Origin of the sequence: Brumimicrobium sp. (assembly GCF_048268645.1) — a bacterium.
In the GTDB taxonomy this organism is placed as follows: domain Bacteria; phylum Bacteroidota; class Bacteroidia; order Flavobacteriales_D; family Crocinitomicaceae; genus Brumimicrobium; species Brumimicrobium ulvae.
This window is the reverse complement of sequence record NZ_JBLWVE010000006.1, coordinates 1-57,671: the sequence shown is the minus strand read 5'-3', so window position 1 is coordinate 57,671 and position 57,671 is coordinate 1. Positions and strand designations below refer to the sequence as shown.

The following is a 57,671-nucleotide window of genomic DNA, read 5'->3' as shown; positions in this document are numbered from 1 at the left end:
TTTACCCATACGTACCTCTGCAGGTTTAGACGTAACAGGTTTGTCAGGGAAAATACGAATCCAGACTTTACCTTCTCTCTTCATGTATCTAGTAACGGCTATACGTGAAGCTTCAATTTGTCTGGATGTGATCCAAGCTGGTTCCAAGGTTTTAAGTCCAAAAGATCCGAAAGCGACAGTGCTTCCTCTTTGAGCAAGACCTGTGTTTCTTCCTTTTTGAGCTTTTCTAAATTTGGTTTTCTTTGGTGATAACATCTTTCAGTACGTTTTAAGAATTCAACTTATTTTTTCTTTCTTTTAGCACCGCCACGACGACCAGCACCTTTCTTTTGAGACTCAAGCCCAATATTTGGTGAAAGATCGCGTTTTCCGAAAATCTCACCTTTACAGATCCATACCTTGATACCGATACGTCCGTAAGTTGTGTGAGCTTCTGCCAATGCATAGTCAATATCAGCTCTAAATGTATGCAATGGAGTTCTACCATCTTTGTACATTTCGTCACGTGCCATCTCTGCCCCGTTCAAACGACCTGATATTTTAACTTTGATTCCTTCAGCACCCATTCTCATCGTAGAAGCAACCGACATTTTGATTGCTCTTCTAAAAGAAATACGTGCTTCAATTTGACGTGCAATATTATCCGCTACCAATTGAGCATCCAATTCTGGACGTTTAATCTCAAAAATATTGATTTGGATTTCTTTATTCGTCAATTTTTTAAGCTCTTCTTTAAGCTTGTCAACCTCTTGACCACCTTTACCAATTATCACCCCTGGACGTGACGTATTGATAGTAACAGTAACCAATTTTAGTGTTCTTTCGATGATTACTTTAGAAATACTAGCACGTGATAAACGAGCGTGTAGATATTTTCTAATCTTATCATCCTCAACAATTTTATCCGCATAGTCAGACCCTCCATACCAGTTAGAATCCCAACCGTGGATGTAACCTAATCTATTTCCTATTGGATTAGTTTTTTGTCCCATTTTCTAATTTTTAACTCCGTCCACAACAATACGTACGTGGTTGGATCGTTTTCTAATTCTCGCCGCTCTACCTTGAGCCCTTGGTTGAATTCTCTTCAACATTCCGGCTTGTGAAACTTCAATAGTTTTCACAATTAACTCTTCATCCTCCAAGCTCTTGTCTTCGTTTTTTACCTCCCAGTTTGCAATTGCAGAACGCAAAAGTGTTGAAAGGCTTTTCGAAGCTTCCTTTGGATTATGTTGCAATATGTTTAGCGCCTTATTTACTTCAACTCCACGAATAAGATCAGCAACTAATCTCATTTTTCTCGGAGCGATAGGAGAGTTCTTAAGCGATGCAAATGCAATCGACTTGTTCTCTTCCTTTCTTTGTTCGGCTTTTAATCTTTTTCTAGCACCCATGATACGAAGTTTAAATTATCTTCTTTTATCTTTTTTATTACCTGCATGTCCTCTGAAGTTACGCGTTGGTGCGAATTCTCCAAATTTATGCCCTACCATATTCTCAGTCACATAAACAGGAATAAATTTATTTCCGTTGTGAACTGCTATTGTGAATCCAACAAAATCAGGAGTAATTGTAGAGGCACGAGACCATGTTTTAATTACACTCTTAGATTTTGAGGACTGTGCTGCTTCCACTCTTTGCACTAACTTATAGTGAACAAATGGTGGTTTCTTTAATGACCTACTCATATCCTATTTCTTTCTTTTCTCGATGATAAACTTATCTGAATATTTCTTTGGTGTACGCGTTTTGTACCCTTTTGCAGGAATACCATTACGCGAACGTGGGTGACCACCTGAATGACGCCCTTCACCACCACCCATAGGGTGATCGACAGGGTTCATTACTACACCTCTCACACGAGGGCGACGTCCTAACCATCTTGTACGTCCAGCTTTACCAGATACTGATAAACTATGGTTATGGTTAGAAACAGCACCGATTGAAGCTAGACACGTTGTTAAGATCATACGCACCTCACCAGATGGCATTTTAAAAATACCATATTTACCTTCACGGGCAATCAGTTGAGCTGAAGTTCCAGCTCCACGAGCGATAACTCCACCTTTTCCTGGTGTCATTTCAACATTATGTACAGTAGTTCCTAAAGGAATATCTGCGATGTACATTGCATTTCCAACTTTTGGAGTTGCATTTTTTCCAGAGATGACTTCGTCACCAACATTTAGACCTTCTGGCGCAATAATATAGCGCTTCTCACCATCTTTGTAGAAAAGTAAAGCAATATTAGCTGTACGATTTGGATCGTACTCAATCGTCTTTACAGTCGCAGGAATATCCGCTTTATCTCTTTTGAAGTCGATAACACGGTACTTCTGCTTGTGACCACCTCCTACATATCGCATTGTCATACGACCAGAGTTGTTACGTCCACCTGATTTCTTTCTAGAAGAAACAAGCGACTTCTCTGGCTTAGACGTTGTGATCTCAGAGTAATCACTGATGAGTTTGTGTCTTTGCCCTGGAGTTGTAGGCTTGAATTTTTTAAGACTCATTTCTTTTAATTAATTAAACATTAGTAAACAGATCAATCGTTTCTCCTTCGGCAACAGTAACTATTGCTTTTTTAAAGCGCTTGCTACGTTCCTCAACGATACCTTTGTTAGTAAACTTAACAGAGGGTTTTCCACCGCCATAATTCATTGTACGTACAGATTCAACTGATACGCCATACATGTTCTCGACGGCTTTTTTAATTTCTATCTTATTCGCTCTATGGTCAACTACGAAAGTGAATCTGTTATTCATTTCACTATCGATTGTTGCCTTTTCTGTAATAAGTGGTTTTTTAATAATTGTGTTCATCACCAATTAGTTTAAAATCTTTTCAATTACTTCAACTGCATCTTTTGCAATTACAATTTTCTTAGCATTCAACACATCATAAGTGTTAAGAGAATCAGCTGAAACAACCTTAACATTCTTAATGTTCTTCGCTGATTTGTATGCATTGTCATTGTTATTTCCAACAATAAACAAAGCTTTCTCGCTATCCAATTTCAACGCAGTCAAAATTGATAAAAACTCTTTTGTTTTTGGTGTGTCAAACTTCAATCCATCAAGGACAAGAATTCCTTCTTCTTTTGCTTTTAAAGAAAGAGCTGAACGTCGAGCTACTCTTTTCAACTTAATGTTAAGGTCAAAACGGTAGTTTCTTGGACGTGGTCCAAACGCACGACCTCCTCCTCTAAAGATTGGACTTTTAATAGAACCAGCACGCGCTGTACCTGTTCCTTTTTGTTTTTTAATTTTTCTAGTACTTCCAGTGATGTCAGCTCTTTCTTTAGACTTATGCGTACCTTGACGTTGATTAGCCAAGTATTGTTTAACATCTAAATAAATTGCGTGATCATTTGGCTCAATTCCGTAAATTGAGTCAGACAATGTTACCTTATCTGAAGTAGCTTTACCTTTTGTATCTAATACTTTTGCTTCCATTACTTCTCAATTATTACAGTTGAACCTTTAGCTCCTGGGATGGAACCTTTAACTACTAAAATGTTTTTATCGGCAAGTACTTTCAAAACCTTTAGGTTTTCGATAGTTACTCTTTTGTTACCTGTTTGACCAGCCATTTTCTTTCCTTTGAAAACACGACCTGGTGTAGAGGCAGCACCGATAGAACCTGGAGCTCTTCTCATGCTCTGTTGACCATGGGTTGTTTCTGAACCTCCAAATCCGTGGCGTTTAACAACACCTTGGAAACCTTTACCTTTTGATATTCCAGAGATATTTACAAAATCTCCTTCTGCAAAAAGTGAAGCATCAACAACTTCTCCTGCTTTAAGCTCTTGCTCAAAACCATCAAACTCTACTAAGTTTGATTTTGGCGTTGTTTTTACTTTTTTAAAGTGACCTAGCAAAGCATTCGGAGTGTTCTTTTCTTTACGTTCTCCGAATCCTAGCTGGATAGCATCGTAACCATCTCTATCACTTGTCTTAACTTGTGTTACTACACAAGGACCAGCTTCTATCACTGTGCATGGCGTTGCCTTACCCTCGACACTGTAGACACTAGTCATACCGATTTTTCTTCCAATAATTCCTGGCATTCTTCCTTTATTATAATTAAACTTTGATTTCTACGTCCACACCACTTGGTAACTCTAAACGCATTAGAGCATCTACAGTCTTTGAAGACGAACTATAAATATCTAACAATCTCTTGTAAGAACATAGTTCAAACTGCTCACGCGCTTTTTTGTTAACGTGTGGTGATCTTAATACAGTGTAAATTCTCTTGTGTGTTGGAAGCGGAATTGGACCACTTACTACAGCACCTGTAGTTTTAACTGTTTTAACGATTTTCTCTGCTGACTTGTCAACTAAGTTGTAATCGTATGACTTTAATTTTATTCTAATTTTCTGACTCATTACTTATAAATTAAGCGGTAACATTTCCTTTTACTTTAGCGATAACCTCGTCTGCAATGTTCTTTGGACATACATCGTAGTGTGAGAACTCCATAGTTGAAGTTGCACGACCAGATGATAATGTTCTCAATGTAGTTACATATCCAAACATTTCTGAAAGTGGAACAGTCGCTTTAACAACTTTTGCTCCTGAACGATCATCCATACCTTGCATTTGACCACGTCTTCTATTTAAATCCGCTACAACATCCCCCATGTTCTCTTCTGGAGTAACAACCTCAAGCTTCATGATTGGCTCAAGTAATTGCGGGCTTGTTTTAGGAATTGCATGACGGTAAGCCATTTTTGCAGCTACCTCAAACGATAGTGAATCTGAATCGACTGCGTGGAAAGATCCATCAACCAACTCAACTTTTAGTGAATCCATAGGATAACCAGCTAAAACTCCATTTTTCATAGCAGTTTCAAAACCTTTTTGAACAGATGGAATGTATTCACGAGGAACGTTACCACCTTTAATGCTGTTAATGAATTCTAAACCTGTTTTCTCTTCGTCTTCTTGCGGACTAATCTTAACAACGATGTCTGCGAATTTACCACGTCCACCAGATTGTTTTTTATAGGTCTCCCTATGTTCAACTGGAGTTGAAATTTGTTCTTTGTAAGAAACTTGTGGTTCACCTTCGTTTACTTCAACTTTAAATTCACGCTTTAAACGCTCAATAAGTACCTCAAGGTGTAACTCTCCCATTCCAGAGATAACGGTTTGACCTGAGTCATCATTTGATGTAATCTGGAACGTTGGATCCTCTTCAGATAATTTATTTAATCCAACAGAAAGTTTATCCACATCAGCCTTTGTTTTTGGCTCAATAGCGATACCAATTACAGGCTCAGGGAAAGACATAGACTCCAATACAATTGGGTGTTTTTCATCACACAAAGTATCACCTGTACGGATGTCTTTAAATCCTACTGCTGCTCCAATATCTCCACATTCTAATACATCAATAGCATTTTGCTTGCTTGAGTGCATTTGGAATAAACGTGAAATACGTTCTTTCTTATTCGTACGTGTGTTGTATACATAAGAACCTGCCTCAATCTTACCTGAGTAAGCTCTAACGAAACATAAACGACCTACGAATGGGTCTGTCGCAATTTTAAATGCTAATGCAGCTGTTGGCTCATCTAATGAAGGCTTTCTTGTTTCTGTTTCACCAGTATCTGGATTCGTTCCTTCAATAGCAGAAACATCTAATGGAGATGGTAAAAATGCCATAACAGCGTTAAGCATTGTTTGAACTCCTTTGTTTTTGAAAGAAGACCCACACATGATTGGAGTAATCTCCATATTCACAGTAGATTTTCTAATCGCCTCCATCATCTCATCATGTGAAATAGAATCTGGATCCTCAAAGAACTTTTCCATTAAAGCATCGTCTGATTCAGCAACAGCCTCGATAAGATTATTTCTGTACTCAACAACTTGGTCAGCCATATCCTCTGGAATATCGATTTCTTCGTATGTCATTCCGAAATCTTCCTCATTCCAAACAATTGCCTTATTCTCAATTAAGTCAACCACACCAATGAAAGTATCTTCAACACCGATTGGCAATTGAAGTGGAACTGGATTTCCTCCAAGTCTCTCCTTAATTTGTGCAATAGTCCCTAAAAAATCTGCACCTGCACGGTCCATTTTATTTACGAAACCAATTCTTGGAACACCATATTTATCAGCTTGTCTCCACACCGTTTCCGATTGTGGCTCAACACCTGACGCTGCACAGAACAATGCAACAGCACCATCCAAAACACGTAATGAACGCTCTACCTCAACAGTAAAGTCAACGTGACCTGGTGTATCAATGATGTTAATCTTATAATCTTTATCTAGGTAATTCCATGTAGCAGTTGTAGCAGCAGAAGTAATCGTAATTCCTCTTTCTTGCTCTTGCTCCATCCAGTCCATAACGGCAGAACCATCATGAGTTTCTCCTAGTTTATGGCTGATTCCTGTATAAAACAGAATCCTTTCAGTAGTTGTTGTTTTACCAGCATCTACGTGGGCCATAATCCCAATGTTTCTCGTGTATTTTAAATCTCTTTTTGCCATAACTTCTTAGAATCTGAAATGTGAGAATGCCTTATTTGCTTCAGCCATTCTTAAAGTATCTTCTTTTTTCTTATAAGCACCACCCTCTTCTTTAGAAGCAGCAATAAACTCATTAGCTAAACGCTGAGCCATTGTCTTTTCGTTACGCTTACGAGAGAAAGTAATCATCCACTTCATTGCTAATGATTGTTTTCTTCCTTCACGAACTGGAGTAGGAATTTGGAAAGTTGCCCCTCCAACACGTCTACTTCTTACTTCCACACTAGGAGTAATGTTTTCGATTGCTTTTTTAAATACTTCCAAACCATTTTGGTCTTCCAATTTGCTTTCTACGATGTCAACTGCATCATAAAAGATTTTGAAAGCAGTATTTTTCTTACCATCAAGCATCAAGTTGTTAACAAACTTTGTTACTTGAACGTCATTAAACTTTGGATCCGGTAGAATCTCAATTTTTTTCGCCTTTTTTCTTCTCATGACTTACGTTTTATTTTTTAGGTCTTTTAGTACCATACTTAGAACGACGTTGTGTTCTACCCTCAACACCCGCGGTATCTTCTGCACCACGAACGATATGATATCGAACACCCGGAAGGTCTTTTACTCTTCCTCCTCGAACCAATACCATCGAGTGCTCCTGAAGGTTGTGACCTTCCCCACCGATGTAAGCATTGACTTCCTTACCATTTGTTAAACGTACTCTGGCTACCTTTCTCATAGCTGAGTTTGGCTTCTTAGGTGTAGTGGTGTACACACGTACACATACTCCTTTACGCTGCGGACAAGAATCAAGTGCTGCTGACTTGCTTTTTCTCACCGGCGCTGTTCTTCCCTTGCGCACTAACTGTTGTATAGTTGGCATATTTTTACATTAAATTTTTACAATAAATAAATTCCTCAAAACGACTTTAAGGGGTGCAAAAATAAATAATTAATTTTAGAAACCAATAGATATTGAATAAAAGTTGCTGATTTTTAACAAACAAGTGTTGATTGTTTTTAATAGCGGCTTTTTTTTAGGCTTTTATCAGGTCTGGTAAAACCGTCTTTTAACCTCTAAAGATTTGTGAAGAGAATGTTTTTTTATCATACAATACGATTGTATAAAACAGTATGACAAAGATAAAATTTATTTACATATGTAATGAACAAAGTATTTAAAATTATCTTCTGTCCAGCAATAACTTCTAAACAGCATAAAATAGAACACTAATAGAAATAAGAATAGTTATTCCTTATAACATCGGAGGTTATTTTTATCTTTGTTCTTATGGATTATTTAGACGGATTAAACGAAAGTCAGCGCCAAGCTGTTGAGCACATTGACGGGCCTATGATGGTGATTGCTGGAGCAGGCTCTGGAAAAACCAGGGTACTTACTTATAGAATTGCCCACCTACTTCGCCAAGGGGTAGACTCTTTCAGCATCCTTTCTTTGACCTTTACCAACAAGGCTGCAAAAGAAATGAAAGAACGAATAAATTCTATTGTTGGAGGGAATGAATCTATGAATATAACAATGGGAACATTTCACTCTGTTTTTGCAAGGATCCTTCGATATAATTCAGACAAACTTGGTTATCCTTCTAACTTCACGATTTATGACACGCAAGATTCTAGAAGTTTGATTAAAACCATTGTAAAAGAGTTTGGTCTCGATGAAAAAATCTACAAACCCAATGCTGTTCAAGGAAGAATTTCTAGCGCAAAGAATAATTTAATTTCTCCAGCATCTTACGAAGCTAACGCAGAAATCGTAGGAGAGGACAGAATGGCTAAAAAACCAGAAATTTTCAGAATATATAAGGAATACGCAAAAAGGTGTTTTCAAGCAGGTGCAATGGACTTTGATGATTTACTTTATCAAACTAATGTACTATTGAGAGACCATCCAGATGTGCTTCATTTATATCAACAAAAGTTTAAATATATTTTGGTCGATGAGTACCAAGACACCAACTACTCCCAATACCTCATTGTTAAAAAACTAGCGGCTGTCTATGAAAACATCTGTGTCGTAGGTGATGACGCACAAAGTATTTATTCTTTCCGTGGTGCAAACATTGAAAATATACTCAACTTCAAAAAAGATTATCCAGATTTCAAGATGTTTAAACTGGAACAAAACTATAGAAGCACAAGTAACATTGTCAATGCAGCCAATAGTATTATCAAACGGAATAAAGATCAAATTCAAAAAGATGTCTGGACTTCAAATACAGAAGGTGGTAAAATCAACATTATACGTTGTTTAACCGACAACGAAGAAGGAAGGGTGATCACTAACCGTATTTTTGACATTAAACAAAACGAAGGTGCCGATTACAAAGACTTCGCAATACTTTACCGTACAAATGCACAGTCAAGATCATTTGAGGAGTCGTTAAGAAAACTAAATCTTCCTTATAAAATCTATGGAGGGCTTTCTTTCTACCAAAGAAAAGAAATCAAGGACCTTATCGCCTACTTTAGATTAGCAGCAAATCCAAAAGACGAAGAAGCTTTAAAAAGAGTCATCAACTATCCAAAAAGAGGAATAGGAAAAACCTCGATGGATAGTGTAATTCTTGCAGCTCGACAATATGATGTTTCTTTATGGGATGTTATTTCAGACTTTAATAGGTATCCTGTTTCAATAAGTTCCGGTGCGAAAAATAAAATCACTCAATTCGTTACGAAGATTCAAAGTTATGGTGTACAAATGGATAGCGCGCCAGCCTATGATTTAGCCAATAATGTAGCACAATCTTCAGGAATATTAAAAGACCTTTATGACGATAAATCTCCGGAAGGAGTGACCCGTTATGAAAACATTCAGGAGTTATTGGCCGGAATCAAAGAGTTTTCCGTTCAACAAGAAGAAAAAGATGAACAAGGAACTTTAAGTGACTTTTTGATTGATGTTGCACTACTAACCGATGCAGATCAAGAAAAAGAAGAAGACAAAAACACCATAACCCTAATGACCATTCACGCCTCAAAGGGACTTGAATTTCCACATGTATTTATTGTAGGACTCGAAGAGAATCTCTTTCCCTCTCAATTGTCGTTGACTTCGAGAACGGAACTTGAAGAAGAGCGAAGACTATTTTACGTAGCCTTAACACGTGCTGAAAAAACGTGTACACTTTCTTATGTTGTAAGTAGATACCGTTGGGGACAATTGGTTACAGCTGAGCCAAGTCGTTTTATCGACGAAGTAGACAAATCTTTTGTAAATCATGAAAACGAAACCCGAGGCCGTTCAGGAGGGAGGTCTTTAAGTGGATATCAACGACCAGCTGATGACAGAAGCAAAGGTTTTGGAGCTATAGGCGGTGGTACAAAACGCAAACTCAAACCCATGAATCAGGTCAGCTCTGCACCTTCGAAAAGTGGTGGTGGAACAACTGATGAATTAAAAGTAGGTTACAATGTTGAACATGATCGTTTTGGTAAAGGAAAAGTTACTGCATTAGTTGGAAAAGGAAGCGATCAAAAAGCAACGGTTTTCTTTCCACGCGTTGGACAAAAAACCTTAATTCTCAAGTTTGCAAAACTAACAGTCGTTGAATAAGTCATTTTTAGAAAAATGAATACAAAAAAACCGTGAAGAAGAATCTCCACGGTTTTTTTGTATTAAAATAATAGGCTAAGGTATTTTCCATCCTTCTAAAAGAATTTCAAAGATGTCCATACTCGCTTTATTTCCTTGCAACCTATAAGTTGACAAAATCCCTTTCTTTAGTTCTGGGTAATATTTAAAGAAAATATCATTGTTCACAGTATTAAAATTCGGTCCAAGGTTTTTTGGTTCTGACCATGAATCACCAAGATTTTCAGTTACGTAAATATCATACCCTCCCATTCCTTTTCTACCATCAGATGAAAAGAATAAATAACGATTATCAGGTGTAATAAATGGCGTTGTTTCATTACCAATAGTATTCACTGTCATTGGTAACTTTTCTGCTTCCCCCCACTTATTTCCATCTTTGTAAACCACATAAATATCAGATTTAAATCTTTCACCTTCTCTATCACTCACAAAATACATCGTATTTCCATCAGCAGTTAAAGTTGGCGCTCCATCAAAATAAGAGGTGTTAATAGTCTTATTCTTAATTGGTCTTGGTGTTGACCACCTGTCTTCCTTTGTTCTTTCTGAAATACAGATATCAGAGCTTCTTGTTGGTTTTTTTACATCAACAACAGAGGTATTTACCGTTAAGTAGGCGACTGTACCATCTTCAGAAATATGGCTTATTGCATCAAAGCCTTCAGAATTTAAACGTTCCACATCATTTGATGCTCTTGTCCATTCATTATTCTCTTCGTCCCAACGAGTATAGTAAATATCTTCAAAATACCTTTGGTCCTCTGGGTTAATATTTCCACCTTTCGTATCTGGACGACGAGAAACAAAGAACATTTCATTTCCACCTCCTGTGATTACAGCACTATAATCATCATATCCTGAATTTACATTTGAGCCCATTAACACCCTTTCATATTTTAACTCTTGATCAGCAACAGACTGTGCATATTCAATTTCAGTTAAGAATTGTTGGAGGTTATATGCTTTTTTCTTTGCATTTGATAGTTGGATATCAGCTAAACCATAATTCATTCTAGCGCTATCAAGATAATTTTGTCTATGGTAGGCCTTTCCAATCAGAAAGAACACATCTCCATCAGTAGCTTGACTTAATGATTCAGCGATTTTAGCATATTTCAATGCATAACCATAATTATCCATAGAATAATGCGCTTCACCAATCCAGTAAGCTGCTCTATAGCTATATTTATCCCTCACATAGGCTTCTCTAAATTTTCGTAAAGCATCGCGTGACTTTCCTTCAAGGTAGAATTTCTTTCCTTCCTCAATGAGGTAAAGAGCAGCTGTACGATCGATAATCGAAGAGCTGGAATCAGTAGGCAAAGGAGGTAAACTTCTAACAGCGCCAAAACTTGCTGAGGTAGAAATTAATATTGCTGTAATAAGGTAAGTAAATAGTTTCATAAATAATCTTAAGTTAAGTGTAACTCCTCATAAAGAGCACATTTAATGATGAACAAATGTACAATTTAACTATAAATTTTATACCAAAGATAAAAAAATGTATCAATAGAGGCTAAAAAGAATACAAATGTTTCTCTACATTGATTGTTCAATATCTGATTTATAACCTTTCAATTCAAAATCTTTATTATCTGCATAAATATTTTTACTTAAATCAACTAAATCGTCCATAGCAATGGTAGCGGCAACAATGGTAAGTATAGGAGCAACAGAAGCCAACATCCATAATAAAAATTGAAAAGAAACAGTCCCTAACGTTTCAAAAGGGTGTTCTAAAAACCCAGTAAAATCGACCATCTTCCCTAAATCTACAGGCACCAAAATAAAAACAGAATAAATACTACCAATGGCAACGGCTAGGCCTCTGTGATTTCGAATAAAATGAATACTCTGATCAATATCCAAGCGACGGCGTTCATTTACGTAATCAATAAAACTAAATCCGTAGTAAAAGAAACCAATAGCGAATGTTAGGTAAAAAAACGGTGATTTATGAACTTCATCCCAACCCACTGCAGAAACCACAAGGATCAATAAAAAGAAGACATATTCCCACATTATATTTCGCATAGCAATGCGCAAACCTCTTTTTACATCATGTAAAGTTTGCTGCAAGCTGAATGGATATTCATTAGATGTTAGTTTTTTTTCTACTACTTGGGAAATTATAGAAAGCATCGGCGAAAGAATAACCACAACAATATATTTAGCGAATTTCATCAAGATGAGTCCAATGCTAATGCTTAATAACATTTTCAATAAAAACCAAATGGTTTCATTCATGTTGGTACATTCCAAACAACCTTGCTCATCAGACCAGCCTGCTTGCCATGTAGCAAACAGACTACCCACATAATAAATCAACAACATTAATACTGCGGGAATAGGCAGGTACCAGTACAATTTGTGCGTTCTTATAAAAGCAATTGCTTTCCAATAGCTGCGGAGGCCTAATGCAAAATGTTTAAAGAAGTTCATGCAGTTCGAGATTATTCATCAAAATTAAGAAAGTGTAGAATTTAAACAATTAAACCTGAAAAGAATTAGAATTAGATAATAACTAAAGCCCATTTAATCAAAGTGATTTAGACCATTCCATAACTCAATGAACCTTATGCGGGAGTAGAATATACAATGAGAACAACTACCTTAAAACCTATAAACAAATGCATATTATTTTATAAGAAACAATTCCTACTTATTTAGTATCTTTGCATTTTTATATTTTACCTTAAAAACACAACAATGGATTTGAATACGCTTACCGCAATAACCCCAATTGATGGAAGATACCGTCGTAAAGTGGAAGAGTTGGCTCCTTATTTCTCTGAATTTGGGTTAATAAAATACCGCGTTTTAGTTGAGATCGAATATTTAATCGCAATGGTTAACACCGGAGTTGGTCCTTTATCCGATTTCCCAAAAAACAAATTTGAAGATCTCCGAGAAGTCTATAAAAACTTTACAGAAGCAGATGCAAACACCATTAAAACTACTGAGAAAACGACAAATCATGACGTTAAAGCAGTGGAGTATTTTGTAAAAGAAAAACTAGAAGGACTAGGGCTTTCAAAATATTTAGAGTTTGTTCATTTCGGTCTAACTTCTCAAGACATCAATAACACTGCTGTCCCGTTATCCATGAAAGAGGCGGTTGAAACTGTTTACATTCCAGAGTTGGAAAAGGTAATGTCTATTCTAAAAAAATATTCAGAAGATTGGTCAAAAATTCCAATGCTTGCCAAAACACATGGTCAACCCGCTTCGCCAACACGACTTGGTAAAGAAATTTGGGTTTTTCATGAGCGTCTTTCCATCCAATTAAACCAGCTAAAGTCCATTCCTTATTCTGCAAAGTTTGGAGGAGCAACGGGAAATTTAAATGCGCATCACGTAGCATTCCCTGAAAATGATTGGGTTAGTTTTGCCAACAATTTTGTTCGTGAACATCTTGGATTATCAAGAAGTCAAACCACCACTCAAATTGAACATTACGATAATTTAGCAGCTCTTTTTGATGCTATGAAACGCATCAATAGTATTTTGATTGATTTAAACCGTGACATGTGGACCTATATTTCAATGGATTATTTCAAACAAAAATTAAAAGAAGGAGAAATCGGTTCTAGCGCTATGCCGCATAAAGTGAATCCAATAGATTTTGAAAATTCTGAAGGAAACCTTGGAATCTCTTCTGCAATTTTAGAGCACTTAGCAGGTAAACTTCCTATTTCAAGACTTCAGCGTGATTTAACTGATTCTACTGTTTTAAGAAATGTAGGGGTTCCTTTGAGCCACACTTTGATTGGATTTAAATCAACACAAGTTGGACTTGGTAAACTTTTACTTAACAATGAGGCCCTAGATACAGATTTAGAAAACAACTGGGCTGTAGTCGCGGAGGCAATTCAAACAATCTTAAGAAGAGAAGGCTTTCCAAAACCTTATGAGGCGCTAAAAGGTTTGACAAGAAAAAACGAAAAAGTAACTAAAGAAACCGTTCATTCTTTTGTTGAAACTCTTGACGTTAGTGAAGCCATTAAAAATGAATTAAAAGCCATTACTCCTCAAAACTATACAGGAGTATAGATTAAACGGAACAGCATAAATATGGAAGCGCTCAAATTATTGAGCGCTTTTTTTATGCAATATACCAAAGCTCTCACTTGATAATCGTATATTCGTTATTCAATACAAACCAATTAGTCGAGGAGTTTAATATGCATAAAGAAATAAGATACCTTTATATCATCTGCACACTGATAGGGTTTCAGTTCAATGTTACCTCACAGGTATTATTTGACTACAATGACATCTCCGTTTTTTTTGGTGATCGAAATAAGTCGAGCAACACAATTCAAAGTTTGGAAAAAACCAAATCAGGTGATTTACTATGTGTCCAAAGAAAGACTTCCTTTTTTCAGATGTTTTCAAAAAACAATTCAAAATACACTTTCGATTTAATTACTGATTACTCCATTCCAAAAGCGAAACCTATAAAATTTTATGGAAATGGCGAAAAATCGAATTTATTTAACTTCACCTACATCGGTAATAAAGTATTAGGATTGTCTTATCGGGCTTCATTTCTTGATCAGTCGCCTAATCTCTTCTATCATATAATCAATCCACAAACAAGTGGAAAAACAAATCATGGCTTTGCAATTTCCAGCTTTAATTCCTTACCAAAAGTTATGGATCTGTCGAGAATATCAATGGTCAGCAGTGTAGACGCTAGTTATGCAGCAATCATTTATATTCCACTTACGAAACCCAAAGATTTTACAACAATAAAGTATGTTATCTTGAAAGAAGATTTCTCTATCCTCATTGAAAATGAGTTTTTCTTCCCCTTTGCATCACAGCAATACGAACCTCTAGAGTATTTTGTATTCAATGAAAAGCAACAAATACTAATTACTGGTCATTATGTAGAAAATCCGCCTGGGAATAATTGGCAAAACGAGGATAGGTTTTTTGAAAATATTTCAATTTCTCACATTAATAACAACACATTAAACTTAACAAAGCTCAATGAAAAAGGCAAGTATTTTACAGATGTTCAAGTGTTAGAAAAAAACGACAAACTACATATTAGCGCGCTTTACACATCATTTATTGATGGATATATCGAAGGAACTTATGTGGCAGTGGTAAATAAAAGAGGAGAAATAATAAAGGAGTTTTTCACTCCATTTTCGAAAGATATACGTTCGCCTCAAGCACTGAAAAATAATTCTTTTTCGAATCAATTCAGGACAGAAGTAGAATACAGTAAGTTCAATATATTCGACATTCAAGTACTTAATGACGGATATCTTATTTCTTCAGAGTATAATGCTCTCGAATACCGTTATGGAGGTACGGATGTTCCTGGAGCGACAAATGTTATAGATACCTACTACTGGAGTAGTGATATCATTGTGTCGAAAATTGGTCAAAATGGTCAACTCGTTTGGAATAAAGTTGTACCTAAGATTCAACGGTCGATCAACGACGGAGGTTATTATTTATCTACAGCCTCCTATTTTGATTCAGAAAAACTGCATTTATTCTTTAATGACAATAGTCAAAATTATAGTGAAGGTGGTTTTTACAATAAATATGGTGAGGTACCAATGACTTCACAATTTAGTAAATCAAAAAACACTATAGCACATGTTTCAATAGATTTAAAGGACGGGGAGATATTTCGCAAAAAAACGCTCGGAAGGGCAGAAACCAAAGTACTTTTTGTCCCCAGACTTTCTACTTCATTCAACTCTACAAACACATTAATGATTTACGGACAAAGTGGAAATAAACACAGGGTGGGCAGTGTTAGCTTCATAAAATAGTCACTTTACTAAATGTAAGGGTAAAGAAAACATGTAAAGTCAAATGATTTCCATTGTTCTTTTTAAATTTGTTCAATATATTTTCAAAATGGAGAAAAATAAATTATTTCGCGTCAAAGGCATCACTTTTATTTTTTGTGTATTTATTGTTTTTACAAGCCTTGCACAAAGAGACGCAACAAAAGCTATTGGAACACCGTATGTAGGAGTTCAGTATGGCTTAAACTGGACAGGTGGCGACTTAGCCGACCGATACGGACTCACCAATGCTTTAGGTTCGCATGCTGGATACAAAACCAAACGCAATTGGATTTATGGTGTAGACGGAAACTTCTTTTTTGGGAATGATGTCAAAATTGACGGTTTACTTCAGAACCTCCGCGATGCGAATGACCATATTATGAACACATCAGGAACCCCAGCAATCGTATTGTTTTTCAACAGAGGATTTAATGTAAACTTATCCGTTGGCAAAATTCTACCTGTATTCAACCCAAATCCAAATTCAGGATTGATGATAAAAGTAAGTGCTGGATATCTATGGCACAAACTTAGAATAGAAACACAAGAAGATGAAGTCCCTCAGCTCCAAGGTGAATATTTAAAGGGCTACGATCGTCTAACCATCGGTGTGAATACCTCGCAATTCTTAGGTTATAACTACATGGCGGATAGAGGGATTTTAAACTTCTATGCCGGTGTTTATTTTCAACAAGGATTCACTAGAAATCAAAGGGAACTATTTTGGGATCACCCCAATGAAAAGGTGGATAAAGACCTAAGAATTGAACATCTATTTGGATTTAGAGTAGGTTGGTTAATTCCAATTTATAAAAGACAACCTAAAGAATTTTACTTCAACTAGAACCTGATGCTTTATAACTTTGGAATATTTATTTATGGTATACTGATGCGCATCGGTGCATTATTCCATCCAAAGGCAAAAAAATGGGTCAATGGCCGAAAACATTTTTGGGAAAATATACCCTCTTTTCAAAATGAACAAGTAGTTTGGTTTCATTGTGCCTCATTAGGCGAATACGAACAAGGAAAACCGATCATGGAAGCTTGGAAAAGTGAACACCCAAACGATCTAATATTGGTCACGTTCTTTAGTCCATCAGGTTATGAAAACATGAAAAATAAATCTGTTGGTGATTACACTTGCTATCTTCCACTTGATACAAAAAGAAATGCAGAGAAGTTCATCGCACATTTTAACCCCAAAGCCGCTTTCTTTATTAAGTATGAAATCTGGATCAACTACTTAAAAATTGCAAAGAAAAATAAAGTAAAACTTTACTCTGTGAGTGCTTCATTTCGTAAAAATCATCGTTTTTTCAAATGGTACGGAGGTATGTTTAGAAAAGCATTGTTCATGTTTGACCATATTTTCGTTCAGCATGAATTGAGTAAAGAACTGTTGGCTACTATTGGCGTCAACGAAGTAACTGTATCGGGAGACACAAGGTATGACCGTGTAGCGCAACGTGTGGAGGAAGAGAAAGAAAACCCAATAATTGCACCTTGGGCAAAAGACGAGTCGATTTTTGTTATGGGAAGTTCTTGGCCTGATGATGAAGAAATTGTGATTCCCTACATCAATGATTTTAAAATCAACTCAAAGGTAATCATTGCTCCTCACGAAGTTGACCGTGGTCATATTCATCAAATTGAAGATCGTTTAAAGGTTAATTATCAGTTGTACACTAACATACAAAACGGTGAGGAATTGCAAAGACACACCCAAGTGCTTATTTTAGATTGTATTGGTGTTTTAGCTGACGCTTATAGATATGGTCAATTGGCATATGTTGGAGGTGGTTTTGGTACAGGACTACATAATATCTTGGAACCTGCAGCTTTTGGTTCTCCAGTAATTTTTGGTCCTATTCATAAAAAATTTCCTGAAGCGCAAGAATTTATAGATGCTGGAATAGCAAAAAGTTGTGACGAGAACAAATCGTTTTTCGAAGCTTATACTTTCTTTAAAAACAAAGTAGGCATCAACAAAACAGTAAAGGATTTTATAGAAAGTAAACGTGGCGCCACGCGCATCGTGATGGAAACACTAACGAATTTATAAATATTAGTGACCGAACTATAAGGGATCAGTCTCAAAAGTTGGGGAGGGATTCATTCCTCACTTATTGAACAAGCGAGTGATGGATTTAACCACTTATATATTTAAAACGTTGAGTAATCCTAACTCAGATTGACAAGTATTTGTGCTTAATCCCCAACTATTGGTCTTGATCCGCTATAAACCCTATTCTTAGCACGCTTACTATATTTTTAATATGCTTTTCTCACAAAGTAGCGCTCTTTTCAAGTACATAGGAACCCCTCAAACAAAACAAAGCCCTACAAAGTCGGTTTGCCGAAGCATAACATCCTCTGAAGGGCTCTGAACTAAAAGATATCTTTTATTAATCTCTTCCACCTAGAAGGTGAAGTAAGGACATAAACAAGTTAATGAACAAAATGTATAATGTCAATCCACCCATTAAACTCATTTTCTGTTTATTTTCTGAGCTAACGGAAGCGTCATTTGCTATTGCTTTTAAACGTTGCATTTCCCAAGCAGTAAGTCCTGTAAATACAAACACTCCAACAATTGAAATCACATAAGCCAGCCAATCGCTACCGATAAACATGTTAACGATTGCAGCAATGAATATTCCAATAAAAGCCATATACAACAGACTTCCCATTTTAGATAAGTCAACTGAAGTGGTGTACCCTAAAATAGCCATTGCTCCGAAAGCCCCTGCAGTAACAAAGAAAGTAATGGCAATATCACCCATACTATAAACAAAAAAGATAGAGGCTAAACTCGCTCCTATCAACGAGGAATACAGAACAAATAGTCCGACTAATGCACCGAGTGAAAAGCTTTGATATTTTGCTTGAATCAAAAACACAAGTGCCAAAGGAGAGAAAGCCACTACATAAAACAATGGACTAACTGCACCTTCTGCAGTAATAAACCATTCCATAAACAACCCTGAGCTTGCTAAATACCAAGAAACAACACCTGAAACGACAAGCGCCATAAACATATAAGTATACACAGCAGTAAAAAATTCTTTAACCTGAGTTTTTGATGCTGTTTGATTTATTGGTGTATCGATGAAATTTTCCATTTTTATTTAAATTAATTATCTGCAAATATAGACAATTCAAAAGTTAATTTGTTCAACAAGTATAACAATATCTGGACATATTAGCATTTTTTAAAAAATTACTGATTGTATTGGCGCACTTTAGCAACAAATATTTTTTTAGTAAGAAAAGGATTATAAATCCTCATTTTTCCATTGTTTAAAAGACTCTAGTGCTCGTCTTTCTTTTTTGGTAGGTTTTCCTGTTCCGTGGCCTCGGTATGCGCTTTGAGCCGCCTGATATGTCTTATATTTTTCAATTTCCTCAAGTGGAGTTACATCAATGATATAATCCTCTACAAGTTTAGCTCCTACCCTATTGTTGAGTAGAGATTTTATCTTGTAAGTAAAAACTGAAGTATGTTTTACAATCCCTATTTCATCACCGACCTTAACTTCACGGGCTGGTTTTATGCCTTCACCATTTAGCTTTACTTTTCCTTTTTTTACTTGTTCTGTCGCTATTGAACGTGTTTTACATAAGCGAGTAAACCAAATAAACTTATCTATTCGTACACTCATCTAATAATTCTTTTTGAACTTTTTTGGAAAATGATTTAAATATTAACCCGTAGGAATGGTCAATTAAATCATAAATCAATTGATCAGCCACATCGCTATTCAAGGATACAGTATTCCAATGCTTTTTATTCATATGATATCCTGGTACAATTCCTTGATATGAAGCCCTCAATTCTAAGGCTTTTTCGGGGTCACATTTGAGGTTACATGAGTTCTTTAAATCATTTAAGCTCAACAACGCAAAAATTTTGTTGTTGAGCTTAAATACTAATGTTGTTTCATCGAAGGGAAAAGACTCTTCGACATGTTGCTTTTGAAGACAATATTCTCTAAAATCTTCAACATTCATAAACTACAATTGGTCTTGTCTACCTAATTTTTTCAACATCATTGCATGACTTTTAATTGCAGAACCAAAAGACTTCTCTGAGTTGTAAGGTAAATTAAATTCTTCGGCAGTTTCACGTACAATTTTAGAGATCTTTTTGTAATGAACGTGACAGATATTTGGGAATAAATGGTGTTCAACCTGGAAGTTCAAACCACCAACATACCAAGACAATAATTTACTATTTGGTGCAAAGTTACAGGTGTTTACTAACTGACTTACAGCCCAATCTGCTTTAATATTACCAGTTTCATCCGGCATTGGATAATTTGAAGTAGGAACAACATGCGCTGATTGGAAAATCAATCCTAGAATTACTCCTGTAAAGAAGTGCATCGAAATAAATCCTAATAAAACCCAGTACCAAGCAACCGGAGCAAAAATAAGCGGAAGCACTAAGAACACAATGTAATAAAGAAATTTATGGACTACAATTTTCGATAAAATTCTAGAAAAACTAGCGCCTTCTGTTTTTGTAAGTCCTAACTTTTTATAACGAATAGCTTGTTTGAAGTCTTTCACAGTAATCCACATAATGGTCATCATTCCATAAAGGAACCATGCATAATAATGTTGGTATTTGTGATAAGATTTTCTTTCTTCATGCGGACTAAATCTCAATACTGATCCAGGATCAATATCCTCGTCCATTCCTGTTACATTTGTATAAGTATGGTGTAAAACATTGTGTTGTATTCTCCACATTGAATCACTTCCACCAGCTACGGAAATCAAATCTCCCATGAAGTTATTGACAAACTTATTTTTAGAATAAGATCCGTGGTTGGCGTCGTGCATAATTGACATTCCAATTCCGGACATTCCTAAAGTCATCAAGAACCACATTAAGAACATTAGCCAAACTGAATCTACGACTGTTAGGATAAGAATAAAAGGAACGAAGTATAATGAAAGCATGACTATTGTTTTAATAACCATGGATGCGTTACCATATTTTGAAGTGTTTGTGTCTTTAAAGTGTTTTCTCACTCGTTTTTGTAGAGTTTTGTAGAAGTCAATATTACTTGTACGATCAAATCTGATATTTGTATTTTGCATAATTTAAATTTATATAATGTGTATCACATTAAATATGGGACCAAAGATATGCATTTTTTATTTAACCAACTAAATAAGTTGGGCTTGTCTATTCTTTAGCTTCTTGAGCACACTATTAAAATACATAACGTATAAATGTGTTAAAGATTGTATTATTTTTGCATAAAACTTTATTCATCATGAAAACAATCCAAGACATTAACTTCGATAACAAGAGAGCACTGATTAGAGTTGACTTCAATGTGCCTTTAAATAAAGACGGTGAAGTGACTGACAATACAAGAATCAAGGCTGCAATTCCAACCATCAAACTTATTCTTGAAAAAGGAGGTAGCGTTGTTTTAATGTCGCATCTTGGTCGACCAAAAAATGGAGCAGAGGAAAAATTCTCCTTAAAACATGTGGTTAAAAGTCTTGAGTCATTAATCGGTACGGATGTTACTTTTATAGATGATTGTATAAGTGATAAAGCATTCGAAATTACCAAAAACCTATCTTCTGGAAAGGTGGTTTTATTAGAAAATTTACGATTCTACTCAGAAGAAAAAGACGGGAATCCCGAGTTTGCAAAAAAGCTTTCTCAACATGGAGATATATACATCAATGATGCTTTTGGAACAGCGCATAGAGAGCATGCAAGCACAGCCATCATTGCTGAGTTTTTTCCAGAAAACAAATATTTTGGTCTTTTATTAGAAAAGGAAATTAAAAATATTGATGCACTTCTAAAATCTCCTCAAGCACCAACTACAGCAATTATTGGAGGTGCAAAAGTAAGTTCTAAAATTTCAATTATTGAAAAACTAATAGACACTGTTGATCAAATAATCATTGGAGGTGGAATGGCTTATACCTTCGTTAAGGCTCAAGGCGGACAAGTTGGAGATTCACTTGTTGAGGACGACTATTTACAAACTGCACTTGAAGTTCTTTCTTTAGCTAAAGAAAAAGATGTTCAAATTCACCTACCTATTGATACCATTGTAGCAGATCGTTTTGCGAACGATGCAATTGCGAAATCATGTGAAATTTCTAAAATTGAAGAAGGATGGATGGGACTTGATATTGGTGCCGAAACAATAGATCGATTCAACACGGTAATTCAATCTTCACGAACAATATTATGGAATGGACCAATGGGGGTTTTCGAAATGGAGAATTTCAAAAATGGAACAGTAGCTGTGGCCAACGCTTTAGTTAACGCAACAGATGCAGGTGCATTTACTTTAATTGGTGGTGGTGATTCTGTTTCTGCTATCAATCAACTTAATTTAGCCGAAAGAGTGAGTTATGTTTCAACTGGTGGTGGTGCTATGCTAGAATATCTAGAAGGGATTGAATTGCCAGGAATAAAAGCAATACTTAATTAATTCATATAAAATTCAAATAAAAAGCCTCATGAAACTCATGAGGCTTTTTTTATTCTGATAGTATTTTAAATTTTAATCTTGTTACTGAACCAATGCTGAATTAGTAAATCACATTCACATGACCATTCCATTCGAACACCTCGTCAGTGATTAGATCAGCCGCTTTTATCTTCCAAACATAAGTACCTGGAGCTACTTTTATACCTCCTAAGCCATAAGTTCCGTCCCAACCGTACTCCAAGTCATGTGATTCCCAGATCTGTTCCCCCCAACGATTGAATATTTCAATGGTTACACTGTGAAGGTCTATTCCTGAAACGACAGGTTTCCAAACACCGTTGTATTCATCTCCATCAGGAGTAAATGCATTTGGTGCGAAAATCAACACCTCAGGTTGTACATTAATGATTTTACGAATTGTATCTCTACAGTCAAATTCTGACGTCACAAATAAATCAACTTCATAACTTCCAATCACCCCTTCAGGGAAGTTAACAGTAGGGTCTTTCATGGACGAAAACACAGGGTCACCTTCTTCAAAATTCCACTCGTAATCTATTGCACCTTGTGTATAATTTTGAAACTGAACTTCAGTATTTAAAATCGTCACTGGGTTTGGAAAATATGTAAAATCAGCACGTGGTTTTGGGTACACCGTTAACATACCATTTACTGTGGTTGAATCTACACATCCATCAGGTGTGATATTGACCATTTGTACATCATACAATCCAGCTTGGTTAATTTCAACCGAAATACTGTCAAGATCAGTGAATATCTGCCCATCAGAAACATACCAATAGACTTCATCCACTAAAGTAGGGTCGGTATCATTTACCAACTCGAATACTGCTGGAGTACATAAAGCTCCGTCTTCAACAGAGAAAGCTACATTTGGCAATGGAGCAACCACCACTTCAGAAGTTGACACTACAGGAGTTGTTTCACAGTTATCAGTTAAAGTCATAGTATAAACAGTGGTAACTAAAGGTGACGCTTCATAAACTGCTTGATTACTAACAACATTTCCATTAGGATCTGTCCACACATAATTATAGGGTCCCCCATTTCCATCCGAACCAGTAGCAACAATATTAATGGATTCACCTGGACAAATTGTTTGGGAAGGAGAAGTCACCAAATTCAATGGCGGTAAAACACTTACTGTTATAGAATCAAGGGGTGAAAAACATCCATCTGCGCTTTCTGCAAAAACTGTATATGTTGTTTCTGTAGTAGGAAGTACTGATTGTACACCGCCATCATCAGCTGTATGACTCCATGTATAACTATATGAAGCCCCTCCTGAAGCAATAGCTGTCAAGATAGCCTCTCCATTTTCACAAACAGTTGTGTCATTTGAAACTTCAATATCTACTTCACCATATAGAATTTGCATAGAATCTACCGCTACCATTGCACAAGTATCGTTAGACTCTGTCAAGTAAAGCATATACGTACCAGGAGTTGAAAATGTCAATTCTGCGTTTAAATCTTGGGTATTTGGTGTGAAATTAATAGTTCCTGGACCAGTATACGTCCACTGAACATCATTAAAAGGAGTTGTTGCTGTACCATTTAATGTTCCAGTGCCTCCGTTACACACAACGGTATCCGCTCCAGCGTTTGGCATTAAATCTTGAGGCCGATCTGCAATCCATAAAGTTCCTGTATTAAAGGTTGTATCTCCACAGGCGTTGACGGCGAACGTTGTTAATGTCACATCATCCACACCTTCATTAAAACCATCATCTACTGGAAGTAATTCTAAACAAAAGCTAGATTCACCCGGAAGTAGCACAATGCTATCTCCAGTATTAGGTAGATTTGTAAATGTATAATCAGCACCGATGTTTGCAGAACCACCTACTGAATAGTGAACAACGATTGTGTCTGTTGCAGTTCCAGAAGGACGTTGAAAGCAAAACTCTCCAACATCACAACCTTCCACTACGATAGAGTCCAAAAACAAGCTAGTGGTATTGGAGCTACTTACCTCAACAATAGGCTCAGAAGCAAATGAACCTGCTTTTAAAAACACCCCAGAATCAAAGGATTGATCTCCTACATTCGATATGGCTAATTTAATGTGATATGTTTCTCCACAAATAACACTAGCATTGGCTGTCAGCTCGACGGTACTTCCGTTAAAATTAGAAGTAATTGCCGGGGAAGAGTTATAAACAGAGTTAAATGCAGTGGTATAGTAAACAGAATTCGCTTGCCAATTAGGGTCTGCTGCGGCACAGTTTCCATTCCAATCGGAATTGGTTCCATTGTTCACTGTATTGATCCCAACTGGAACATTTGCAGAACCTGGAACAATGGCAATGTTTTGAGCTCCACCAGTATAAGGACCTGTAATTCCAGGTCCTGAGATAAAGAACCCAAATACATCGTTATAATTTGAACAGGTAAAAGATTGGTACTCTTGAGAGGTAAAAATGTAGCTAAAAGAAAGCGTATCTCCATCTGGAATAAAGTCAAACTCTAAAACCAACCCATTGGTTACAGTATTGGTGGTAATTGCACTTAAGTCCGCATCTGTAATCACCCCCGCACCACTTGTTTGTAGAAGCACACCTTCATTCAAAGGGAAGATTCCTGAAGTATTATTAAAGTGCCTAACAGCATTCTGTTGATTACCCGCTAGAGCTGGACTTCCATTATATGTGATATTAAATGCTGTAACTCCTGCTCCCAATAAGATATCATTTACTGCTTGTTGAGGAGTGATATTTGGATTTGTAAGCGTAATTTGAGCATTCAATCCTATACCACCTTGAAATATTAAGGCAATAAACGCAAACAATAAAACCAATGGCTTCAAATGTTTAGCAAACTTATTTGAGAGGAATAGAAAATTATTTTTTTTAGAGCACATATTTACATTTCTATATATTGTTATTGTCAAACGTATCGGAAAGCTTTTTAGTTGCTTTTTTAAAGCACTTTTTTAGAAAATATTTCCGATTAAGCAAAAATAGCTAAACTACTATACAACAACACTATACATCAAAGTAATTATTTCCCTATATATTTGAATCCTAAACCTGGATAAACAGCACTTGCTGATAGTTCTTCTTCTATTCGGATCAACTGATTGTACTTTGCAGTTCGATCACTTCGTGAAGCAGAACCTGTTTTAATTTGACCACAACCTAGGGCTACAGCCAAATCAGCAATTGTTGTATCTTCAGTTTCACCACTTCTATGACTCATCACAGAAGTAAAACCATTTGCAGTAGCCATTTGTACGGCTTCAATCGTTTCGGTCAATGTTCCGATTTGATTTACTTTAATAAGAATAGAATTGGCCGACTTTTCTTTGATTCCACGTGCTAGTCTTTTGGTATTCGTAACAAATAAATCATCTCCAACCAACTGAACTTTATCGCCAATTGCTTCGGTCAACAACTTCCATCCTTCCCAATCGTCTTCATCTAAACCGTCTTCAATTGAAATAATTGGATATTTTGCAACCCATTCCTTCCAATAACCAACGAATTCAGCCGAGGTCATTTCTGCACCTGTTGATTCAAAAATATATTTTTTCTTTTCTTTGTTATAAAACTCTGAACTGGCTGCATCTAGTGCTATCCAAACATCTTTTCCAGGAGTGTATCCTGCTTTTGTAATCGCTTCTAAAACGAATTCAATCGCTTCTTCGTTCGATCCTAAATTGGGGGCAAATCCTCCTTCATCACCAACATTTGTTGAGTACCCTTTGTCTTGCAACACCTTTTTCAAATGGTGGAATATCTCAGTCCCCATTCTTAATCCATGAGAAAAAGATTCCGCTCCAAAAGGCATTACCATAAATTCTTGAATATCGATTTTATTGTCGGCATGCGAACCTCCATTTAGAATGTTCATCATCGGAACGGGCATTGTATTAGCACCTACTCCGCCAACATATTTAAACAACGACAAACCTGATTCACTTGCTGCTGCTTTTGCAACCGCCAAAGAAACCCCTAAAATCGCATTGGCTCCAATTCTGCTTTTATTTTCAGTACCATCAATATTAATCAACATTTGATCAATTGCTTTTTGGTCTAAAACATAAGCTCCTTTTAATGCTTCATTAATTACTGTGTTCACATTTGCAACCGCATTCTGAACTCCTTTCCCTAAGTATCTTTTTGGGTCATTATCACGCAACTCCACGGCTTCGTGAATCCCCGTTGATGCTCCTGAAGGAACGGCCGCCCTTCCCATTCGACCATTAGACGTATAAACATCTACTTCTAGTGTCGGATTTCCTCTTGAATCTAAAATTTGACGTGCAAAAACATTAGCAATATAACTCATCAGTATTAGGTTTTAAAAATTTATGACTGTTTATGGGTATCCATGTTTGTAATGAACTGATCAAATAAATACCATGAATCGTGTGGTCCAGCAGAAGACTCTGGGTGATACTGTACTGAAAACACCTTTTTATCTTTCAATGCTATACCAGCAACCGTGTTGTCATTTAAATGCGAATGTGTGATTTCAATATTATCATTGTCTTCAGCACTTATTCGTGACACCACAAAACCATGATTTTGACTTGTGATTTCTCCTTTTCCTGTTCGGTGATTTAGTACCGGGTGGTTTAAACCTCTATGTCCTTGGTGCATCTTTTCCGTTTCCAAGCCTTGACTTAGTGCAATGATTTGATGTCCCATACAAATACCAAAAACAGGAATATCTGTATTGATAATTTCTTTCACCAATTGATGAGAAGAAGTCATAACGCCTGGATCTCCAGGACCATTTGACAGCATAAATCCATCAGGCTGGTACGCTAAAAGCTCCTCCAATGATGTACTCATCGGAAAGACCTTCACTTCACAATCACGTTCATTCAAACACCTTGCGATACTCGCTTTCGAACCGAAATCTACAAGTGCAACTTTATAGTGGCTTTTCCCTGTAGTTGAAGGCAAAACATATGCTTCTTTTGTTGAAACTCTACTGGCCAATTCAAGCCCTTTCATAGAAGGAATATTTTTCACTTCTTCTTGCAAATCTTCAACACTCACATTTTCTTCAGAAGAAATAATTGCATTCATCGCACCTTTTGAACGAATATAACGCACTAAGGCACGCGTATCAATATCTGATATTCCTACTTTACCATCTTTTATAAGGAAATCTTGGAGTGACATTTCTGAGATATCACGTGATGCTACTTCCGAAAACTTTTTAACGATAATTCCAGCGCATTGGATACTGTCTGATTCAGACTCAACTGGAGTTGTTCCATAGTTCCCAATATGAGGTGAGGTCATTATTATCAATTGCCCCAGGTAGGAAGGGTCTGTAAACACCTCTTGGTATCCGGTCATCCCTGTATTAAAGGCCAATTCTCCAGCCGCTCTACCTATCTTACCTACTGCTTTCCCGTTAAAAGTAGTTCCGTCTTCTAAAACTAAAACTGCGTTAGCGCGTTCAATCATCTCTTTATTGTTTTGGCAAAAGTAACACTTTAGAATTGACTAATTATTGAATATCTGAAAAAGTTCTCAAGCTTTTTTTAACAGCCTGCTAATTCGATGCTTTATATTCATTCAATCCATCCTGAAGCCACTTTCTAAAATCATCTGCCTTACTGTGATTTTGGTAATCAGCAGAACCATTGCTTAGGTCTTCACCTTCTCCATTTTGGATAATATAATAAGGCTGAGCCGTAACTTGATATTCTGAAACCTGTTTGAAAGACCATTTATCACCTACATATTTAAGTTTCTTCTTCTTCCCATTTGGGTATGTAACTTCTACCTGCTCCTCTTTTGGTAATAAAGTTCGCTCATCCACATGAAGTGAAACAATAACCAACTCATCTCTCAGTATTTCAATGATCCCTGGCTCTCCCCAAACACTCTGCTCCATACGTCTACAGTTCACACAGTTATGCCCTGTAAAATCGACCAACAATGGCTTACCTACTTTTTTGGCGTGCGCCAATGCTAAATCATAATCATGGAAAACCATAATGTTTTGAGGTCCCAAATGTGTTCCAGGAACGAAGTCCTCCGAACTCACACCTGAATTCCCTCCTCCACCAAATCCTAGTGGAGCTTCACTATAACTCATCGGTGGTGGGAAAGCACTGATTAATTTTAATGGCGCACCCCACATTCCAGGAATTAAATAAATCACAAAGATTAATACTGTCGTTCCAAACAATGTTCTTCCGACAGAGAGTTTTTCAATTGGACTATCATGTGGCAATCTTAACTTGCCAAATAAGTATAGTGCTAACACAAGGAAGATTCCAATCCAAATTGCTAGGAAAACCTCTCTTTCTAACAAGTGCCATTGCAATGCTAAATCTGCATTAGATAAGAATTTAAATGCCAACGCCAACTCCAAGAACCCAAGAACAACTTTCACAGAGTTCAACCAACCACCAGATTTCGGTAGGGTATTCATCCACCCTGGGAAGGCAGCAAAAAGAGCGAAAGGCAAGGCCAATGCCAAGGAGAACCCAAACATTCCAACAAATGGAGCCATTCCACCTTCTGTTGCAGCTTGTACTAACAACACTCCTACAATTGGTCCTGTACAAGAGAATGACACCAAGGCTAATGCTAATGCCATAAAGAAAATTCCAATAAAGCCTCCTTTATCTGCTTTTGAATCTGCTTTATTCGCCCAAGAACTTGGTAAACTAATTTCAAAAGCACCTAAGAAGGAGATTGCAAAAATCACAAGGATCAAGAAGAATATAAAGTTAAAAATAGGATCTGTTGACATTGCGTTCAAGGATTCTGCCCCAAATAACCAGGTCACCAATGTTCCTAAAACAATATATATTACAATAATTGAAATCCCATATTTAATGGCATTACTGACTCCTTGTGCTTTTGTTTTACTTTGCTTCGTAAAGAAACTCACTGTCATCGGGATCATTGGGAATACACATGGCGTAAACAAAGCGATTAAACCACTCCCAAAAGACACCCCAAAAATCCACCATAAAGAACGGTCAGTTGGGTCATTCTTATTTTGTTTTTTCTCATCAGTATTTCCCGCTTTCGTCTCTTCCGATCCTGCAAGAGCAGCAGCACTATCTGCAACTTCTACACTTTCATCAGTCACACTTGAAGTATCGGCATCATCAGTAGCGTCAGAACCCCCTTCGTCTAAAGACACTCCTTCATCTCCTTCATCAATTGTAGGAACGACCTTCTCTTCAGTACATCCTTTCACACGAACAGTAAAGACATCTTCGTAGGGGAATAAACATTGAATAGAATCACATGGCTGAAATCCGAAATCTAATTTCAAATCGAAATCAGTTTTTGAAGTCACCTTTATTTTTTGCTTAAAAGTAAAACTTCCCGCATGATAACGCAGGTTCTCCTTTGATGCTTCATCATATTTTTCAGTTGGTTTCGGCTCAATCACTCCACCAACCAATTTATAATTCTTCGACTTATGCAACTTAAAGGTAGTTGGGATACCAAAGTTATCTTCTGGCAAAGTTAAAGCATTAATATGCCAGTGGTCATCAACCTTCAGCTTCGCCACTATTGTAGCATCACAACCGTCCTGAACCACACTAAAATCCCATTCAACCTTATCCTCTGGCATATCCATTTGTGAGAAACTAAAAAAGCTTAACACAAACATTAAAATCAATACTACTGGTTTCATCATTATTCTCACTTTATTAATGAAGAAGATTAAAGCCTTCCCCCAACTAACATTTTTCACTTTCTATCATTGAATACACTAACAACATTTGGGTTGTTAAAAATGTTCATTTGCACAAAAAGAACACGTCGTTCAATAAAAAATTAAAAAAAAAGCACGACAAAAGTCGTGCTTACAAATCTAACGATTCTCTTTTAAAAAAGACCTAGATATGTTTAATCATTATTGTATTCCTAAACATGAAATTCTTTAGTAAAATTATATAAAAACAATTTTATGAATTTTTGCGATCGGCAACCAGACCCCTCCTTTTAGACAAATGTATTTTAATCCAGTTGCCCAAATAGTGGTTTCAACTTGTTTAACGCCTTCATCGTCCTCAAAAACAATAGCGACCTTTCCGTGGTCAATATTACCAAGTTTTGTAGCTTCCATCAGTTTTTCCATTAACCCTTCTTGTTGCTTAATCTTGGATTCTTTATTGAATTTTAATTGAGGTATACTCTCTTTTTCTATGACCGTGGGTTTGATATTTGTAGTGTCTTGCATGGCTTATAGTTTTATAAATGAAAGAAAAAGTAATATAAATATTAGAAATCTCCAAATTTTAGGTGAAAACTTTCAAAACGGAAATCTAAAAATCCTTCTTTCAACAAACCTACACCCTCATTGTTAAAAACAAATTTCAAAAGAAGGAATCCGAACAAGTAATTAATTAAATTTGTATATCAATTTGTAAGTTTATGGAAAATACTACTCAACGAGAAGCAACATTAGAAGATGCCAAACAGCTAGGTTTAAACAAGACCGAGTTTGAGTCGATCAAAACATTATTGGGTCGAACTCCAAACTACATAGAAGTTATTGTATACGGCGAAATGTGGTCTGAAAATCTTTCATTCAAAAATTCTATCAAACATTTGTCTGCTTTACCCACAATCAAAAGTGTTGATTTGGAAAATGGCACACAATTTAGTCTTACAATTGAAAATAAGCAGTATAAAAAACATAAGGACTCGACCAAACAAGCAATTGCTAAAGTCACTTCATATCAATTGGGTAACATTGAGGATGAAAACACAATTCCTTCAATCAAAAAAACAGTCGAAACAGCGAATAAAACTACAACAACGGATGGAAGGAATGTCTTTTTCGATAAATCATTCAATTACAATGCAATCTCAGACACTTTTTCATTAGAGACGGCAACTACTACTGATCAATCGCAGGATAAACTTGAACTCCTTAAAAATCACCTTACAAAAATTATTGCTTCACATATAGAAGCTAGTGAAAAGGACATTACAGTAGAACAAGAAAAGGAGCTGATTCAATGCAGCTATAAAAACAAAATCATCGTTAACATCCCCCTCTCGACCATAAGCGTAGGAGAAGGCACTCCAGTTTACGACAGAGAGCATACAGAACCTGATTATTTTCAAGAATACAAAACCATAAGTATAGACGACATTCCTGAACCAGAAGACCTAAGAGAGGTTGCTACTTACTTATTAAGAAGTCCAAATATCGCCTCAAAAAGATGGTTCAACAATCAAATAGGCACACGAAAAAGCATACCAGAAAACACAAGCGTTAAACCTTTAGAAAACGAGCAACAAGCAATAGCATTAACAACAACATGCCAACCACGATATGTTCATGCAGATCCTGAAACAGGTGCTGCTATATGTATCGCTGAAGCATCACGAAAAATTATTTGTGCTGGAGGAACGCCAAAAGCGACTGCTTTAAGTTTAAACTTTGGGAACCCATACAACCCAGAAACGTATTGGCAATTTGTAAATACAATTAAAGGATTAACAGCAGCTTGTACTAAATTTAACACCCCAGTTCTTGACAAAAACATGTCATTCAACAATGTTTCTATGGTCGATGGAAAAGAAACAGCCATTCTCCCCTCTCCTAACTTAGGCATGATGGGAATCATTGAAGACAGGGACAAAGTAATGACTCCTGATTTCAAACACAAAGGTGACCTGATTTTCATTATTGGAGAAGCAGTTGAATGCATCGCAAGTTCAGAATACCTGTTTTCCTACCATAACCATAAGAAATCTCCAGCTCCTTATTTCAATCTTGAAAAAGAACTCGCAACGCAACTAGTCGTGAAGTCATTAATTCAAAAAGACTTAATTAATGCTGCACATGATTGTTCTAGAGGAGGTTTATTCATAACACTAACAGAAATGTCAATGTCAAAAGAATTAGGTTTTGACATCGTCACGGATGCTGAAATTAGAGAAGATGCGTTTTTATTTGGCGAGGCTTCTGGTCGAATAATAGTTGGTGTGAATGAAGACAGCGAAGACGACTTCATTGAATACATGATGAATGCGGGAGTTAACTATACTTTGCTAGGTCATGTAACCCAAGGGAAATTGGTAGTGGACGATATTCACTATGGATTTATACAGGCTGCGAAGACAATTTACAATACAGCAATTGAAAAAACGATAGGCTAAGCAATAACACCTTAAACAGAGCGGACCAACTAACGGATCCGCTTTTTTTTATATGTTAAACCATCACTTTCTTTCATTTTAATTATCTTTGCGTCATCTTTAACCAATACCGACGTGTTTTACACAAATCATTGTCGGTTTAAAAAAATACATAGCATGCAACTGTGGAATAAATTGAGTAAAGAGGAGTTAGTGGAGAAGTTAAAAGAACGCGGAACAAAATTCGTTACCGTTTCTTTTTATCAATATGCTTCTATTCCCAACCCTCAAGTTTTTAGAGACCACCTCTTCCAAATGTGGGATAATCTCGGAATCGTAGGAAGAACATACGTCGCAACAGAAGGAATCAACGCCCAAATTGGTGTTCCTGCCGACAAGTTCGAACAGTTCAAAAAAGAGCTTTACGAAATTTCTTTTTTAAACAACATCAGATTAAATATCGCTGTCGACGAAGCAGAAGTTGAGTTCCCATTCCTGAAGTTAAAAATTAAAATTCGCAAGAAGATTTTAGCCGATGGTTTAAACGACAACACTTTTGATGTGACCAACAAAGGAAAGCACTTAAAAGCAGAGGAGTTTAATGCATTAATTGACGATCCGGACACCATTCTCATTGACATGCGTAATCACTACGAAACAGAGGTTGGTCATTTTAAAGGAGCGATCACTCCAGATGTTGACACCTTCCGTGAATCATTACCGATTATCGAAGATGAAATTTTAGCTGGAAACCAAGACAAAAACATCGTAATGTACTGCACAGGAGGAATTCGTTGTGAAAAAGCTTCGGCTTGGTACAAACACCGTGGATTTAAGAATGTACATCAACTCGAAGGTGGAATTATTAAATACGCTAATGACTGCATTGATAAAGGAATAGAAAATAAATTTATCGGAAAGAACTTTGTTTTTGATGAACGTCGTGGTGAACGAATCACTGAAGACATCATTGCAGTTTGCCACCAATGTGGAGACCCTGCAGACACACACACAAATTGTCTAAATGACGCATGTCATTTATTGTTCATACAATGCGATAACTGTAAAGAAAAAATGCAAGGATGCTGTTCTACAGAATGCCAAGAAGTTCATAACCTACCTGAGGAAGTTCAACGTGAATTACGTAAAGGAAAAGAGAACAGCAATCAAATTTTCAAAAAAGGGAGATCTGAGAAATTGAAGTTCAAGGGGAATAATAAAAAGCCTGTGAGGGTTGCTGAGGCGGTGAAGGTAAGAAAGTGACGCAGAGAAAAAGTTAGAAAAGGAAATATATAAAAAGCCGAAGATTAAAGTCTTCGGCTTTTTCATTCCATATTCGTTAAATGTGAAGAATCAATCTTTATTTTTCAACCTTTACAAAACCAGTATCCCTTTTATTCTTTGCGCAACTTGGGAGATCATTGCGAATCTCTACGTTATTTTATCAAAACCCACCTCCTATTTCACACAAAAAAAGTATCTTTCGCATACATTATAAAAATACACATTGTGATATTAGGAATTGAATGGAATGTTAGCTCACAGCTTATCGATGGTTGGAGCACGCCTAACTTATACGGATTACTGTTTGTTACAGGACTAATCATTGGATTTTACGTGATAAAACGCATGTTTAAAGCAGAGGGAGTCCCAGAAGAATGGCTAGATAAACTATTGATTTATGTAGTAATTGCAACCATTGTTGGAGCACGTTTGGGTCATGTATTCTTTTATGATTGGCACATTTACAAACAAAATCCCATCGATATTTTTAAAATTTGGGAAGGTGGATTAGCAAGTCACGGTGGTGCAATTGCAATTTTAATTGCTCTATACCTATACAGTAAAAAGGTCTCTAAAAAAAGCATGTGGTGGATTTTAGACAGAATTGTTGCTCCAATAGCTATCGCAGGGTGTTTTATTCGTTTGGGGAATTTGGTCAACCACGAAATCATTGGAGAACCAACCGACTTGCCATGGGGATTTATGTTTATGCATGAAAGTGTTAGCAACCTCGTTGAAGTTGATGGTGAAATGGTCCATGTTTACCGCCACCCAGCTCAATTGTATGAAGCGCTTGCCTACTTGATAAGCTTTTTCATCTTACTTAGATTATACTGGAAAACCAATTTAATAGAAAAAAGTGGTTTTATCTTTGGCCTGTTCCTCATTTTTATTTTCGGGTGGAGATTTATTATTGAATTCGTAAAACTCGGTCAAGCAGAAAGAGATGCTGGTTTAATCATCAATACAGGACAATGGTTAAGTATTCCTTTTGTTGTGGCAGGAATAATCATTGTAATTTTAGCTTGGAAAAACAAACTGAACCCTAAGAAGGTTTAAGAATTCGTCTTCGGGTGGGTTTACTTGTACGGACGATTTACAACCCGTCCTTTCTACCACAAGCGAAACTTCAATTACATATTAAACAACTCATTTTATGCAAAATAGAATTACATCATTATTTAATATCGAGTATCCACTTATTCAAGCCGGAATGATATGGTGCTCAGGTTGGGAATTGGCATCTGCCGTTTCTAACGCAGGTGGATTAGGAATCATTGGCTCAGGGAGTATGTATCCTGAAATTCTGGATGAACAAATTCAAAAATGTAAAGCTGCAACCAATAAACCTTTTGCAGTGAACTTACCAATGCTTTATCCCGACATTGACAAGCATGTTGCGACAATCATCAAACATAAGGTTCCTATTGTTTTCACCTCTGCAGGAAACCCAAAAACATGGACCAAGCATTTGCAAGACCATGGAATCATCGTTGTTCACGTAGTTTCCAGTGTGAAATTCGCATTAAAATCTGAGGAAGCCGGTGTCGATGCAATTGTTGCCGAGGGATTTGAAGCTGGTGGACACAACGGAAAAGATGAAACAACTACATTTTGTTTGATCCCAATGGTTGCTGAAGCAGTAAAAATTCCAATAATTGCCGCAGGTGGAATTGGAAACGGAGCTGGAATGTTAGCCGCCATGAACCTTGGTGCAGACGCTGTTCAAATTGGGAGTCGATTTGTGGCTTCTGAAGAATCTTCCGCACACATCAACTTCAAAAACACAGTAGTTGAGGCAAAAGAAGGAGACACCGTTCTAACGTTAAAAGAAATTACTCCTGTTCGTTTGATCAAAAATGCTTTTTACAAGCAGGTAGTTGAAGCCTATAACGAATGTAAAAGCGTTGAGGATTTAGTGACTTTGCTTGGACGAGGAAGAGCAAAGAAAGGAATGTTCGAAGGAGATTTAGAAGAAGGTGAATTAGAGATTGGGCAAGTTTCAGGATTGATTCACAAAATTCTTCCTGCCGCACAAATCGTTGAGGAGATTGTTAATGATTTCAAAGTTGCTTTATCCGCACAAAATACAAATGAAAAATTTAAATTTTAATGGTAGAATTTGAGCGTTTTGAATTGGACAATGGCTTGCGTGTAATTTTTCACAAAGACACCACAACCCCAATGGCTGTTGTGAATACTTTGTACGATGTAGGTGCACGAGATGAGTCTCCAGAAAGGACTGGATTCGCACACTTGTTTGAACATTTAATGTTTGGAGGTTCGATAAATATTCCAAACTTCGACGGCCCCTTACAAGAAGCTGGTGGGTCTAACAATGCTTTTACTAGTAATGACATCACCAACTATTACGATGTTCTTCCAGTACAAAACTTAGAAACGGCCTTGTGGCTAGAAAGTGACAGAATGCTTTCTTTGGCTTTTACAGAAAAAAGTTTAGAAGTTCAAAGAAGTGTTGTCATTGAAGAATTTAAACAACGCTACTTAAATCAACCCTATGGAGATTTATGGTTAGAATTTAGGCCTTTGGCATATAAAGTTCATCCCTACCGTTGGGCCACAATAGGAAAAAACATTGAACACATTCAGGAGGCAACAATGGAGGAAGTAAAAGACTTCTTTCATACACATTATCACCCTGGAAATGCAATTTTGGTTATTGCTGGCAACCTAGATTTAGAGGAAGTTAAAAGATTAGTCAAGAAATGGTATGGAGACATTCCTGCTCGAAAAAAGAAAGTTAGAAATCTACCTCAAGAACCAAAACAGACTGAATTTAGAACCAAAACAATAGAAAGAGATGTTCCTTCTGATGTTTATACCTACGGTTTCAAAATGGCTGGAAAAGGTCAACAAGGGTATTACGAAGCCGATTTAATTTCAGATATTCTCGGAAGAGGAAAGTCTTCTCGTTTATACAAACGATTAAAAAAAGAACTTGAATTGGTTACAGAAATCAACGCATACATTATGGGGTCTAACGATCCCGGGATGTTAATGCTCTCTATTCATCCAAATGACGGTGCAACACTAGAAGAAATTGATGCTGAAATATGGGCCGTTTTAGAAGAATTAAAATCTAATTTAATTGAAGGAACGGAACTCGAAAAAATCATCAATAAAGTAAAAACCACCAAAGCATTTTCTGAACAAGGAGTATTGAATAAAAGCATGGCCTTAGCAATGAATGAACTTTTGGGCGATGCCAACCTCATCAATACCGAAACAGATGAATATGAAAAAGTAACTGTTGAGGGAATCCGGAGTCAGGCCAATGTTATTTTACAAAAAACGAACTGTTCTCAACTGATAATTAAAGCGAAAAAGAATGATAAATAGAACAATTGCACCGAAGACATCTACGGTAACTCATATTGATTTTCAATCGCCAGAAATTGACACTTTAGAAAATAAAGTTCAAGTTTACAGCATGCGAAAAACAGACGATGAAACAGTGCGTATTGATTTCGTATTTGATGCAGGGAGCTTAAAAACCTCTAAAATCGTCGCTCAACTGGCGGGGGAACTTTTATTCTCAGGGACAGAAAACAAATCGAGTGAAGAAATAGATGAAGAGATTGATCGACTGGGAGGGTTCACCGGTGTAGAAGTCTCGACTGAAAAATCAACTATCTCTTTAATTGGACTTCGTGAACATGTAGTTGCGATCGCTGAAATTGTTGTAGATGCGATGATCAATGTCAATTTCAATCCGAAAGAAATCAAACAATTGCTTCAATCCAAGAAAAAGAAAATGGCCATTAGTTTAGAGAAGGTTTCGACCCAAGCGCGACGTGCTTTCCTAAGTGATTTGTTTAAAAATTCACCTTATGGTGATTTGGCGCAACTCGAAGATTTTAACCATATAGAAAAAAATGATCTCATTGAATTTCACCACAGTAAATACCTTTCTGGCTTACAATATATCTCTATAGTCGGAGCAGTGAGTGATCAAGATTTAAACAGCATTAAAACGCTCGGAAACCAATTCAATAAAGACGAGGTTACTCCCATTGAATATGACTATAGCTATTCGCCTAATGTCATCCATATCGAAAAAGAACAAGCGCTTCAAACAGCGATTCGTGTTGGCCGTGTTTTGTTCAATAAACAACATACAGATTTCATAAAATTCAGCGTTGTCAATACAATTCTAGGTGGATATTTTGGCAGTCGACTGATGACTTCAATTCGTGAAGACAAGGGATACACTTATGGTATCGGTTCTGGTGTTGCACAGCTATTAGAAACAGGTTATTTCTTTATCAGTACAGAAGTAGGAAAAGAATTTAAAGACCTGACGCTAGAGGCTATTCAAAACGAAATTAAAATTCTGCAAACCGAGGAGGTTAGCGAAAAGGAGTTAGATTTGGTTAAAAACTACATCATTGGACAAATTTTAGAGCAGTCTGACGGAGCGCAAGCGATGATGGATCGATTTATTGCTGTAGAAACCTACGGTATGGATTATACCTATTATGATGAATTCATCAAACAAGTCAACGAAATTACGCCTATTGAAGTTATGGCATTAGCAAATCAATATTTGAAATGGGAAGACTTCACAATAGTAAGCGCTGGATAGTAAACTGGAATAAAAACTAAATTCAGCAACGATTACCTTTCGAAATACGTTATAATAAATGTACGAAAAACACGTTAAAATCCAGATGCGCAATTTATTATATATCATCTTACTCGTCAGCTCAATTGGTCTTCTACCGAAAGCTGCTAACGCTACACATGGAATGGGTGGTGAAATCACTTGGCAATGTCAAGGAAATGGTGATTATGTATTTGAATTAAAATTCTACCGAGATTGTAATGGGTTTGAAGTGAATACCAATTTTGAGGTAATTGACGTATGGGGACATGCAACATTGACCTCTATCCAAGTTGACTTTGTAAATCGAGCTGATATCTCTCCAATGTGTACTCCAGCTGCAGGAAACCAACCTTTTGACTGCGGAACAGGTGTTTCAGGAGGAAATGGGATTGGTGCTGTTGAAGAAATCACCTACCGCAGTGCGCCCATCACAATTCCTGGAATTCCACCCAGTGGTGGATGGCATTTTACCTATCAGAACTTTTCAAGAAGTGGCGCCTTAACCAACATTCAAAATCCAACTAGCTATGGAATAACATTATCTGCTGCGATGTACCAAATTCCTGGAGCAACAGGTGGATGCATCGATAATTCTCCAACTTTTTTACAATCTCCACATATTGTCAGCTGTGCTGGAGACCCATATGATTACAATCCAAATGGAGTTGATGTAGATTTAGATTCTCTGCATTTCAGTTGGGGAAAACCTTTGGATTACTTCCCGAGTGGAATTTATACTCCTCCAACATCCCCTGCTCCTGTACTATTTGAACCGGGATTTTCACATGACAATCCAACACCTGATGCTGCCTTCAACCCAAACAACGAAGCTGCAACGATAAATCCAGAAAATGGACGTATACAATTCAGGTCATACACCCAAGGAAATTTCGCAACAAAAATCGTGGTTGACGCTTTTAGAAATGGTGTTAAAATTGCCACTGTTGAAAGAGAAATCCAACTCATTGTTTCCTCATGTTCTGGAACAAACAACGTACCTACGATAACGCCTCCGTTTGCAGCAAACACTTCTTTTGAAACATCGATATTTGCAGGCGACGCTATTAATTTTGATATTATTGCTTCTGACTTAGACCTACTTCAAGATGGAACTCCACAGTCTGTAACAATTTCCTCCTCAGGATTGATGTACGGAACAGGATATGCGGATGCCAACAATGGCTGTATCACTACTCCATGTGCAACATTAAACACACCTTCTGTTACTTCAACAAACAATGCAACCATGCAATTCAACTGGCAAACTTCCTGTGATCACCTCATCGGTGCTACCGGACAAGCTTTAGATGTAGTACCTTATATTTTCGTATTTAAAGTTCAAGATGATTATTGTCCAATCCCTAAAGTGCAATACGCTACTGTCACCATAAACGTTTTAAACAAAGATGTTTTACCTGGTCCGGAAATAACCTGTATCACCGGGAATGCTGCTGGAGATATAGTGATTAATTGGAATCCTATTACTGATCCTTATGGTGTTTTTACAGGTTATCAGATTCATGGTGTAAACGGAGGACATTATGCAACTGCCGGAAACATTAACTCCAATAGTTTCACCCTAAATGGTGGTGTTGGAGGAACGGACCAATTCTTTATTTCCACAATGTCAGGATGCAATGGAAATACAGCAAGAAACTCAGATACACTTTCCAACATCTTTTTAGACCTCAACAATCCTGGAAATGGTGAAGCAATTCTACAATGGAACGATCCCCATCCAACTCAACACTCTACTTTTAATGATTATTATCATATCTACAAAGAATTCCCTGCTGGAACATGGACACTAATCGATTCTGTTCCCTACAATACTACAAGTTATTACGACACCATAACAGTATGTTCTGAGTTTATTAGTTATCAAATCGTTCTAGAAACAGACCAATGTAATTTCACCAGCAATATTGAAGGTGATGTTTTTGAAGATAAAATTGTTCCTGATATTCCTGTCATTTCGAATGTTGATATTGATACCTTAACAGGTGACATTACCATTAATTGGAGTGAAAACTCACAGGAAGATACGTATGGTTATGTAATTTATCAAACAGACCAAAACGGAAACCTTGTTGAAATAGATACTGTGTGGGGAAAACCAAACACCAGCTACACCCACTCAGAAAATCATGAAAATGGTCCATTCGAATATTCAATAGCCGCATTTGATTCTTGCTATACATCCAACGTTCCACCAACACATCAAACTTCAGCCAAAGCAACACCTCATACCACCAACTTTTTGAGTAGTTCAATAGACATCTGTAATCGACAAGTTAATTACAGTTGGACGGGATACATAGGATTTACCAATAACGCCAATCATATTCTATTTGTACGTGTTAACGGTGGTCCGTGGCAGCAAGTAGGTCAAACTACGAACAACAACATCAATTTTAACATCAACGCAGGAGATGAAATTATTGCCGTAGTTCAAACCATTTCCAATGATGGAGTAAGTTCTTTTTCAAATGTCAACCACTTAACTTTTACAGCCGACCAAAGTCCAGACATTTCGTATTTAAGCGTTGCTACAGTGGAGGACAACAGAATTGCAGTAAGGTACCAAATTTCTCATGGAGAAGGAGCAGAAATTGTGAAGTTAGAACGCTTTAACAACAGAACTCAAGCCTTTGAGGTCATTGATTCTAAGCCCGTTAACAATTTAAATGAAATTACATTCATAGATACAGATGTTGAAGTCAACAAACGCTCATACCTTTACAGGGCTGAAGTAATTGATACATGTAATCAGTCCTTTGGTTATTCCAACATAGGACAAACCATTCATCTAAGCGTGACCACCAAGCAAGAGACAGAAGCTCATGTTTTACAATGGACACCCTACGCAGCGTTTTTAGGAAATTTACTTTCCTATAAAGTATACCGATCAATTGATGGGCAATTCGATCCTACTCCAATTGCAGTTTTGCCATACAATATTCGAACGTATACAGATTCTGTAGGAACTATTGGCAACAACGATGATGGAAAAACCTGTTATCTTGTCGTTGCTGAAGAAGGTCCTAATCAGTATGGTCTAGAAGAACTAAGTTACAGCAATAAAGCATGTGGTGTAATTAGTCCAACAATTTACATTCCTAATGCCTTTAGTGTTGGTGGACACAATCCTGTTTTCAAACCAGAAACAAGGCAACGTCAAATCGAAAACTACCTCTTTGAAATTTACGACCGTTATGGGCGCGTAATTTTCTCTACAGAAGACCCTAACGAAGGGTGGAACGGCCAGTTAAAAGGGCAAACTAGAATTGCAAGAGAAGGGGTCTATGTTTATCGTTTATCTCTGCGAGACGGGAATGGAGTAGAAATCATAAGACATGGACATGTCACCTTGTTGGATTATCGTAATGTTGAATAATCTTTAAGTTGATTTTATTCTATAGAACAATCATTATTTACATCGTTATCATAAGAAAATAAAGTATTTTTGCAATCGGTTATGAGTGAGCAAGAAGAAAATGAAATGTCATTCCTCGATCACCTTGAGGAATTGCGTTGGAGAATTGTAAAATCAGTAATTGCAATATTGGTTTTCGCTGTAGTTATGTGGTTTTTTAAGGAATGGTTAATCCAAAACTTATTTATCGCTATGACCAAGCCAGACTTTGTCTCATTCCAATTCATGTGTGATTATTTGAACATTTGCGTAGGTGAAATACCTATTAAATTTCAATCCAATAAAGTAGGCTCACAATTTTCTTATGCATTATTGATGTCATTTGTTGGAGGATTCATACTTGCCTTCCCTTTTGTGTTCTATCAAATGTGGGGTTTTGTAAAACCAGGATTAAAAGCCAATGAAAAAAGTGCCGTTTCAGGAATAACATTTTTTGTTACCATTTTATTCCTGATTGGTGTTGTCTTTGGATACATCGTTGTTGCGCCACTCTGTATTCAGTTCTTTGGGGGATTCTCTTTAGCATCTGAATTCGAAAACATTTGGATGATTGGTTCTTTTATGTCTCTGATCATTTCGAGCGTTATCTTTACCGGGCTATTGTTCTTGCTTCCAGTAATTATTTACATTCTAACAAAAATCGGAATTGTTTCACCTGCATTTCTAAGAAAATACAGAAAGCATTCAATCGTAGGTGTACTTATTTTGTCGGCATTAATTACTCCACCTGACTTTATTAGTCAAGTGATTGTTTCAATTCCCATTATCTTACTCTACGAAGTTGGAATTTTGGTCAGTGCCCGCGTTGAAAAACGGAGATTAAAGCGTGAGCAAGTCGGCTAAAACACTAATTTTATGATTTACTAACACTACTACATGAAAAATAAACATACTTGGTCATTTACATCTCATCAAAATAACTATTTTAGTAATCGATGAGATGGATATTATTCATATTTCTTTTTACTAGTACTTATTTAACTGCGCAAAAAACCGGAGTATCTGGACTTGTGGTAGAGGACGAAACAGGTGAACCCATTCCCTTTGCTAGCGTATTTTTTAAGGATTCAAAAATTGGTACTGAAACAGATTTTGATGGGAAGTATGCCATTGAATCTTACTATGCAACTGATTCATTAGTTGTTCGTGCTTCTGGCTTCGAAACAAAAACTGTAGCCGTAAAGCAAGATGAGTCGCAAGTGTTGAACTTCCGAATGGAGCCCATTACTCAAACCACAGACGAAGTCTTCATTACTGCACCAGATGAAAAACCTTCTACTATTTTACACAGGAGAATTGTCCGCAACAAACACATCAACAACAAAGAAAAACTAGAAGCTTATTCATATCAGAGTTACAACAAAATTCAGTTGGACCTAAACAATATAGGTGATGATTTTGAAGGCCGGAAAATCGTTCAGAACTTAAACTTAGTAATGGACTACCTTGATACCATGGACGGAGGGAAGTATTTACCACTCATTCTTACAGAATCTCTTTCAGAATATTATTACCGTACAAATCCAACCAAGAAAAAAGAAGTCGTCAGCGCCTCTCGAATTACTGGAGTTAAAAACCTTGAAGTCAACCAATTTCTTGGTGAAATGTATCAAGACATCAATGTTTACGAAAACTATATTGGAATTTTTGACAAATCATTCATTAGCCCCATCGCGAATTTTGGATTGGGGTATTACAAATTTTACCTTCAAGACAGTGCTTTTATAGACAATCAATGGTGCTACCTCATGACCTTTAAACCAAAACGGAAAGGAGACCTTACTTTTGAAGGAGAGATGTGGGTACACGACACAACTTATGCAATAAAAAAATGGTCGGCTAATGTTGCAGATGATGCCAACATCAATTATGTCAATGGATTCTACCTAGAACAAATGTTCAATCAAGTAGAGGATGAAGTTTGGATGTTGACCTATGACCGATTAATTGTCGACTTAAATGTTTACGATAATTCAAAACTACTTGGTTTGTATGGTAGAAAGTTAACGACCAGAAAGAATTTCGTCATCAACAAACCACATCCACCTGATTTTTACAAAGCCAGTGAAAATGTCGTCATGCTAGACAGCGCCAACAAGCGGGATGAGGAATATTGGAGAAAACACAGGCACATTCCACTCAATAAGCAGGAAGAAGACATTGATGTTATGATTGACTCTTTGAATGAAGTTCCACTTTTCAAAGCTTTTAAAAACCTCACGTTTTTAGCCACCACTGGATTTTATCCTTTAGGCAAAATAGAATTAGGAAACATACGTAGCTTAATCAGTTACAACACAGTTGAAGGCTTTAGAAATCAAATTCAACTCCGAACTTCCAACGATTTCAGTGAACGCATAGAGTTCTCTGGGAAATTAGCCTATGGTTATCTAGACCAGCAATTCAAGTATGGTGGTGGAATCAGATTCAATGTAACGCCGAAAAAGAGAGGTATGCTAAAGGTGTTTTACGATTATGATGTACAGCAATTAGGATTAGGTGAAAATGCTGCAGATATTGATGGAGCATTTGGATCTTTGTTGAGAACAAAACCATTGAATCAGCTAATTTTCGTAGAAAAATTTGGTGCGGAATTAGAAAAGGATATTGGCAAGTCTTTTATCATTACGGCAGGTGGTCAATGGAAAAGTCTAAGCGCTTTGGGTGAAACTCAATTCCGGGTACCTAATTCTTACGTAGGTTTTGACTTCATCAACGAAGTCAGCACTTTCGAAACTTCATTAAAAATCAGGTATGCGAAAAATGAAGAGTTTATTTCTGGAAGTTTTGACAGGATCTCAATTGGTTCTAAATATCCCATCGTTAGCCTAGAAGGTGTACTTGGAATCAAAGGTGTTTTAGGTTCTGATTATGAATATCAAAAATTAGAACTCAAAATTAAACACAGTCCAAAGCTTGGAGTTTTTGGAAAACTCTACTATGAAATCTATGGAGGGATGTATTTTGGACAAGCGGCCTATCCCTTCCTAAAAGTTCATGAAGGTTCTCAAACCTATTGGTTTCAATCGATGGCACACAACAGAATGGATTACTTCGAATTTATTTCTGACCGATATGTAGGCGCAACTGCTGAACATCATTTTAACGGATTATTTTTTGACCGTGTTCCTTTGATCAGAAAATTAAAATGGAGACTGGTGGCTTCTGCAAAATCTGTATGGGGAGAACTTTCAAGCAAACAAAGAACAGCCATGCTAATGCCAGACAATACCACAGCATTTGGATATACGCCTTATGTAGAAAGTGCCATTGGAATTGAGAACATCTTTAAAGTATTTAGAGTCGATGCAGTTTGGAGGATGACCCATTTAAAACCTGGTGATTCACCTGTTGGAATACGTGCAAAATTTTCCATCAGGTTCTAAACCTACGAAGAGAATCTCTTAGAAAAAGCATCAAGAATACTTAGTTTGTATTATTTTAGTGCTTCGATATCAAAATATGAAATTATTCACCAAAAATATCACAAAGTCATACCGTAACCGTAAGGTTGTAAAAGGTATTTCTATTGAAGTCAATCAAGGAGAAATCGTTGGTTTATTAGGCCCAAATGGAGCAGGAAAAACAACCTCCTTTTACATGATCGTTGGCTTGGTCTCTCCAGATGAAGGGACAGTGCATTTGGATGAAACAGACATCACCAGACTCCCCATGTACAAACGCTCTCAACTTGGAGTAGGTTATCTCCCTCAAGAAGTATCTGTATTTAGAAAGCTGAGTGTTGAAGACAATATTATGGCCATTCTCGAGATGACTAAATTGAACAAGACCGAAAGAAAGGCGAAACTTGAAAAATTGATTTCTGAATTCGGCCTGAACCATGTTAGGAAAAACAAAGGTTCTGCATTGTCGGGTGGTGAAAAAAGAAGAACGGAAATCGCCCGGGCTTTAGCTACCGATCCTAAATTTGTGCTCTTAGACGAACCATTTGCCGGAGTTGACCCGATTGCTGTTGAAGATATTCAATCTATTGTTGCGGACTTAAAGAAAAGGAACATAGGTATTCTGATTACAGACCACAATGTTCAAGAAACACTTTCAATAACAGATCGTGCTTACCTTCTATTTGAAGGAAGTATTCTAAAAGCCGGTACTGCGGAAGAATTAGCAACAGATGAACAAGTTAGAAAAGTCTATTTAGGTCAAAATTTTGAACTTAGAAAAAAATCATAGTATCTTTATCATTACTCAAACTTTGCGCCATGAATAAATTTGCCTTCATTTCGATTCTACTGCTCCTCACGACCTTATTGTCGTCTTGCAAAAAATGTGATCCCTCAAACAGTGTTTCTGGAATCATTATAGAAGATGCTATAATTAGAGCGGTAGGCATTCCAGGTGGACAACATTTTGTTGTTGATGGAAGTGAAGTGAACAAACCTATTGAAATGAGTCTTGATGGTGGTGTTAACTACACTCCTGTTGATTACAGTCAATATTCTGTATTTGCACTAACAACAAGCTCTTCTTGTAGTTCTGGATACAACAGAAATGTGAGCGTTGATGCGGCAAACTCTACCGTTACTTACACCATTACCATTACCGAATGTACAACCTGCACCAACAATACGACCATTGATAATTGGGTGCTGACATCTAAGGTGCCTGGTAACTACACCCCAGTATTTAACATCAATAAGAATTAAAGGGCTTTCCTTTAGAATATTCTACAGCTAAAAATAGCGGTGTCATCTACCAAGTCTTCTGTTTCTCTGAACTCATCCAGTTTTGAGAAAATTAGATTATTCAAATCCTCCATTTTTAAAGGATAAAAACTATGGATTAATTTAATGAGTCGGTCGGTTTGAAAATATTCTCCTGCTTTGTTTTGCAGCTCTACTACTCCGTCGGTGTACAAAATCAATGTTGAATTTGGAGCGATTGTAATTTCATCTGGTTCTATGAATGGGACTTCTTCAAGCATCCCCAGACCAATAGATCCTTTGTCGAGAAACTGTGCTTTTTTTCCATTGGTAAGAATGGGATGATTGTGTCCTGCGTTAATGTATTTCAAACGTCGCGATACCATATGATAATGCCCTATGAAAAAGGTAATAAACTTTTCTCCTTTGGCCGCAAGCATGACTTTCTTATTCAATTCGTGTATGAGGTACTCCAAGTCAAACCTTTCGAAGCCCAACAAAGTACGAATAGTGGCTTGAAAATTGGCCATCAACATAGCTGCGCTAATTCCCTTTCCTGAAACATCAGCAATACAAACAATAAACTCGTTTTTGTTGATGGGAATAAAGTCATAATAATCTCCCCCCACCTCATGACGAGCGGTGTAGGTGGCCGCTAAATCGAGTCGTTTATCTGAAGGTAAATTATCGGGGAAAAGCAACTTCTGCATTTCTGAGGCAACCTCTAATTCTTTATTAATACGCTCTTGAATGATGCTTTGTTTGTTCATTCGTTTATTCTCAATGGCCACAACGATAATATTCGTTAAAGTTTGAATAAAAGACAAGTCTGTGGTGGAGTTTGAACCAATGAAATTACTTGTGCTGATGCTTCGGTCTTTCAATAATAAATAAGCAATTGCTTTCCCTTGATGCACAACAGGAATCACTACGTCGAACTGGTTTAACTCTCTATTGCTCGATGATTCTATAAGGGTTATGTCCTTGAACCGTTTTAAATCACGTTCAATTTCAATGTCTTTAATTCTCCCCTTTACTCCAGATTTTATCAAATACTCCCAATGGTCTTGTTTAATAAACAAAACAAATTTATCCAATCCCAACTGTTCTTTAAGAATGAATTCGTAAACAGAAATTAAGTAATCAACCGACTGATTGGAGTTGATTCCCTTTGAAATTTCAAGCATAGAATTCAACTCAAAGTCTTTAAACTTTAATTGCTCTTTAAGTTCTTGAATTAAGGAATCACGTTTCATTACATATTTTCTAAAATCTCGGGGAGCTTACGAATGGCAGCCATCTCACGATAAACCAATCGAATATCTTTGGCCGGACTACCGAAATAAGTTTTATTTGGGGCCAAACTTTTAGAAATTCCGGACTGGGCCAGAACGATAGCATTTTCGCCAATCACCACATCTGAAGCACAACCTACTTGTCCCCACATGGTCACATTATCTTGTAATTCTACACATCCTGCTATACCAACATTGGCAGCGAGCAAACAGTTTTTACCAATAATGGTATCATGCCCAATTTGCACTTGATTGTCAATTTTTGTTCCTTCACCAATGGTGGTAGTTGCCGTCACCCCCGCATCAATTGTACACAATGCACCAATCTCTACGTTCTTCTTTAACCATACATTTCCACTAGTATGTAAACGGTCATATCCTGTTGGTTTTTTCTTATAATAAAAAGCATGCTGCCCAATTACAGTGTTTGCTCCAATAAACACATTGTCCTCAATGATGGTATAATCCATAATTACCACTCCTGGATAGATGATTACATGCTCACCAATAATTACGTTATTTCCTATCGTTACGTTTGGATAAATCTGAGCAGATTCTGCAATCTTAGTGTTTTCACCGACCATTCCTGAAAGGAAGCGCATAGGTCTATAATGCTTTGTCAGTCGATTAAAATCATCAAAAGGCTGCTTACTGACCAACAAGCCTTTACCCTCAGGACAATCTACCTCTTTATCAATTAAAATGGTTGTTGCATTACTGTTTAATGCTTTATCATAATACTTTGGGTGGTCTACAAAAACAATATCTCCTGCTTCAACCCTGTGAATTTCGTTTAAGCCAGTGATCTCGTGACTTGGGTCTCCAACGAATTCACAATTTAAAAATTCTGCAACTTCTTTTAAGGTTTTTGATTGCTGTAATTTCATAACAATACATTTATTATTTTGCTCAACTAGTAAATTTATAAAGAATCTATAGAAGATTTTAAAGCTTAAAGAATAGTTGTAAGCGTTGTCTTGTTAGTAATATCGATTTTGAAAGGTTCTACCACGAATTTAATGGAAGTCTATATGAAGTAGATGTCCCAAAAACTGTTTACAAGGCATTCCTTTTCAGATCAATTCATTGTGATGGAAATTTCACCATTTGGGTTCATTCGCATGAAAAAACTTCCTATAATTTAATGTTAAATTAACCAACGCTCGGAATAAATATCATTTCTTTGCACCTCATTTATGTTTTATTGACCCCATGAAATTAAAAAACAATACATTTTTTCACCGTTCACTCTTCGCTATTGTACTCACTTTATTCAGCTTTCAGCTCAATGGTCAAATAGTGTTTGAAGAAAACTTCAACCTACCCGAAGGAACAACTTCAGGGACTGCAGACGGAGTAAACTGGTCTTCTTCGTGTCCTACTTGTTTAAATGGTGATCACTGGGAGGTTAAATCAGGGGTTTTTGAAGGAAAAGACACCAATGGGGAGGCTGTTTGGGCAACAGATACACCCATTGATATTTCAGCATGTGAAAATATTGAAATTAGTTTTGACATTAACAGTATCGGAACCATGGAAGGATGCGGAACAGACTGTAACTCCGTCGATTGGGTGCGCTTTCAATACAATATTGATGGCGCAGGTTGGGTTGATCCAGCAAACTCTTACTATTGTAGCGGAACTTGCGCAGGAATCAATGTAGTTTCTTCAGACGATACCCCATTTACCAATTACTCAACAGGATGCATCCCTACAGGAGGAAGTTCTTTACAACTTAGAATTTCCGTTCAATGTTGGGCTGGCGATGAAGCCTGGCAAATAGACAACATCAAAGTTTCTTGTGGTTCCGCAAATGCAGGGGAAAACGCTGTATTGAATACTTGCTCTGGTTCACCGGCAACTGATTTATTTAATCAATTGGGTGGAAATCCAATCAACGGTGGAACATGGAGTGGTCCTTCCAACCTTTCTGGTGGTGATGCGGGAACCTTTGATCCTGCAACAATGAATGAAGGAACTTATACCTATACTGTAGGCAACAGTCCTTGTCAAGCAAGCGCCAATGTAGTTGTTAACTTTGTTTCTTCTGGCAATGCAGGCAACGATGCAACGATTGAAATTTGTAACACTTCACCCTCTTTAAACCTATTTGATGTATTGGGCGGCTCGCCACAAAACAATGGGGTTTGGAGCGGACCTTCTGCACTTACAGGTGGAGATTTAGGTACATTCAATCCAGCAACTATGCAAACCGGTGATTACACCTATACAGTTGGAAGTACACCTTGTGAACAAAGCGCAGTGGTAACAGTAGTAACTGGTGGACCAACAGCGAGCTTTTCTGCGAATCCTACATCAACAACAGTAGAAAACACCTTGGTTCAATTTACAAACACATCGCAGAATGCAAGCAGTTTTGTCTGGGATTTCGGTGATGATTCACCAAGCACTGCCACAATTAACCCAAGCCATAACTACCCAGACTTAGAGCAAGGAATTTACACCGTTACCTTAACTGCTTATGATGCCAACAACTGTACTGATGTTACTACAGCTCAAATTACCATCGTAGCTCCAGAGATGAAATATGAAATTCCTAATGTGTTCACTCCGAATGGTGACAATAACAATGATTTTTTCAAACTCATCGAAGCACAGAATATAGAGAGTATTGAGTTAGAAATACTCAACCGCTGGGGGAATGTTGTGTTTACCAGTAAGGACACCAATTTCCAATGGAATGGAAAAATCAATAATGATGGTCCTGAAAGTATGGAAGGTACATATTTTTACCAGCTGGTCTTGACCGATTTCAACGGAAAAAATGCAAAGGAGCATGGTTTTCTGCAATTGGTGCGAGACTAAATAAAGGCGAAACAGATGCATCTAAATCAATTATCTAGTCAATCGCCAGCGAATGTAACTTTGTAAGATTTCAGTTAAATGATTTTTTTTAAATCACAATTGACGCATTTCTAAGTATTCTAATCCATAGAATATTTTATCTTCGTTGTTCTTATCAGAAAAGAAACAATGTCAAAGCGCTCCAATAAGAAAATCATTTCAGTAATCAAGATTGTTTTTCCTATGGCTATTGGGCTTTATTTGTTGTGGCACTTTTATACCGCAATGGATGAAGCGACAAAGGAGGTGTTCTTTAAAGCCATAAACGAGGCCAATTACTCTTGGATTTTACTTTCAATGACAATAGGTTTTTTAAGCCACATTGTTCGAGCCTACCGGTGGAAATACATGTTAGAACCCATAGGATTCACTCCCAAGTTTTGGCACCGATACCATGCTGTAATGGTAGGTTATCTAGTCAACCTTTTAATTCCAAGAGCCGGAGAAGCTACACGAGCCGCACTACTTTATCAGACCGACAAGATTTCATTTTCAAAAAGTTTTGGAACCATTATCGCTGAAAGGGTATTTGATTTAGTCATGTTAGGCCTGATTTTCTTAGGGACCATTCTTCTTAGTTTCGAGGACTTAATTGCTGTTAAGGACATCATAATTGCAGGTTCCCCGGAAGACGGCGGAGCGGAAGGCTCACAATGGGTCATTTATACTATGGTCTCTCTTATTATTGGTGGTTTGCTGTTATTTGCACTGCTGTGGGCTAAACTCGATAAGTTTAGAGAAAAAGTAAACAACTTTGTAAAGGATGTAATGAATGGAGTTTTTGCCATTTTTAAATCAAAGAAACCTTTTCAATTTATTTTTTACACCGTATTGGTTTGGGCGCTTTATCTGCTCTTTTTTGGAATTTGTTTTAATGCCTTTGAGCAAACAGAAAACTTTCCCATCAACGGAGTGTTAATTGGTTTTATCGCTGGAACATTTGGACTGATGTTTACCAATGGAGGCATCGGGGCCTACCCTTATTTAGTTGGAATTGTTGTTATATTTTACATTGGAGGAGATTTTGACACCACCGAAGAAGCAGAAGGAATTGGAAAAGCACTGGGAATGATTATTTGGTTGTCGCAAACTATAATGATGATTATCTTAGGGCTATTATCCTTGGTATTATTACCTAGAAATTATAAAAAAGAAAGTGATGACAAAGTGGGAACAGATTAAGCATAAATTAGTGACTCAAGAAGAGGCTAAAGCAATTATCTCCTCTTGGAAGGACAATGGGGAAAAGGTTGTTTTTACAAATGGTTGTTTTGATATTTTACATCGCGGACATGTAACATACTTAGCAAAGGCAGCATCAATAGGAAATTACCTCATCGTTGGAGTAAATTCTGATGATAGCGTTAGAAGATTAAATAAAGCTCCAAACAGACCCGTAAATGACGAGGAGTCACGCGCATTGATTATCGCTTCATTGGAAGTAGTTGACTTAGTTGTAATTTTTGAAAACGACACCCCAAAAGAGCTGATTGAGTTCATGAAACCTTCAATCTTGGTCAAAGGAGCTGATTACGATGCCGATCTAAGAGATGAGTCAGACCCCAAATATGTAGTTGGTGCAAATGAAGTTAAAGCATACGGAGGAACTGTAATGACCATCGACTTGGAAGAAGGTTTTTCAACAACTGGAATTATTGAACGATTGAAATAAATCTGTTTCTTGTTCACTGAACCACTATGGACTAAAACTACCATAGGTTCACCTGAGAATAAAGTTCTATGCTTATAAAAATAGTTATCCATTAGATGTAAGACATTAGACTTTTTGTCTAACCTCTAATGTCTAATATTTACGTTCTGATAAGATTTTTAAAAGCTAAAGCGAAATGCACTAATCCCGAGGCCTATCGGGAGCATAGTTTTAACTCTTTCTGAGGTCACTCTTTTATTTTCGTTTTTACAAAATAAACAGTTTGGAAAGCTAAAGTAATCAGGAACAGCACAACGAACTGAACCAGGGCGGGTTTAACATTTTCTGGATATCCGATTTTAATATAGGCCGCAAAAGAAAATGAGCCAACCATTTGTAAAGAGGTGAAAATCATATAAAGTTGTGCGAATTCAATTTCAGCAGCTCCACTTTTCCCTAAATAAAACAGAGTCGCTCCCATACTGTTTAGAATAAACAATACTGTATAAGCCAAAATTATTTCATCACCAAAATACAATTCTGGAATCGCTTGGTGAATCCCATAATGGATCAATGCAAGCCCAGTGAAGAAAAATATAAATACAAGATTATCCTTTAGAATCGTCCTCATCTTTACCCATTTTTATTACCTCTCTAATAACTTTATAGAGCGATGCGAATATCGCAAAAAGCGTGAGAACTAAGGTCCAAATAGGGAAGTCATTTCCCTGTTTTTCATCTAACCACTGACCGCCAAGCGCCCCAGCAGCAATTATCACTCCCATCTGAATGGCAATTCCTGAAAACCGAATGTAGGTTTTACCCTGAGATACATTCTTTTTCTTCTTGTCCATTAATAAACGGTATCAGCCATCTTTTCTTGTTCAAGATTTAAATCATCTTTCCCTCCAGACTTACGTTTGTTTTTTTTAGATGTTTTCAATCCTTTTGAAGTATCTCCAGTTTGAATATTCCCTTCAATCTGCGCTCCATCTTCTATCATTAACCTTCCTGTGCGAATATCTCCTTTCACAACTGCTGTTTGATGTAATGAAAGCAATGTCTCCGCAACAATATTACCTTCTACAGTTCCATCTAACTCAACCTCTGTAGCATGAATATTCCCTGTAATAACTCCATCTGCACCCAACACTAACTTTCCGTTACAAACTACACTCCCCTCAACTTCTCCGTCAATTCGTAAGCTACTGTTTGTAGACAAGTCTCCTGTCAATTTAGTTCCTGACACCAATCGATTAAGACGATCTGGACTTTCTTGCTTCACTTTTTTCTCTCCTTTAAACATCCAACTTGGTTTTTAATCGTAATTATTTTGATAAAACTTTCTGTATTCTGGCAGCTTTTGCTGTTGAATTAAAATTTTAAAATTCTCCCTTGAAATCATCATGACTTCATTCTCCTTCAAATTCGCAACATGGCGCCTTGCTTTCTTAAAGTCTCTAATATAAGCCATGGTTTCTGGAGCTGTTTTAAAACTCTTCACCAAAATTAGTCCTTGCTCTTTGTTATACATTTGACTCGTTGAAGAAAGTCTTAATCTACCAAAATACTCACGGTTAAAATTGGAAACATTATTGCCAATCGAATTTGCATTCTGATCCTCTTTAATCAGAACAACAACGTAATACTCTTTCGATTCATAACCAAATAATCCTGTTTCTATTTCGGTAAATTCTTCAAAAACAGGAACACCGTTATTGATTAAATCAATAAGCTCTTGCGATCTTTCCGCAACTTCAGTTTCTGGATATTCAGCAATTGCTTGTTCTAACACCGGCAACAAAGACGTTTTATCACTATTGATTTGTCCCATTGCCATGGCCTTTAATAAAAAGTACTCTTTTCTGTATAGGTTATTGGGTTCATCTGCAATGACCATATCTGCTTTTAGAATAACCGGATAGTACAAACCTTGTTCAAAACGTGTGACAGACCTCAAGTAATCCTGAAGCGCCAAAGCGTCTCTCTCTTTCTTTTTCACAAAATAATCAGGGTCACGCAAGTAATTGGCGTAATCTGAGTTTGGATAGTGATTAAGAATATACGATTTATAAGGTGCAGAATTACCAGTGTTTTCATTGATTTTATACAATTGAAACGCAGATAAAACATTATGCTCATTCTCTACCTTATGGTCAATTACACGTTGAAATTGAACGGCCCCCAATTGTGTTTCATCTAATTGCTCTTTATAAATCATCCCTGAATTGTAGAGAGCAGCTAATAAATTCTCATTGCTTTGATTCATCATTGAATCCGTAAGTGGAATGTCTTTTAACATGTCCTCTACAGACAGCTCCTCGAGTGGAACTTCTTTTGATTCTTCAACAATCAAAGAATCTACAGGAATAGAATCATTTTCAGCAAAGCCCATCGTAATCCTATTCGGTTTATTGGTTAAACGCCAGTAATCTTCATTTTCTCTTTGTCCCCAAATCCTTTTAAAGTCTTCAACCCCTTCTTGCATTGCTTTTGGATTCGTAAAGTACCACTTACTTCCTGGTTTTTGATTTTGCTCGGCATAAGTTTGTTGTAGCTTTCGCAATTGCTCGGCACGAATCGCTTCACGTTCTTTGCGTTCTTGCTCCTCTTTCTGCAATTGCTTGATTACATCTTTTAGGAATTTCTCACGATCTCCCTCACTCATCTGAGCAATTCTTTGAACACTATCCTCATAGGCAACAACATCTATATTTTGCACCAAACTAGCGAGCTTATCGGCCTTGTTTCGGATCACTTCTGCATTGAAATAGCTGTCTGGAATAACCTGAGCAGAGCTGTCGTAGTAACGTTGGGCGTAGACATAGTTTTTTTCTTCATAAGATAAATCTCCTAACTTTTCGTAACTCACTCCTTTTTGACGTGGATTATTTAAAGAGAAGAATGTTGATTTTGTAAGGTAGTATTTGGCCATATCGCGGTCTTGACGATTTAACTCCACTTTCGACATAGCAAAATAAATCTGATCTCTAAACTCCAAATAGCGCTCTTCTTTGGCCAATTTGTTTAATTCTTTAATCATTTCATCACTGTCCAGATCACTTACAACAGCACGATTGATTTTCGCATTAAAACTCATTTCAAAAGGAGCGTCCCTTTTAATGCTCATGGTGTAATACTCTCTTGCCTTTGCATCACCACGTTCTTGATACAATTGACCTAAAATAAAACTCAAACGGGCCTTATCTTCTTTTTTACGGGCTTTACCCAATGCTATTTCGAGTTGTTCGATTGCTGTTTTCTGATCGTCTTTGGCCAAGGCCAACATGGCTTTAACTTTTGCTAATTCAAAATCAAAATGTTTTGGAAGCGAAGGCGCCTTATTTTCTTTGTCTTCTTTCTTACGCTTTTTGGATTTACTTTTTGATTTCGACCCGCCATCATCCTCTTGGTCACGGACCATTAATTGACGCTTTTCAATTTTCTGTAGTGTTCTTGTTGCCTCTGACAAATCCCCCATTTGAATTTGGGTTTTAGCTTCCCATAACTGTCCAGAATAAGTGCTTGGACGATTCAAATAGAATTTTCTAACATATTCAAAAGTGGTCAAGGCCTTGTCATAATCACGTCTAATATAATTGGCATATCCAATCATCAACCAGTTCTGATCTATCCAATTGGCATGCTCAGACTTTTTCTGAGAAGGTTTCGAAGCTGTTGGCATACTGTGTTTTGAAATCACAGTTTGACATTTTGAAATAGCAGTGTCCACCACCGGATAAAAATCCACAACATCCTCCTCGTTCGGGAACAATTCTACAGGTAAAATTTCATTAAAATCCTCTCGCGCACCATATCGGTACTCCTCAAGTCCGATGCGAATCAGTTCTTTGGCATTAAAATATCCATTATACTTCGCAGTAGTACTGTGATAAGTCCTGTTAATGAAAGTATTTTTCTCTGTTGAACAGGCACCAACAACAAGGAATAGAGCAAAAAGCGCTACCAAGGTTCCAAAAGCTGTTCGTTTGTTATATTTTTTTGTCATAAAATTGTTCTACTCCGAAGTATTAACTCAAAACCTACAAAAATATTATTAAATTCTGATATTTATTTCATAAATGAAAAAAAGCCAGAGTAATCCCTGGCTTTTCGATTCGGTATTTCTTCAATTATTCACATTCTTTTTTCAATTCTGTTGAGAATGAAATGGTAACATCTGGCCATAACTTAGATTCTGTATCTCCATTGGCAAAATCAGTATGCAACTCCTTACATTCCTCATTCAAGGCATCAATTCCAGCTTGCCCATCCCAGTTTAACACATCAATTTCAGCATCAAAAGAAAAAGCGTTGTCGTTTAAAGTATACGCCCCTTCAACATCCTTTGTAATTGAATTCATTGTAATGGCAAGAACAGCTTTTCCTGAATCATCCAATGACTTCACCTCACCAGAAATTACTTCGGTATTGATTCCACCAAAGAAAAACTCATTGATTTTACCGTCACGACTTACGTCTTTTGTACTAATACTTGAAATTGGAATATTAAAACTCAATCCTTCAATTACTGCTTTAGCGTCTTCATTTTTCTCTCCGCCTTCAACATTGATCTGAGTAAATGTTCCACCTACTCCAACTTTTCCTAAAAACTTGTAAGCTGTAAATGACATTTCTGAATTTGCCGCATCATAAGAATAATAACACGTTTCTGTTTTTTCAACTTCTGCAACTGCAGTTTCTGTAGTTTCTGTTTCACCCGCACAGCTTGACATCATCAATCCTGCTAAAGCAACAAATAAAAATTTAGTATTTTTTCTCATAACATCTCTTATTTTCGATAAATATAGGAAGAATTCAATATTTATAGAGCTTATAAACCATATTTTATATGTGCAAAACAATAAAGCACCTTACTCACCCTAAACTAAATTATTATCCCCTCTCCCTCACTCATGCTCTTCACCCTCTTGCTTTTTTGGGGCTTCCTTTGACAATTCTTTTCCGTATACTCCAAAGATCATCAAGGGCGGGCGCCCCACTATATCTCTGCCTAAAAAGTCAGAGGATGCCGTTTCAACTGCGTAGCATTCATGAGTACCGTAGTCTATATATTTTATGTCACGAGTAATCCTTAAGCCGAAACGAAAAAGATTTACCTATTTTCTAAGATTTTTTCAATTCCTTAATTACTGTGGGTTAAAACCCAAAGCAATAGAAACGATGAAATGAGTTGTTGCTCGAAGTAATTACACACGTAACAATTTAAATCTAAAACTTTTGGGTTACCAAGATAAGTCGTAATTATTAAAAAAGAGATTCCTCGTCGCCCCGAGTTCTCGGGACTCCATCGGAAT

At 36.9% G+C, this 57,671-nt stretch carries 50 protein-coding genes (1 of these 50 running past the window's edge); 20 read left to right on the top strand and 30 right to left on the bottom strand.

Annotated elements, in window-relative coordinates:
• The 12 genes in view from rplP to rpsL are tightly spaced (at most 26 nt apart) and all read right to left on the bottom strand, a layout consistent with a single transcriptional unit that may run on beyond the window.
• Positions 1-255, bottom strand: partial view of a 50S ribosomal protein L16 gene (rplP, locus tag ACN0U3_RS06685; protein ID WP_299204324.1) — the 5' portion only. Its footprint begins 174 nt before the window's first position; only the first 255 of its 429 coding nucleotides appear in the window; its start codon is at positions 253-255; its stop codon lies off the left edge, out of view.
• Between the two features lie 26 nt (positions 256-281).
• Entirely contained in the window at positions 282-992 is a 711-nt protein-coding gene (rpsC, locus tag ACN0U3_RS06680; RefSeq protein WP_299204327.1) for a 30S ribosomal protein S3, read from the bottom strand.
• Between the two features lie 3 nt (positions 993-995).
• A complete protein-coding gene (gene rplV, locus ACN0U3_RS06675; protein ID WP_299204330.1) occupies positions 996-1,394 on the bottom strand; it encodes a 50S ribosomal protein L22 in 399 nt (132 codons plus the stop codon).
• A 15-nt stretch (positions 1,395-1,409) separates the two neighbouring features.
• Positions 1,410-1,688, bottom strand: a complete 279-nt coding sequence (rpsS, locus tag ACN0U3_RS06670) for a 30S ribosomal protein S19 (protein ID WP_417265608.1) — start codon at positions 1,686-1,688, stop codon at positions 1,410-1,412.
• A gap of 3 nt (positions 1,689-1,691) precedes the next feature.
• Positions 1,692-2,516, bottom strand: coding sequence for a 50S ribosomal protein L2 (rplB, locus tag ACN0U3_RS06665; protein ID WP_299204336.1), 825 nt, complete (start codon positions 2,514-2,516; stop codon positions 1,692-1,694).
• 13 nt (positions 2,517-2,529) lie between these two features.
• Positions 2,530-2,826 carry a 50S ribosomal protein L23 gene (rplW, locus tag ACN0U3_RS06660; protein ID WP_299204339.1) on the bottom strand — a complete coding sequence of 99 codons (297 nt, stop codon included), beginning with the start codon at positions 2,824-2,826 and terminating at the stop codon, positions 2,530-2,532.
• A 6-nt stretch (positions 2,827-2,832) separates the two neighbouring features.
• Positions 2,833-3,459: a 50S ribosomal protein L4 gene (gene rplD / locus ACN0U3_RS06655; protein WP_299204342.1), complete on the bottom strand. Its 627-nt coding sequence runs from the start codon at positions 3,457-3,459 to the stop codon at positions 2,833-2,835.
• Complete coding sequence (rplC, locus tag ACN0U3_RS06650) at positions 3,459-4,073, bottom strand: 50S ribosomal protein L3 (RefSeq protein ID WP_417265607.1); 615 nt, start codon at positions 4,071-4,073, stop codon at positions 3,459-3,461. Before rplC ends, rplD begins: the two co-directional genes overlap by 1 nt.
• Before the next feature lie 16 nt (positions 4,074-4,089).
• The gene (rpsJ, locus tag ACN0U3_RS06645; RefSeq protein ID WP_101334194.1) at positions 4,090-4,395 is read right to left on the bottom strand and encodes a 30S ribosomal protein S10; all 306 of its coding nucleotides are present in this window, start codon (positions 4,393-4,395) and stop codon (positions 4,090-4,092) included.
• Positions 4,396-4,405: 10 nt separating this feature from the next.
• Entirely contained in the window at positions 4,406-6,514 is a 2,109-nt protein-coding gene (gene fusA / locus ACN0U3_RS06640; RefSeq protein WP_417265606.1) for an elongation factor G, read from the bottom strand.
• Positions 6,515-6,520: 6 nt separating this feature from the next.
• Positions 6,521-6,991, bottom strand: a complete 471-nt coding sequence (gene rpsG, locus ACN0U3_RS06635) for a 30S ribosomal protein S7 (protein ID WP_299204359.1) — start codon at positions 6,989-6,991, stop codon at positions 6,521-6,523.
• A gap of 10 nt (positions 6,992-7,001) precedes the next feature.
• Complete coding sequence (rpsL, locus tag ACN0U3_RS06630) at positions 7,002-7,376, bottom strand: 30S ribosomal protein S12 (RefSeq protein WP_109359118.1); 375 nt, start codon at positions 7,374-7,376, stop codon at positions 7,002-7,004.
• 408 nt (positions 7,377-7,784) lie between these two features.
• Between rpsL and ACN0U3_RS06625 the strand changes: the two genes are divergently transcribed.
• Positions 7,785-10,070 carry an ATP-dependent helicase gene (locus ACN0U3_RS06625; RefSeq protein ID WP_417265605.1) on the top strand — a complete coding sequence of 762 codons (2,286 nt, stop codon included), beginning with the start codon at positions 7,785-7,787 and terminating at the stop codon, positions 10,068-10,070.
• Positions 10,071-10,145: 75 nt separating this feature from the next.
• Here ACN0U3_RS06625 and ACN0U3_RS06620 read toward each other — a convergent pair whose 3' ends face one another.
• Positions 10,146-11,516, bottom strand: a complete 1,371-nt coding sequence (locus tag ACN0U3_RS06620) for a hypothetical protein (RefSeq protein WP_417265604.1) — start codon at positions 11,514-11,516, stop codon at positions 10,146-10,148.
• 135 nt (positions 11,517-11,651) lie between these two features.
• Entirely contained in the window at positions 11,652-12,554 is a 903-nt protein-coding gene (locus tag ACN0U3_RS06615; RefSeq protein ID WP_417265603.1) for an EI24 domain-containing protein, read from the bottom strand.
• Between the two features lie 267 nt (positions 12,555-12,821).
• Between ACN0U3_RS06615 and purB the strand changes: the two genes are divergently transcribed.
• The 4 genes from purB to ACN0U3_RS06595 all read left to right on the top strand — a co-directional run bounded on the left by purB (position 12,822) and on the right by ACN0U3_RS06595 (position 17,999).
• Complete coding sequence (purB, locus tag ACN0U3_RS06610) at positions 12,822-14,165, top strand: adenylosuccinate lyase (RefSeq protein ID WP_299204377.1); 1,344 nt, start codon at positions 12,822-12,824, stop codon at positions 14,163-14,165.
• A gap of 131 nt (positions 14,166-14,296) precedes the next feature.
• A complete protein-coding gene (locus ACN0U3_RS06605) occupies positions 14,297-15,913 on the top strand; it encodes a hypothetical protein (protein ID WP_417265602.1) in 1,617 nt (538 codons plus the stop codon).
• A gap of 88 nt (positions 15,914-16,001) precedes the next feature.
• Complete coding sequence (locus ACN0U3_RS06600) at positions 16,002-16,778, top strand: hypothetical protein (protein ID WP_417265601.1); 777 nt, start codon at positions 16,002-16,004, stop codon at positions 16,776-16,778.
• Positions 16,779-16,784: 6 nt separating this feature from the next.
• Entirely contained in the window at positions 16,785-17,999 is a 1,215-nt protein-coding gene (locus tag ACN0U3_RS06595) for a 3-deoxy-D-manno-octulosonic acid transferase (protein WP_417265600.1), read from the top strand.
• Positions 18,000-18,342: 343 nt separating this feature from the next.
• Here the strand turns inward: ACN0U3_RS06595 and ACN0U3_RS06590 are convergent, their stop codons facing one another.
• The 4 genes from ACN0U3_RS06590 to ACN0U3_RS06575 form a co-directional block, all read right to left on the bottom strand.
• Positions 18,343-19,059 carry a Bax inhibitor-1 family protein gene (locus ACN0U3_RS06590; protein WP_417265599.1) on the bottom strand — a complete coding sequence of 239 codons (717 nt, stop codon included), beginning with the start codon at positions 19,057-19,059 and terminating at the stop codon, positions 18,343-18,345.
• Positions 19,060-19,212: 153 nt separating this feature from the next.
• The gene (locus tag ACN0U3_RS06585) at positions 19,213-19,599 is read right to left on the bottom strand and encodes an RNA-binding S4 domain-containing protein (protein ID WP_299204390.1); all 387 of its coding nucleotides are present in this window, start codon (positions 19,597-19,599) and stop codon (positions 19,213-19,215) included.
• The gene (locus ACN0U3_RS06580) at positions 19,580-19,948 is read right to left on the bottom strand and encodes an MmcQ/YjbR family DNA-binding protein (protein WP_417265598.1); all 369 of its coding nucleotides are present in this window, start codon (positions 19,946-19,948) and stop codon (positions 19,580-19,582) included. The genes ACN0U3_RS06585 and ACN0U3_RS06580 overlap by 20 nt, the downstream gene beginning before the upstream one ends.
• Before the next feature lie 3 nt (positions 19,949-19,951).
• Positions 19,952-21,046 carry a fatty acid desaturase family protein gene (locus ACN0U3_RS06575; protein WP_417265597.1) on the bottom strand — a complete coding sequence of 365 codons (1,095 nt, stop codon included), beginning with the start codon at positions 21,044-21,046 and terminating at the stop codon, positions 19,952-19,954.
• 179 nt (positions 21,047-21,225) lie between these two features.
• On the opposite strand from ACN0U3_RS06575, the gene ACN0U3_RS06570 reads away from it, so the two are divergent.
• Positions 21,226-22,416, top strand: a complete 1,191-nt coding sequence (locus tag ACN0U3_RS06570) for a phosphoglycerate kinase (RefSeq protein ID WP_417265596.1) — start codon at positions 21,226-21,228, stop codon at positions 22,414-22,416.
• Positions 22,417-22,516: 100 nt separating this feature from the next.
• On the opposite strand, the gene ACN0U3_RS06565 is transcribed toward ACN0U3_RS06570, so the two are convergent.
• From ACN0U3_RS06565 to ACN0U3_RS06545, 5 genes are all read right to left on the bottom strand, one after another.
• A complete protein-coding gene (locus ACN0U3_RS06565; RefSeq protein WP_417265595.1) occupies positions 22,517-25,300 on the bottom strand; it encodes a choice-of-anchor L domain-containing protein in 2,784 nt (927 codons plus the stop codon).
• Between the two features lie 140 nt (positions 25,301-25,440).
• Entirely contained in the window at positions 25,441-26,730 is a 1,290-nt protein-coding gene (gene eno / locus ACN0U3_RS06560; RefSeq protein WP_417265594.1) for a phosphopyruvate hydratase, read from the bottom strand.
• Between the two features lie 20 nt (positions 26,731-26,750).
• On the bottom strand, positions 26,751-27,866 hold the full coding sequence (gene carA, locus ACN0U3_RS06555) for a glutamine-hydrolyzing carbamoyl-phosphate synthase small subunit (protein ID WP_417265593.1): 1,116 nt from the start codon (positions 27,864-27,866) through the stop codon (positions 26,751-26,753).
• Between the two features lie 88 nt (positions 27,867-27,954).
• Positions 27,955-30,072, bottom strand: coding sequence for a protein-disulfide reductase DsbD family protein (locus ACN0U3_RS06550; protein ID WP_417265592.1), 2,118 nt, complete (start codon positions 30,070-30,072; stop codon positions 27,955-27,957).
• Positions 30,073-30,327: 255 nt separating this feature from the next.
• Positions 30,328-30,618: a hypothetical protein gene (locus tag ACN0U3_RS06545; protein ID WP_299204414.1), complete on the bottom strand. Its 291-nt coding sequence runs from the start codon at positions 30,616-30,618 to the stop codon at positions 30,328-30,330.
• Between the two features lie 194 nt (positions 30,619-30,812).
• Here ACN0U3_RS06545 and ACN0U3_RS06540 point away from each other — a divergent pair, with 194 nt between their 5' ends.
• From ACN0U3_RS06540 to ACN0U3_RS06490, 11 genes are all read left to right on the top strand, one after another.
• A complete protein-coding gene (locus tag ACN0U3_RS06540) occupies positions 30,813-32,552 on the top strand; it encodes an AIR synthase-related protein (RefSeq protein ID WP_417265591.1) in 1,740 nt (579 codons plus the stop codon).
• A gap of 156 nt (positions 32,553-32,708) precedes the next feature.
• Positions 32,709-33,794: a rhodanese-related sulfurtransferase gene (locus ACN0U3_RS06535; RefSeq protein ID WP_417265590.1), complete on the top strand. Its 1,086-nt coding sequence runs from the start codon at positions 32,709-32,711 to the stop codon at positions 33,792-33,794.
• Positions 33,795-34,040: 246 nt separating this feature from the next.
• Entirely contained in the window at positions 34,041-34,874 is an 834-nt protein-coding gene (gene lgt, locus ACN0U3_RS06530) for a prolipoprotein diacylglyceryl transferase (protein ID WP_417265589.1), read from the top strand.
• A gap of 97 nt (positions 34,875-34,971) precedes the next feature.
• Positions 34,972-35,928, top strand: a complete 957-nt coding sequence (locus ACN0U3_RS06525; protein ID WP_417265588.1) for an NAD(P)H-dependent flavin oxidoreductase — start codon at positions 34,972-34,974, stop codon at positions 35,926-35,928.
• Positions 35,928-37,175, top strand: a complete 1,248-nt coding sequence (locus tag ACN0U3_RS06520; RefSeq protein WP_299204441.1) for a M16 family metallopeptidase — start codon at positions 35,928-35,930, stop codon at positions 37,173-37,175. The genes ACN0U3_RS06525 and ACN0U3_RS06520 overlap by 1 nt, the downstream gene beginning before the upstream one ends.
• The gene (locus ACN0U3_RS06515; RefSeq protein ID WP_417265587.1) at positions 37,165-38,421 is read left to right on the top strand and encodes a M16 family metallopeptidase; all 1,257 of its coding nucleotides are present in this window, start codon (positions 37,165-37,167) and stop codon (positions 38,419-38,421) included. The genes ACN0U3_RS06520 and ACN0U3_RS06515 overlap by 11 nt, the downstream gene beginning before the upstream one ends.
• Positions 38,422-38,506: 85 nt before the next feature.
• Entirely contained in the window at positions 38,507-41,839 is a 3,333-nt protein-coding gene (locus ACN0U3_RS06510) for a gliding motility-associated C-terminal domain-containing protein (protein WP_417265586.1), read from the top strand.
• A gap of 81 nt (positions 41,840-41,920) precedes the next feature.
• Positions 41,921-42,721, top strand: coding sequence for a twin-arginine translocase subunit TatC (tatC, locus tag ACN0U3_RS06505; protein ID WP_299204450.1), 801 nt, complete (start codon positions 41,921-41,923; stop codon positions 42,719-42,721).
• 92 nt (positions 42,722-42,813) lie between these two features.
• Positions 42,814-45,264: a DUF5686 family protein gene (locus ACN0U3_RS06500; RefSeq protein WP_417265585.1), complete on the top strand. Its 2,451-nt coding sequence runs from the start codon at positions 42,814-42,816 to the stop codon at positions 45,262-45,264.
• A 76-nt stretch (positions 45,265-45,340) separates the two neighbouring features.
• The gene (gene lptB, locus ACN0U3_RS06495) at positions 45,341-46,072 is read left to right on the top strand and encodes an LPS export ABC transporter ATP-binding protein (RefSeq protein ID WP_299204456.1); all 732 of its coding nucleotides are present in this window, start codon (positions 45,341-45,343) and stop codon (positions 46,070-46,072) included.
• A 29-nt stretch (positions 46,073-46,101) separates the two neighbouring features.
• Positions 46,102-46,545 carry a hypothetical protein gene (locus ACN0U3_RS06490; RefSeq protein WP_417265584.1) on the top strand — a complete coding sequence of 148 codons (444 nt, stop codon included), beginning with the start codon at positions 46,102-46,104 and terminating at the stop codon, positions 46,543-46,545.
• An 11-nt stretch (positions 46,546-46,556) separates the two neighbouring features.
• On the opposite strand, the gene ACN0U3_RS06485 is transcribed toward ACN0U3_RS06490, so the two are convergent.
• Both ACN0U3_RS06485 and ACN0U3_RS06480 read right to left on the bottom strand, forming a co-directional pair.
• The gene (locus ACN0U3_RS06485) at positions 46,557-47,798 is read right to left on the bottom strand and encodes a PP2C family protein-serine/threonine phosphatase (RefSeq protein WP_299204463.1); all 1,242 of its coding nucleotides are present in this window, start codon (positions 47,796-47,798) and stop codon (positions 46,557-46,559) included.
• Entirely contained in the window at positions 47,798-48,724 is a 927-nt protein-coding gene (locus ACN0U3_RS06480) for an LpxD N-terminal domain-containing protein (protein ID WP_417265583.1), read from the bottom strand. Before ACN0U3_RS06480 ends, ACN0U3_RS06485 begins: the two co-directional genes overlap by 1 nt.
• Before the next feature lie 325 nt (positions 48,725-49,049).
• Here ACN0U3_RS06480 and ACN0U3_RS06475 point away from each other — a divergent pair, with 325 nt between their 5' ends.
• From ACN0U3_RS06475 to rfaE2, 3 genes are all read left to right on the top strand, one after another.
• The gene (locus tag ACN0U3_RS06475) at positions 49,050-50,663 is read left to right on the top strand and encodes a gliding motility-associated C-terminal domain-containing protein (protein ID WP_417265582.1); all 1,614 of its coding nucleotides are present in this window, start codon (positions 49,050-49,052) and stop codon (positions 50,661-50,663) included.
• A gap of 168 nt (positions 50,664-50,831) precedes the next feature.
• A complete protein-coding gene (locus ACN0U3_RS06470) occupies positions 50,832-51,884 on the top strand; it encodes a lysylphosphatidylglycerol synthase transmembrane domain-containing protein (protein WP_299204472.1) in 1,053 nt (350 codons plus the stop codon).
• Positions 51,862-52,374, top strand: coding sequence for a D-glycero-beta-D-manno-heptose 1-phosphate adenylyltransferase (gene rfaE2, locus ACN0U3_RS06465; protein WP_417265581.1), 513 nt, complete (start codon positions 51,862-51,864; stop codon positions 52,372-52,374). Before ACN0U3_RS06470 ends, rfaE2 begins: the two co-directional genes overlap by 23 nt.
• Before the next feature lie 226 nt (positions 52,375-52,600).
• On the opposite strand, the gene ACN0U3_RS06460 is transcribed toward rfaE2, so the two are convergent.
• The 5 genes from ACN0U3_RS06460 to ACN0U3_RS06440 form a co-directional block, all read right to left on the bottom strand.
• Positions 52,601-52,984 (bottom strand): hypothetical protein, encoded by a 384-nt coding sequence (locus tag ACN0U3_RS06460; RefSeq protein ID WP_417265580.1) that lies wholly within the window; start codon positions 52,982-52,984, stop codon positions 52,601-52,603.
• Positions 52,962-53,207, bottom strand: coding sequence for an AtpZ/AtpI family protein (locus tag ACN0U3_RS06455; protein WP_417265579.1), 246 nt, complete (start codon positions 53,205-53,207; stop codon positions 52,962-52,964). Before ACN0U3_RS06455 ends, ACN0U3_RS06460 begins: the two co-directional genes overlap by 23 nt.
• A complete protein-coding gene (locus ACN0U3_RS06450) occupies positions 53,207-53,659 on the bottom strand; it encodes a bactofilin family protein (protein WP_417265578.1) in 453 nt (150 codons plus the stop codon). The genes ACN0U3_RS06455 and ACN0U3_RS06450 overlap by 1 nt, the downstream gene beginning before the upstream one ends.
• Positions 53,660-53,671: 12 nt before the next feature.
• Positions 53,672-56,362, bottom strand: a complete 2,691-nt coding sequence (locus ACN0U3_RS06445) for a hypothetical protein (protein WP_417265577.1) — start codon at positions 56,360-56,362, stop codon at positions 53,672-53,674.
• Positions 56,363-56,486: 124 nt separating this feature from the next.
• A complete protein-coding gene (locus ACN0U3_RS06440; RefSeq protein WP_417265576.1) occupies positions 56,487-57,137 on the bottom strand; it encodes a YceI family protein in 651 nt (216 codons plus the stop codon).
• Between the last annotated feature and the right edge of the window lie 534 nt (positions 57,138-57,671).

Coding starts and splice junctions, on each gene's coding strand:
- eno (WP_417265594.1), bottom strand. CDS start 26,730: ATGAGTTATATTGCTAATGTTTTTGCACGTCAAATTTTAGATTCAAGA.
- ACN0U3_RS06470 (WP_299204472.1), top strand. CDS start 50,832: ATGTCAAAGCGCTCCAATAAGAAAATCATTTCAGTAATCAAGATTGTT.
- ACN0U3_RS06615 (WP_417265603.1), bottom strand. CDS start 12,554: ATGAACTTCTTTAAACATTTTGCATTAGGCCTCCGCAGCTATTGGAAA.
- ACN0U3_RS06590 (WP_417265599.1), bottom strand. CDS start 19,059: ATGGAAAATTTCATCGATACACCAATAAATCAAACAGCATCAAAAACT.
- tatC (WP_299204450.1), top strand. CDS start 41,921: ATGAGTGAGCAAGAAGAAAATGAAATGTCATTCCTCGATCACCTTGAG.
- rpsS (WP_417265608.1), bottom strand. CDS start 1,688: ATGAGTAGGTCATTAAAGAAACCACCATTTGTTCACTATAAGTTAGTG.
- fusA (WP_417265606.1), bottom strand. CDS start 6,514: ATGGCAAAAAGAGATTTAAAATACACGAGAAACATTGGGATTATGGCC.
- ACN0U3_RS06535 (WP_417265590.1), top strand. CDS start 32,709: ATGCAACTGTGGAATAAATTGAGTAAAGAGGAGTTAGTGGAGAAGTTA.
- rpsG (WP_299204359.1), bottom strand. CDS start 6,991: ATGAGAAGAAAAAAGGCGAAAAAAATTGAGATTCTACCGGATCCAAAG.
- rplB (WP_299204336.1), bottom strand. CDS start 2,516: ATGAGTCTTAAAAAATTCAAGCCTACAACTCCAGGGCAAAGACACAAA.
- rplW (WP_299204339.1), bottom strand. CDS start 2,826: ATGAACACAATTATTAAAAAACCACTTATTACAGAAAAGGCAACAATC.
- ACN0U3_RS06480 (WP_417265583.1), bottom strand. CDS start 48,724: ATGAAATTACAGCAATCAAAAACCTTAAAAGAAGTTGCAGAATTTTTA.
- ACN0U3_RS06525 (WP_417265588.1), top strand. CDS start 34,972: ATGCAAAATAGAATTACATCATTATTTAATATCGAGTATCCACTTATT.
- rplV (WP_299204330.1), bottom strand. CDS start 1,394: ATGGGTGCTAGAAAAAGATTAAAAGCCGAACAAAGAAAGGAAGAGAAC.
- rplC (WP_417265607.1), bottom strand. CDS start 4,073: ATGCCAGGAATTATTGGAAGAAAAATCGGTATGACTAGTGTCTACAGT.
- ACN0U3_RS06585 (WP_299204390.1), bottom strand. CDS start 19,599: ATGAGTGTACGAATAGATAAGTTTATTTGGTTTACTCGCTTATGTAAA.
- ACN0U3_RS06595 (WP_417265600.1), top strand. CDS start 16,785: ATGCTTTATAACTTTGGAATATTTATTTATGGTATACTGATGCGCATC.
- ACN0U3_RS06455 (WP_417265579.1), bottom strand. CDS start 53,207: ATGGACAAGAAGAAAAAGAATGTATCTCAGGGTAAAACCTACATTCGG.
- rpsC (WP_299204327.1), bottom strand. CDS start 992: ATGGGACAAAAAACTAATCCAATAGGAAATAGATTAGGTTACATCCAC.
- ACN0U3_RS06600 (WP_417265601.1), top strand. CDS start 16,002: ATGGAGAAAAATAAATTATTTCGCGTCAAAGGCATCACTTTTATTTTT.
- rpsL (WP_109359118.1), bottom strand. CDS start 7,376: ATGCCAACTATACAACAGTTAGTGCGCAAGGGAAGAACAGCGCCGGTG.
- ACN0U3_RS06460 (WP_417265580.1), bottom strand. CDS start 52,984: ATGAGGACGATTCTAAAGGATAATCTTGTATTTATATTTTTCTTCACT.
- ACN0U3_RS06565 (WP_417265595.1), bottom strand. CDS start 25,300: ATGTGCTCTAAAAAAAATAATTTTCTATTCCTCTCAAATAAGTTTGCT.
- ACN0U3_RS06510 (WP_417265586.1), top strand. CDS start 38,507: ATGCGCAATTTATTATATATCATCTTACTCGTCAGCTCAATTGGTCTT.
- ACN0U3_RS06490 (WP_417265584.1), top strand. CDS start 46,102: ATGAATAAATTTGCCTTCATTTCGATTCTACTGCTCCTCACGACCTTA.
- rfaE2 (WP_417265581.1), top strand. CDS start 51,862: ATGACAAAGTGGGAACAGATTAAGCATAAATTAGTGACTCAAGAAGAG.
- rplD (WP_299204342.1), bottom strand. CDS start 3,459: ATGGAAGCAAAAGTATTAGATACAAAAGGTAAAGCTACTTCAGATAAG.
- ACN0U3_RS06485 (WP_299204463.1), bottom strand. CDS start 47,798: ATGAAACGTGATTCCTTAATTCAAGAACTTAAAGAGCAATTAAAGTTT.
- ACN0U3_RS06445 (WP_417265577.1), bottom strand. CDS start 56,362: ATGACAAAAAAATATAACAAACGAACAGCTTTTGGAACCTTGGTAGCG.
- ACN0U3_RS06475 (WP_417265582.1), top strand. CDS start 49,050: ATGAAATTAAAAAACAATACATTTTTTCACCGTTCACTCTTCGCTATT.
- ACN0U3_RS06540 (WP_417265591.1), top strand. CDS start 30,813: ATGGAAAATACTACTCAACGAGAAGCAACATTAGAAGATGCCAAACAG.
- ACN0U3_RS06450 (WP_417265578.1), bottom strand. CDS start 53,659: ATGTTTAAAGGAGAGAAAAAAGTGAAGCAAGAAAGTCCAGATCGTCTT.
- ACN0U3_RS06545 (WP_299204414.1), bottom strand. CDS start 30,618: ATGCAAGACACTACAAATATCAAACCCACGGTCATAGAAAAAGAGAGT.
- ACN0U3_RS06520 (WP_299204441.1), top strand. CDS start 35,928: ATGGTAGAATTTGAGCGTTTTGAATTGGACAATGGCTTGCGTGTAATT.
- lptB (WP_299204456.1), top strand. CDS start 45,341: ATGAAATTATTCACCAAAAATATCACAAAGTCATACCGTAACCGTAAG.
- ACN0U3_RS06440 (WP_417265576.1), bottom strand. CDS start 57,137: ATGAGAAAAAATACTAAATTTTTATTTGTTGCTTTAGCAGGATTGATG.
- ACN0U3_RS06575 (WP_417265597.1), bottom strand. CDS start 21,046: ATGCAAAATACAAATATCAGATTTGATCGTACAAGTAATATTGACTTC.
- ACN0U3_RS06620 (WP_417265604.1), bottom strand. CDS start 11,516: ATGAAACTATTTACTTACCTTATTACAGCAATATTAATTTCTACCTCA.
- rpsJ (WP_101334194.1), bottom strand. CDS start 4,395: ATGAGTCAGAAAATTAGAATAAAATTAAAGTCATACGATTACAACTTA.
- ACN0U3_RS06625 (WP_417265605.1), top strand. CDS start 7,785: ATGGATTATTTAGACGGATTAAACGAAAGTCAGCGCCAAGCTGTTGAG.
- ACN0U3_RS06550 (WP_417265592.1), bottom strand. CDS start 30,072: ATGATGAAACCAGTAGTATTGATTTTAATGTTTGTGTTAAGCTTTTTT.
- ACN0U3_RS06580 (WP_417265598.1), bottom strand. CDS start 19,948: ATGAATGTTGAAGATTTTAGAGAATATTGTCTTCAAAAGCAACATGTC.
- ACN0U3_RS06515 (WP_417265587.1), top strand. CDS start 37,165: ATGATAAATAGAACAATTGCACCGAAGACATCTACGGTAACTCATATT.
- carA (WP_417265593.1), bottom strand. CDS start 27,866: ATGATTGAACGCGCTAACGCAGTTTTAGTTTTAGAAGACGGAACTACT.
- purB (WP_299204377.1), top strand. CDS start 12,822: ATGGATTTGAATACGCTTACCGCAATAACCCCAATTGATGGAAGATAC.
- ACN0U3_RS06605 (WP_417265602.1), top strand. CDS start 14,297: ATGCATAAAGAAATAAGATACCTTTATATCATCTGCACACTGATAGGG.
- ACN0U3_RS06570 (WP_417265596.1), top strand. CDS start 21,226: ATGAAAACAATCCAAGACATTAACTTCGATAACAAGAGAGCACTGATT.
- ACN0U3_RS06500 (WP_417265585.1), top strand. CDS start 42,814: ATGAGATGGATATTATTCATATTTCTTTTTACTAGTACTTATTTAACT.